The following is a 55,678-nucleotide window of genomic DNA, read 5'->3' on the forward strand; positions in this document are numbered from 1 at the left end:
TTCGTGCTGGGCGCGGTGGGATTCGCGGTGTCGGCGGTGGCGCTGTACCGGGTGCTCGAATCCGGTACACGATCCGCCGGATCGGCCTCTGCGGCCGCGGTCTTCACCGCGTTCGCCGGGCTCCTGCGCACGCCGCGCGTCGCCCTGCTCTACGCCGCCTGCCTTGCCGTTCTCGGTTCCTTCGTCGGTATCTACACCGGCGTGCAGCTCGCGCCGCCGGACGGCATCGGACACAGTAGCGGCGCGTTGCTGGCGCTGCGGGCGAGTGCCATCCCGGCGATGATCGCGGTGCCCGTCCTGGCCACCCGGCTCGCGGCCTTCGATCCGACGCGGCGCCTGATCGTCGCCCTGAGCACGGCGGGGGCGGCCGCGGCCGTCACCGCCGTGCCGCTGGGCGGGATCTGGGTCGGGGCCTGGCTCTTCGTGTTCGTCACGGCGGTCGCGGTGGCCGCCCCGGCGGCCGTCCAGGCCGTCTCGGCGTACGCGGGCGAGGCGCGGGGTGCGGCGACGGCCCTGTACACCTTCGCGCTGTTCGTCGGCGCCAGCGCGGGCCCGCAGCTGGCCAACGCGGTGGCGCACCGCGGTTTCCCCGCCGTCGCGCTGTCCATCGCGGCGCTCGGCTTCGCCGGCGCGGCCCTGGCCTTCGCCTCGACCACGGTGCGCGCCCCCGCCTAGCCGCGGACGACGATCGCCCCGGTGCCGATCGGGCACCGGGGCGATCGCTCGCGCGTCGGGAGTTCAGGCGCGGGTACGGAATTCCTCGAAGGTGGGGGTGGGCAGCTTCAGCTGGGCGTGGATGTCGCCGCCGAGACCGAAGTGACCGATGGCCCCGCCGTAGTTCTGCTGGTAGCTCTGCCACAGGACGACCACGCTGACGACGCGGTTGGCGCCGGGCTCGGCCGGGTCGGGGAACGGGTTCGGCAGCGAGGCCCGATAGGTGGCGCTGCCGTCGAGGTCGGTCACGAAGACGTTCGGGACGCCCAGCGGTCCCGGCCGGGTCGGGTTGTCGGGGTCCAGGTCGCCGGAACGCAGCGACATCACGGTGTAGAGCGAGTCCGGGATCAGGCCGGAGAACTCGAACCGGAATTCGGCGCTGCGCTCGTCGTCGGCGAGCGAGACCTCCACGGTGCCACGGGCTTCCAGCCAGCGTCCCAGCGTCACCGGTTCGGTGAGCTTGCGGCCGTCCTCCGGGCGCAGGTCCGGGATGGGGACCTCGTGGAAGGCGTAGCTCGGCCGTGTGACGGCCGCGGCGTCCGGCAGCTGGTCCGGGGCGAACACCATCGGATAGTTGTGCGCGGGCAGCGGCAGGGGCAGCGTGTAGAGCACCTGCTCGGCGTCGGCGGGTGCGAGTTCCTCCGGCAGCTCGCGGATCACGCGGTACGGGAGGTTCTCGCCGAACGGCGGCAGCGGGGTGTCCGCCGCGACGATCGCCCGGCCCCAGCGACGCGTCACCGTGCCGTCGGGCCCCTCGTCGTTCAGGAAGCCGACGACGAGGAAATTGCCGTCGGCGTCGAGAACCTCACTCGGCGGATACAGCGGACCCTGCGTCGTCGGGGTCAGGTCGTAGCGGCGCTTCACCATACGGAGGCCACCTTTCGCTCGTCGGTGAACACGTGACCGTCGGCGTCGCCGAGCCGGTCGCCCAGATGCCGCCACGTGCCGGTCCGCGCGGCCTCGACCAGGGTCGGGTCGGTGCCGCGATAGGCCGGTCGCGCGACCAGCCACAGGAACGGCAGGTCGGAGGCGTGGTCGCCGTAGCCCCAGGTGTCGGAGCTGCTGATGCCGTGGGCGCGCAGGAACTCCACCACGGCCTCGCCCTTGGCGGCGCCGATCATCGGCCTGCGGATCTCCCCGGTGAGCACGCCGCGCTCGTCGAGCAGCGGCTCGGTGGCGATGACGTGGTCGGCGCCGACCGCCGCCGCGACGGGCGCGATCGCCGGGGCGAACGAACCCGACAGCAGCACCACGCGATCCCCGTCGGCGCGGTGCGCCCGCAGGGCCTGGACCGTCTCGGCGTAGAACGCGGTGCCGCTCGCGGCGAACTCCTCGAACCAGCGCTGCCCGGCCGCGACCAGCGCCGAGTACGCCACGCCGCGATAACCCTCGTAGTACGCCCGGTTGACCTCCTCCCGAGGCGCGCCCGCTGCCGCGCGCGCCTTCAGATCGTCGGTCCGCCGGACGTATTCGCTGCCGTCGTCACCCTGCTCGGCCAGCCAGAACCGCAGGAAGGTGAACATGCTCTTGACGGTGATGAGCGTCTCGTCGACATCGAAGAAGGCGGCGCCGCTCATGCGGACAGGCCCAGATGCGCGCTGATCGCCTTGGCGGCCTTGGCCCGTTCGATCTGGGTGATCCGCTCGTGGGGCAGCGCGGTGAACCCGATCCGCGAGGTCGCCACGGTGCGCCCGAACTGGCGGACCTCGGTCTCGATGGCGAACTCGAGCTTGCCGGGATCCTCCAGCGCGATCGGGGTCAGCGTGGCGTGCAGGCTGGCGGGCAGCGGGAAGAGGAACGAGGTGAACTTCAGGTCGACGGCGTTCCACACGATGTAGAAGTGCTCCTCGGGGCGACGCACCCCGTGCTCGAGTTCGAAGGCGGCCAGGAACAGCTGGCGCACCGCCTCGATCACCACGATGCCCTGCACGTGCTCACCGGTCTGGTGATCGAGCAGGAGTTCGTTGTCGCCGTCCACGCGCAGGTCGGCGCGGAAGACGTTCTCGGCCTCGCGCCGCAGGCCCGCCAGCAGCACGTTGGAGTCCTGGTACTTGTGCACGTGATGGCGGGCCGCGGGCTCGGCGATCTCGCCGACGACCCGGAACCGGGCCCGCGGCGCGTGGATCGCCGCGACGTGCTCGATGTAGTCGAGGTCGTGGCGGGTGACGCCCTGCCCCAGATACACCGTGAGTTCCGCGGCGGTGGCCCGGAAACGGCCACCCCGCAGCAGCGCCACCAGGCCGGACACGGTGTGCACCCGGTCGTCGGTGGTGATCCCCAGGAAGCGGTCGGCGACCACGGCGAACGTGGTGGCCAGCTGCTCGGCGGGGGCCGCGGTGGTTTCGAGCTGAACGACAGACATGGACAGACCTCCATCAAGGACGCTTATGGCGGCTTCCTCCGCGCCGCCATCCGGTCGTCACCCGGAGCACCCCGCCGTCGATGGAGGGTTGCCGCCCAGCCAGCCGGGGCTTGCCGCTGGGACTCGTGACCGTGTACCGAAAATTAGAGCGCGGCAATGTTTTTGACCATATTTCCGAGCATCCTGCGGAAAACCCCGCGAACCTCCGCCCACGGGCGGTGTCCGGGCCGGTGCCGGTTTCCTATGCTTACCTGGTACCGCCAGTCACACAGCCCCGGAGGCACCGTTGCCGAAGAACCTCGAAGCCAGCATCGACATCGCCGCATCGCCGGAGAAGGTGTGGTCGGTCCTGTCCGATCTCGGCCGCATGCCCGAGTACAGCCCGACCACGCTCAAGGTCATCCCGATCGGCGGGGTGCGCGACGGCGCGTTCACCGTCAACATCAACAAGGACGGCTGGAAGGTGTGGCCGACGACGTCGAAGATCGTGCGGTTCGAGCCGAACAAGGTGCTGGCCTTCCGGATGAACGAGAACCGCACCGTGTGGAGCTACGTCCTCGAACCCACCGCCACCGGCACCCGCGTGGTCGAGCGCCGCGACGTGCACCCGAAGGGCGTGCCCGCGCCGATCCGCGGCGCGATCAGCGTGGCCCTGGGCGGCGAGCAGCAGTTCGAGACCGATCTGGTGCGGGGCATGAACGAGACCCTCGCCCGGATCAAGGAGGTCGCCGAACGCTGAGTTCGCCGACCCACGCAGAGCCCGCCGGTGTTCCGGCGGGCTCTGCGCGTTTCTAGCCGAGGCCCTGCCGGATCTCGTCGAGCAGGTCGGCGCCGCGGGTGAGCAGGTCCTTGATGGCGGCGACCTCGTCGTCGGTGAACTGCGCGGCCAGGGTGCGCTCGACGGCGATGGCGCGGGCGTCGGCCTCGTCGGTGAGCGCCCGGCCCGCCTCGGTCAGCCGTGTCTCTAGCACGTTCTTGTGCCACTCGTGCGGGGTGCGCTCGACCAGGCCGCGTTCCTGCAGGTTGCCGAGCACGGTGTTCATGGTCGGCGGGGTGACCCCGGCCAGGCGGGCCAGCGCCGCGGCGGAGATGCCGGGGTTCTCCGCGAGATGCAGCAGGGCGCTGAACTGCGGGACGGTCAGTCCGAAGGGCTTGAGCGCCGCCGTCTTCGCCGCGATCAGCGCCTGTTCGGCGCGCTTGATGTACGAGCCGAGACGCTCGGCGGCGGGCATGGACGTCATAGCGGCATCGTATCCGCCCATCGGAACATTAACCCCTTGACGATGATTAGAACTCTAATCTACGTTAAGACCCGTTGTTGAGTGTGAAGCTTCAGCCATGGAAGAGGTCTGAGATGTTCCGATCCCGCTTCGCCGTGGCCGCCTTGGCGGCGGCCAGTGTCACGGCCGGATGCGGCACCGACACCGCCGAGCCCGCGCCCGCGGCGGCCGCCCCCGCGGTGACCACCGCCTTCGGCCTGCCCGGCGACCGCGCCTACCCCGAGGGCATCGCCCTCGACCCGCGCTCCGGGGACACCTACGTCGGCTCCTACAGCACCGGCGCGATCTACCGGGCGGCCGCGGGCGCGAGCCGGGCCGAGGAGTTCCTCGCGGCGGGCGCCGACGGGCGCGCCACCGCCAACGGCCTCGCCGTCGACGGCCGCGGCAGGCTGTGGGTCATCGATTCGACCGCGGGCGTCACCGTCTACGACACCGCCACCCGGGCGCCGCTCGCCCGCTTCGACGTGCCCGGCCCGGCGCCGCACTTCGTCAACGACCTGGCCCTGACGCCGGACGGCACGGCCTACCTGACCGACAGCGTGCGCAACGTGCTCTACGCGGTCGCCCCCGAGCGCGTCGACCGGGGCGAGCGCGGGACGCTCGCCGTCGCCGCGGAACTCGCCGCGGCGCTGCCCCAGCCCGTGGCGCCGGACGCGCTGGAGCTCAACGGCATCGTCGCCGACCCGGCGGGACGCTTCCTGCTGGTGGTCGCCATGACCTCGGGCACCCTGATCCGCGTCGACCCCACCGGCGCGACCGCGCCGCGCGCCATCGCCCTGACCGGCGGCGACGTCCGCCACGGCGACGGCCTCGCCCTCGACGGCCGCACCCTGTGGGTGGTCCACAACGTGGACGACACGATCAGCCGCTGGACGCTGAACGCCGACGGCACCGCCGCCACCCGCGAGGCCACCTTCCACGACCCCGCGCTCCAGATCCCGACCACCATGGTGCGCAGCGGCCACCGGGCGCTGGTGGTGTCGTCCCAGTTCGACAAGGGCGGCCCGATGGGGCCGGGCACGCCGGGGCCGTTCGCCGTCCACGCGGTCGACGGCATCTGATCGGACTCAGAGCGTGGTCAGGAAGTCCCTGATCACCGCGGCGACCTCGTCGGGCCGCTCGACCTGCGGCGAGTGACCCGCCTCCTCGACGATGTGCACCCGGGCGCCCGCCGCGGCGTAGCGGTCGGCAGCCCGGGCGCAGTCGTAGAGGCGGTCGTGGCGCCCGTGGACGACAAGGACCGGCAGGCCGAGGCGGGCGACGCGGGCGTCGAGCGGGTCGGCGGCGAACTCGGCGCCGCGGGCGGACAGGGCGTAGTGCAACCCCGCGGGCTGGGCGGCCCGGAAGTCGGCGACGACGAGATCGGCCAGGCCCGCGACCGTCGCCGCGCGGAATCCCGGGCCGAAGCCGGACCGGTTGCCGAGCCGGACCAGCGGCGCGGGCGTCCAGCGCTGCGCGAAGCGGATCACGGAGGGCCGCACCACGCCCGCCGCCCAGGTCGGCACCCGCGCGCCGGTGTAGTCCGGACTCTGCCCGATGACCACCGCGCCACGCACGCCGGGCAGCACGGCGGCCACCCCCAGCGCGAGCTCGGCGCCGAAGGAGTGGCCGACCACCACGCAGGCGGGCAGTTCCAGCGCCGCCAGCGCCTCGACGACCTCCGCGGTCCGCGCGGCCGAATCCAGCGGCGCGCCACCGGCGCCCTGCCCGCTGGTGTCGACGCGGATCACCCGGAACTCCCCCAGCCGCTCGGCCAGGGCGCCGAACCAGTGGATCGAACCGGGGATGCCGTGGATCAGCACCAGCGCGGGCAGCGCGCCCGTCCCCTGATCGTGCAGCGTGACGCTCATGCGCCGACCGTACGCGAGTCCGTCGCGCGACCGTTGCCGGAGGGCCCACTCTCTACTACCCTACGTAGTAGACAAGTCGAGGGGGGCAACGGTGCCAGAGTCCAGCGCGAGATCGGCCGCGATCGTCGGGGGTGGAATCGCCGGGATCGCGGCGGCGCTCGCGCTGCGATCGGCGGGATGGGCGGTCACCGTCCACGAGCGGGCCACGGACCTGGCCGAGGTCGGCGCCGGAATCACCCTGGCGCCCAACGCCCTGTCCGCCCTCGACGCGCTGGGGGCGGGCGCCACGGTCCGCCGCGCCGCGCTCCCCGACCACACCGGCACCGTCCTCGACCGCCACGGCACCCCGCTCGCCGCGACACCCCTGCGCGAGTTCGCCCACGGCGATCTCGTCGCCCTCCACCGCGCCGACCTGCTGTCGGCGCTGGCCGAGCGCCTGCCCCCGGACCGCCTCCGGCTCGGCACCACGGTCCTGCGCGCCGAGACCGACGGCACCGTGCACACCGCCGCCGACAGCGTCCGCTACGACCTCGTCGTCGCGGCCGACGGGGTGCGCAGCCGCCTGCGCACCCAGCTGTGGCCCGGCAGCCACGCCCGCGACACCGGCATCCATGCCTGGCGCTGGATCGCCGACCCGGCACCGGAGACGCTGTGCGGCATGGTCGTCGGCGCCCACGGCGAGATCGGCGTCATCCCGATCGACCGGGGTCGCGCGTACGCCTGGGCCGCGACCCGCCGCCCCGACCTCGGCCTCGCCCAATTCGCCGACTGGTGCGACCCGGCGCCCGCGCTCCTCGCCGCGGCCGACCCGGAGCGCATGATCCGGACGGATCTGCTCGACGTCGCGGTCCCGGCGGAGCTGGCCCGCGGGCGGGTCGTGCTGATCGGCGACGCCGCCCACGGCATGCTGCCGCACCTGGGACAGGGCGCCGGCCTCGCCCTGGAGGACGCCGTGGTCCTGGCCGCGCACGCCCCCGACCTCGCGACCTACTCCGCCGAGCGCAGGCCGCGGGTGGCCCGGCTCAACCGGCTGGCCCGGCGGATGGCGCGGGTGGCGATGCCGGGCTCGGAGGCCGCGGCCCGGTTCCGCGACAGCGTCACCCGGCGCCTGCCCGACGAACTCGCCACTCGCCGGCTGCGCTCGGCACACGACTGGCGCGCCGGCTGAGCACCCGTTTCCTGTCGGTACCGCTCACTAATATCGCAGGGGTGGAGGAACTTTCGGGATGGGCAGCAATCGATGACGCGTTGCGACCGCTCTACGGGGACACCGCGCCGACACACTGGGGGACGCTGATCGCCTGGCAGCTGGGCGGTCCCGATCCGCTAGACGGAATCAGCGCCTACGCCCGCGAGGAACCGGTTCCGCACTGGCACTATGTCAGCTACGGAATGAGCGAACTCGGCGTCGCGCAATCGAAATCCGGCGACCCGGCCGAATCCGGCTGGGGATTCGAATTCACCTTCCGCCTCACCCGTCGGCCCGGCGAACGGGAGGCGCCGATCTGGGCCGCCGCATTCCTGCAGAATCTCGCCCGCTATGTGCACGAGTCCGGAAACCGGTTCGCGTCCGGGCATCATCTCGGCGGGCTCGGCCCGTTCGCGGCCGAGGACACCGAATCGGCGATCCGGGCCGCCGCGGTGATCACCGACCCGGAATTGGGGGCGATCGGAACACCCAACGGCCGCGTCGAATTCCTGCAGATCGTCGGGCTCACCGAGGCCGAATACGACGCCGCACGCCGGTGGCGCACGCGGGAACTGCTGCGGGTCCTCCGGCCGCGCCTGCCGCTGTGGGTCACCGACCCCGCCCGCGCCTGCCTGCTCACCGATCCGCAGATCGCGGCCGAGGTGCGCGCGGGCACCACCGAGCAGGGCTCCGGGCTCGGCGAACTCTTCGCCGACACCGTGGAATGGACCTACGACGGCACCGCGGCGGTCATCCGGATCGGCGCGCACGCGGCGCCGATCGTCGCCGACGCCCTGGCCGACCGGCTCGGGTCGGGAAACGCGCTGCGGCTCACCGGGAGCGACACCGCGATCCGATTCGCGCCCGCGCCCGAACCCGCATTCCGCGGCGACACCGGCGAATTTCTGGAAATCGACGTGCCCGCCGCGGCGGTCACGCCCCTGGCCGAGGCGCTGCGGTGCGGCACCGCGACCACCGTTCCCGCCTTGCGGAACCTGATCGTCACCGTCGATTGATCACGACTCGGTACGAATGTGGTACAGCCTCTTTTCTTTCCGCTACAGTGGGCGCCGCCCGGATCCGGCGTGATCGGCCGGCAGGTGTTTTTCGAGATGGGTAAACGTTAGTGAAGAAGCTGCTGCTGAGCGTGGTGACCGGCCTCGCCCTCGTTTCCGGCGGCGCCGCGGTGACGGCGCCCGCCCAGGCCGCGCCCGCCCCCGCGCCCAAATGGGGCGCCATCGCGGTGTCCTCGGTGAACGGCGTCGCCGGCATGGTGCGCAATCGCGAGACGAAGCAGGCGGCCACCGACGAAGCGATCGCGGTGTGCGACCGCGAGATCACCACCACCGACACCGGTTCGGGCCTGCCACCGCACGACTGCACCGTCGCGGTCGTCGTCAGCAGCGGTTCGTGCATGTCGCTGGCGAAGGCCCGCGAGATCGGCGGGCGCAATCGATCCGTGTTCTCCTGGGCGTCGGCCGCCACCCAGCTGCAGGCCGATCTCGACGCGACGCTGCGGTCCTACGGCCTCTTCCCGCTGATCTCGCTGTCCGGTTGCCAGGACTGAATCGCGGGACCGGTGGCGGGTTCCGGCCGAGTGGAATACAGTTCGCCGCGGAGAACCGCCTCATGGAGGGACACGTGATCACTCCGCAAGGGCCGGAGGACACAGCCGACGTCCGGCGAACTGTCGCGCTGACACAGCTGATACATCTCATGTCGGAGTATCAGCACCTCGGCGCGCACCGCGACACCTACCTCGCCCAGCCCGCCGACGACACCTTCGTGCGCGGGTGCGGCATCATCGCGGGCACCAGCGCGGTCATCGGCGCCATCTGTGCCGTGGTCGGCGCCTGGCCCGGCGCCTTCGCGCTGCTGTTCCTCGCCGCGATCCCGACCCTGCTGGCGATCCGGCGCGGCCTGCTCAACCACGCACAGCACTCGGCGCGTATCGACCTGTTCGACCACGGCGTCACCGTGTACCGCTCGGGGGAACGGGTCGCCGGGTTCCGCTGGGACACCGTGGAAGTGCGCCAGCAGGAGATCCCGTTCCACGAGGCGACGCCCATCGTCTATTCGCTGGAACTGACCGGCCCCGGCGCCTCGGCCGACATCGACGACACGCACTTCGCGCGGGGCAGGGAATGGGCGCGGGCCATCCAGTCCGCGGTCACCAGCACCCAGCTGCCCGGCGCCGTCGCCGCGATCGACAACGGCGAGACCGTGTACTTCGGCGACATCGGCCTGAACCTCGACGCCCTGCTGTTCGCCGGGCAGGCCATCGACTGGGAGCGGATCCAGCTCATCGACGCCCGCAGTGGCATGATCCGGCTCAAGGTCGACGGCCTGTGGATCTCGCTGGCGCCGGTCGGCGAGGTGCCCAACTTCTACATCTTCAACGAACTCGCCGAACGCCTGCGGCTCGTCCCGTCGAGCTGACCGGTGCGCGGCGGCGCACAGACCATACGGTACCGTATGTGAATGGCGAATGACGGCGCGCGCACCGGTCCCAAACGGCTCACGGCCGACGACTGGGCCACCGCCGCGTTCGCCGCGCTGGAATCCGGCGGACTGCCCGCGGTCGCGGTGGAACCGCTCGCCAAGCGCCTCGGCGCCACCAAGGGCAGCTTCTACTGGCACTTCAAGGATCGCGCCGCGCTGGTCGAGGCCGCGCTGGCCAAATGGGAACAGCTCGGCACCGAACAGGTCATCGCCGACGCCGCCGCCACCTCCGACCCGCACGAGCGCCTGCACCTGCTGTTCGGCCGCGTCATCGACTACGCCGCCCACGGCCGCGTCGACCTGGCGCTGCTCGCCGCCGCCGACCAGCCGAGCGTGGCCGCCGCGCTACGCCGCGTCGCCGACCGCCGCATCGCCTACGTCACCGAACTCCTCATCGAACTCGGCCACACCCCCGAGCAGGCCCACACGAACGCGGTCGTCGCCGTGAGCGTCTACCACGGCTTCAACCAGCTCGTCCGCGTCGGCCCGACCTCCGTCCCCGACTCCCCCGAGGAACGCCGAGCCCTGGTCGACCACATCTTCCGCAACCTCCTCGCGGTCGAACCCCGCCCCGAATAGCGCGGCCCGCTCAGCTCAGCGGCACCGTGCGCCACCACCCCCCTCCGCGCACGCCGAAGGCCGGCCCACCAGGTGGACCGGCCTTCGGTGTTGTTCGCGGAAACCGCTGATCCGGAAGGGATCAGAAGTCCATGCCGCCCATGCCACCGGTCGGGTCGCCCGCGGGGGCGGCCTTCTCCGGCTTGTCGGCGACGACGGCCTCGGTGGTCAGGAACAGGGCCGCGATGGAGGCCGCGTTCTGCAGGGCCGAACGGGTGACCTTGACCGGGTCGGCGACGCCGGCGGCCAGCAGGTTCTCGTACACGCCGGAGTCGGCGTTCAGGCCCTCGCCGGCGGGCAGGTTCGAGACCTTCTCCGCGACGACGCCCGGCTCGAGGCCGGCGTTGAAGGCGATCTGCTTCAGCGGGGCCGACAGCGCGACACGCACGATGTTGGCACCGGTGGCCTCGTCGCCCGAGAGCTCGAGGGCGTCCAGCGCGGGGGCGGCCTGCAGCAGGGCAACGCCACCACCGGCGACGATGCCCTCCTCGACGGCGGCCTTGGCGTTGCGCACGGCATCCTCGATGCGGTGCTTGCGCTCCTTGAGCTCGACCTCGGTGGCGGCACCGGCCTTGATCACCGCGACGCCGCCGGCCAGCTTGGCCAGGCGCTCCTGCAGCTTCTCACGGTCGTAGTCCGAGTCCGAGTTCTCGATCTCGGTGCGGATCTGCGCCACGCGACCGGCGATCGCGTCGGCGTCGCCGGCGCCCTCGACGATGGTGGTCTCGTCCTTGGTGACGACGACCTTGCGGGCCTGGCCGAGCAGCTCCAGACCGGCGGTCTCCAGGGAGAGGCCGACCTCTTCGCTGATGACCTCGCCACCGGTCAGGATGGCGATGTCGGCGAGCTGCGCCTTGCGGCGGTCACCGAAGCCCGGGGCCTTGACGGCGACGGACTTGAAGGTGCCGCGGATCTTGTTCACGACCAGGGTCGACAGGGCCTCGCCCTCGACGTCCTCGGCGATGATCAGCAGCGGCTTGCCCGCCTGGATGACCTTCTCGAGCAGGGGCAGCAGGTCCTTGACAGTCGAGATCTTCGACGAAACCAGCAGCAGGTACGGGTCCTCGAGGACCGCTTCCTGACGCTCGGGGTCGGTCACGAAGTAACCGGAGATGTAGCCCTTGTCGAAGCGCATGCCCTCGGTCAGCTCCAGCTGGAGGCCGAAGGTGTTGCTCTCCTCGACGGTGATGACGCCTTCCTTGCCGACCTTGTCCATGGCCTCGGCGATCAGCTCACCGATGGACGCGTCGCCGGCCGAGATACCGGCGGTGGCGGCGATCTGCTCCTTGGTCTCGACCTCCTTGGCGGTGTCGAGCAGCTTGGCGGTGACGGCCTCGACGGCCTTCTCGATGCCGCGCTTCAGGCCCAGCGGGTTGGCGCCGGCCGCGACGTTGCGCAGACCCTCACGCACGAGCGCCTGAGCCAGCACGGTGGCGGTGGTGGTGCCGTCGCCCGCGACGTCGTCGGTCTTCTTGGCGACTTCCTTGACCAGCTCGGCGCCGATCTTCTCGTACGGGTCCTCGAGCTCGATCTCCTTGGCGATGGACACACCATCGTTGGTGATCGTGGGGGCGCCCCACTTCTTCTCGAGCACGACGTTGCGGCCCTTCGGGCCCAGCGTCACCTTGACAGCGTCGGCGAGGGCGTTCAGACCCCGCTCGAGACCCCGGCGAGCCTCTTCGTCGTACGCAATTGTCTTGGCCATTGCGTTGAGATCCTCCACATGTATATGGCTGACACACGAGACGATCGCAGGTCGGATCGCCCCATTGACGCTGGCCAGGTGCGGTGCCCGCGACGGACGACCGAGGGTGTCGATGGAACCCGGTCTCACCGTCCCGACCTGGCACTCACCGGTGGAGAGTGCCAAGAGCCTTTCTAGCACTCACCCGTGCCGAGTGCAAGGTTCACCGCCTCCACCGGCCGGGCGGCGGGCCGAGGGCGCAGCCCCGACCGGGTCCGGTGGTACGACCACCGGACCCGGGACGGTTCACTCCTCCTCGGCGGGCTTCAGAAAAGCAGCCAGCAGCTCCACGAGGTCGGATTCGACCCGCTCCTTGTCGAGGCCGAGGCCGGTGAGCACGCCCGCGCCGTTCTCCTGCTCGAGGAGCGCGAGCAGGATGTGCTCGGTGCCGACGTAGTTGTGGCCGAGGCGCAGGGCCTCGCGAAAGGTGAGTTCGAGGACCTTCTTGGCCTCGCCGTCGAAGGGGATGAGCGCGGGGACGTCCTCGCTCGCGGGCGGCAGCGTCGCGGCGGCCGCGGCCCGGACGTCGTCGAGGGCGACGCCGCGGGCGACGATCTCGCGGGCGGCGAGACCCTCGGACTGGTCGATCAGGCCGAGGATCAGATGACCGAGGGTGATCTGGGCGTTGCTCGCGGCGCGGGCCGCCTCCTGGGAGCCGACCACGACCTGGCGGGCGCGGGGGGTGAACTTGGCGAACCCGGCCTGCGGATCCATGGCCGCGGCGTCCCCGGGCTGCTTCGGGACGAACCGCTTCTGCGCGGCCTGCTTGCTGACGCCCATGCTGGCGCCGATGTCGGTCCAGGACGCCCCGGAGCGCCGGGCCTGGTCGACGAAGTGGCCGATGAGGTGATCGGCCACGTCACCGAGGTGACCGGCGGCCACCACCGCGTCGGAGAGCTGGTCGAGCACGTTGTCGGGACGGGCCTTCTTGATGCCGTCGATCAGATCGTCGAGGCGGATGTTCGAAGTCATGCGTCAACTCTAGGTTGACGATTCTTCCCCGTCAACCCTTGGTTGACGATGCTCGGCTGGCACAGTGGTCGGCATGGGGAAGTGGGCGCCGCGCGCGCTGGGGGTCGTCATCACGGCGCTGTGCCTCGTCGGGGCGGGACGGTTCCTGTGGCCGCAGCCGGGGATCGAGGAGCACCCCGCGTCCACGCAGCGCCAGCTCGCGTTCGTCCGGACCGCGCTCGACCGCGGGGCCGACACCGACGCGCAGCGTCTCTTCCCGGAGGGCTACGTCTTCGCCAACGTGCTCTACGGGCTCGCCTGGGTGCAGGCCGCGCACACCGACCCCGCGCTGCGCGACCGGGCCGTGGCCGAGGCGCGCCGGGCACTGGCGCGCACCGAGTCCGCCGAGGGCCGCGCCGTGTTCAGCCCGGAGCTGCGCCCGGCCAACGGCGTGTTCTGGGCGGGTTGGACCAACTGGCTGCGCGGCGCGATCCTCACCCTCGACCGCACCGACCCCGCCGAACAGCGGCTGTTCTCGGCGCGCAGCGAGGAGATCGCGCGGGCCTTCGAGGCCGCGGGCACGCCGTTCCTGCCCGCGTACCCCGGCCAGGCCTGGCCGGTCGACTCCACCGTCGCCCTCGCGTCCCTTCGGCTGCACGACCGGCTCCTCGGCGACCGGTTCGGACCGGTCGTCCAGCGCTGGCTGCGCGAGGCCCGCGCCCGGCTCGATCCCGCGACCGGGCTGCTCCCGCACCGGGTCTCGCCCACCGACGGAAGCCCGCTCGAGGGCGCGCGGGCCACCTCGCAGACCGTCATCGCCCGGTTCCTCCCGGAGATCGACGCCGGCTTCGCCGCCGAGCAGTACGCGCGCTACCGGGCCGAATTCGTCTCGTTCCCCGCCGGTTTCGGGCCGGGGCTGCGGGAGTTCCCGCGCGGCGCCGACGGTGCCGGCGACGTCGATTCCGGTCCCCTGATCGCCGGCGTCAGCCTCTCGGCCACGGTCGTCGCCCTCGGCGCCGCCCGCGTCAACGGCGACGCCGCGCTGGCGTCCGCGCTGGGCGCCGAGGGCGAGTTGCTCGGCGTCCCGGTCGACCTGCCCGGCGGCAAACGCTACACCTTGGGGCTGCTGCCCATCGGCGACGCGTTCGTCGTGTGGTCGTCCACCGCGCGCCCGCTCGTCGCCGGCGCGCCCGCCGCCACCGGCGCCCTGCCCGGCTGGTGGCGGGCGCCGTGGCTGTCGGTGCTCGCGCTGATCGGCCTCGCGCCCTGGGTGCGGCCGGTCGCGCGGCGGCTCAGCGCATCCCGACCGACCACGCCGCGCCCCGCACCACCAGTTCCTTCACCCGCGCCGCCGGGCGGCCGGTGAGCACCGGCGACCGCGGGGTGTCGTCGGCGCGCAGGACCTGGATGAGGCCGTCGCGGCGGCCCAGGCTCAGGCACTGGACCGCGTAACGGAAGCGCAGCGGCCGCGGCTCGGCGCCACGCAGGCGGGCCGCGATCGCCCGCGCGGCGTGGGCGCCGGTGGGGATGGCGGTGGCGCAGGCCATGCGCAGCGGCCGCTCGGCCGGCCCGGCGATCAGGGCCGCGTCCCCCGCGGCGTAGATGTCGGGGTGGGAGATCGAGCGCAGGGTGTCGTCGGTGCGGACGCGGCCCCGCGCGTCGACGGCCAGCCCGGCGCGGGCGGCCAGGTCGGGAACGGCGAAACCGGCGGTCCAGATCGTCAGGGCGGCGGGCAGGCAGGTGCCGTCGGCGAGGCGGACGCCGTCGGCGAGCACCTCGACGACCTTCGCGCCGGTACGGATCTCGACGCCGAGGCGCGCCAGCGCCGCACGGAGGTGCACGGCGGCGCGCGGCGACAGCCAGGCCCCCGGCTCCTCGGCCCCGAGCAGGACGATCCGCGAATCCGGCCGGGACTCGGCCAGTTCCGCCGCCAGCTCGATGCCGGTGGAGCCGGTGCCCACGATCACGACCGGCCCGTCCCCGGTTCCGCGTGCGGCCGCCCACACGGCGGGCGCCTCCTCCGGCGTCGCGACCGTGCGGGCGAACGCGGCGGCGCCGGGCACCTCGACGGCGGCGGTACTGCCCAGGGCGTAGACGAGGGTGTCGTAGGCGAGGACGGCGCCGTCCGCCAGCTGAACGGTCTTGTCCGCCGGGTCGATTCGCGTCGCCCGCCCGCGCACGAAGTCGATACCTCTGGCGCCGAGGACATCCCGCAGATCGCGGGTGGCGATGTCCTGCCCGGACGCGCGCTGGTGCAGGCGCACCCGTTCGACGAATTCCGCGCGCGCGTCCACCACGGTCACCCGCGTGCCGCGGGTGCGGCGGACCAGGCCGCGGGCGGCGGCGAGGCCGGCGTACCCCGCGCCGAGGACGACGATGTGCTGCTGTCCGGTCATGGTGTGGCTCCTTCTCGTTCGGCGGTCACCCCTTCGACCGGACACGCCACAGGAACCTGACAGCGGGCGCGGTGACCTGCCTCACGCGCCGAACGCGCCGAGCTTGCGGGGGTTCACCACGAACCGGATCGCGGCGATCCGGTCGCCGTCGAGGGTCACGTCGACGACGCCGGTCACCGCGCCGGCGTCGCGCATCACCAGCACTCGATCGCTGCCGTTGACCTCCTCGAAGGCCAGCGTCGCGGTGGGCGTGAGCATGCGTCGCAGGCCGAGCAGGTAGCGGGCGACCAGGTCGGCGCCGACGACAGGGCGACGCGCGGCAGTCACCTGGCCGCCGCCGTCGGCGGTGGACACGACGTCGTCGGCCAGCAGGGACCGCAGGGCCGACACGTCGCCGGTCGCGGTGGCCAGCAGGAAACGGTCGAGGACGGCGCGGGCCCGCTCGGGCGGGACCGGGAACCGCGGCCGGCCCGAGCGCACCCGCTCCCCCGCGCGGTGGAAGATCTGCTGGGCGTTGGCCTCGGTGAGGTCGAGCATGTCGGCGATCTCGCGGTGGGGGTAGCCGAAGGCGGACCGCAGGACGAACACCACGCGCTCCACCGGCGCCAGCCGCTCCATCGCGGTCAGCAGCGCGAGCGAGACGTCGTCGCGCTGCTGGGCGGTGTCCAGCGGGCCGAGCCGGCCGTCGCCGGTGGGGACCGGCTCGGGCAGCCACGGGCCCACGTACCGCTCGCGGCGGGCCCTGGCCGAAACCAGCTCGTTCCGGCACAGATTCACCGCGACGGTGGTGAGCCAGGCGTCGGCGTTGACGATGCCGCCCCGGTCGGCGTCCGCCCACCGCAGGAAGACCTCCTGGACGATGTCCTCGGCCTCGCTCGCCGAGCCGAGCATGCGATAGGCGAGCGAGAACAACCGGGATTTGGCGTCCAGGAAGACCCGGAGCTCGTGCGGGTCCACCGCGGGACGCCCGGCGCTACTTCCCGCGCGGGCTGCGCAGGCGCAGGCGGGCCGAGCCGCGGATGGCGGGCCTGCGGATCTGCGGCAGCCGCGACTGGGCGCGGCGCTGGGCCCGGCGCTCGGCGGGCTTGTGCTGCCAGGTCTCCGGCCGCGCGGCCACCCAGCGGGCCGAGCGCCACGCGAACGGGATGTGCGCCAGGTACAGGGCGACCAGGATCAGCAGCAGGATGATCGGGTAGGTGACCAGCAGCGCGGCGGCAAGGGCGACGAGCACCAGCAGGCCGGCCGCGGCCTGCGGCGCCACCGACACCGACTTCATGGCCAGGGTCGGGATCGTGCTCACGCACAGCAGCGCGGCGAACACGGTCCAGGCGGCGACGAAGCCGAAGCTGTCCCACCAGCCGTCGCCGAACTGCACCTGCAGGGCGATCGGCACCAGGGCGATGAGCGCGCCCGCGGGCGCGGGGACGCCGACGAAGTACTCCCGGGACCAGGACGGGCGGGTGTCGTCGTCGAGCAGGGTGTTGAACCGGGCCAGGCGCAGGACCAGCGAGACGGCGAACAGCAGGGCGACGATCCAGCCCGCGCTGTAGTCGTCGAGCAGGGTGACGTACAGGACGAGGGCGGGCGCGACGCCGAAGGAGATGGCGTCGGAGAGCGAGTCGAGCTCGGCGCCCATCTTCGTGGTGGCGTCGAGCATGCGCGCGAGCCTGCCGTCGAGGGTGTCGAAGACCGCGGCCGCGCCGACCGCCGCCAGCGCCATCCCGAGCTCGCCGTCGAGGCCGAACTTGACCGCGGACAGACCCGAGCAGAGGGCCAGGATGGTGACCATGCTCGGCAGCAGGCGGACCGAGCGGCGGCGCTTGCTCCGCCCGGCCACCGGGTCCTGGTCGATCACAGCACTGCCAGCACGGTTTCGGCGCCGACGGTCCGCTGACCGACCGTGACCAAGGGCTCGGTGCCCACGGGGAAGTAGGTGTCGACCCGGGATCCGAACCGGATCAGGCCGTAGGTGTCGCCGATGGTCAGCACGTCACCGGGCTGGGCGTCGCAGACGATGCGCCGCGCCAGCAGGCCCGCGATCTGCACCACGACGACCTGCTCGCCGTCGGTGGTGTCGATGACCATGCTGGTGCGCTCGTTGGCGTCGCTGGCCTCGGGCAGGTCCGCGGAGAGGAACTTGCCCGGCTGGTGCTGCACGTCACGCACGGTGCCCGCCACCGGCACGCGCTGGACGTGCACGTCGAGCACCGAGAGGAAGATGCTGACCCGGGGCAGCGGCTGATCGCCGAGTCCGAGTTCGGCGGGCGGCACGGCGGTGTCGACGAGGGCGACCTCGCCGTCGGCGGGCGCGACGACCACGCCGGGCCGGTTCGGCGGCACCCGGTGCGGGTGCCGGAAGAACGTGGCGCAGGCCAGCGCGGCGCCGATGCCGGCACGGCGCACCCACTTGTTCCGGCCACCGACCACGGCGACCGCCAGCGGGACCGCCACGAAGGGCAGGCCGGCGGGATGCAGCGGCGGGACGGCGGCCCGGACCAGGTCGGCCATGTGGCCGAGCGCGGTGGTGTCGGGCGTGCCGGGCGGGGTGGGACGGCGTGCCACAGGCTCCTTCTTTCTGCCGAACACGGATAAGGCAAGCGTTCACACCTTACGGGAACGCGGCCGACGGCACCCGGGGCCGGTGACCGGGGCCGGATTATGACAAAGACCACCATTTCCGCCGAACGGCGTTAACATGAGGACACCTCATGTTGATAACGTGAGGAAGCCTCACGTCCGGGCGTTCACACGCTGTGCACCGCCCGGCCACGGGCGATGCGGACCACATTTCGTTGCTTCGGGTACACCCGCCGGTGCAACCGCTGGTTGACAGGTACATAGGAGACGCACAATGGCTGCTCGAATCGCCCAGACGCCTGGGACCGATCACACAGCGATCCTCGGCCTCGGCGTGTACCGCCCCGCGCGGGTGGTCACGAACGACGAGATCGCCGGGCCGATCGACTCGAGCGACGAATGGATCCGCACCCGATCCGGCATCAAGACCCGCCGCTTCGCCTCGGACACCGAGACCATCCAGTCCATGAGCGTCGCCGCCGCCCGCGACGCCATGGAGGCCGCGGGCGTGGTCGCCGATCAGGTGGACTGCGTCATCGTGGCCACCTCGACCTATCTGCTGCTCACCCCCGCGGCGGGCCCGCAGATCGCCACCGAGCTCGGCATGACCGGCGCCGCCGCCTTCGACATCTCGGCGGGCTGCGCCGGGTTCTGTCACGCCCTGGCGCTGGCCTCGGACCTGGTGCGCTGCGGCACCGCGCAGAACGTGCTGGTGGTCGGCGTCGAGAAGCTGACCGACACGGTCGATTTCACCGACCGCTCGACGGCGTTCCTGTTCGCCGACGGCGCGGGCGCGGTCATCGTCGGCCCGACCGAGGAGCAGGGCATCGGCCCGACCGTGTGGGGCTCCGACGGCACCCAGCACCACGCCATCCGGCAGAACAAGGACTGGATGCAGTTCTTCGCCGAGATCGAGGAGAAGGGCCTGGACGCGGTGCGGCCCTACCTGGCCATGGAGGGCACCGCGGTGTTCCGCTGGGCCGCGCACTCGCTGGAGAAGGTCTGCCGGGACGCGATCGACCGGGCCGGGCTGGACACCGACGACCTCGACGCCATGATCCCGCACCAGGCCAACGGCCGGATCATCGAGATCATGGCCCGGGTACTGAAGCTACCCGCGGACTGCGCGCTGGCAAACGACATCGAGGACGCCGGGAACACCTCGGCCGCGTCCATCCCGCTCGCCATGGAGGCGCTGCTGCGCAAGGGCGAGTCGAAGCCGGGCGACACGGCCCTGCTCATCGCCTTCGGCGCCGGACTCTCCTACGCCGCACAGGTTGTCACGCTGCCCCGCTGGAAGTAGCGCGGCGGCACCCACCCCTGTCCGAACATCGGGGCAGGCCGGACGGCACACCGTCCGGCCTGCCCGGTTTGCGTCGGGGCGGACGAATCTGGCAAACTCTCCGCTATCCGATGGAGGCTCACCGATGCCGCTCAGCCACCAGGCCCCGTCGTCATCCCCCAATCCGAGGTGATCGGCCGTGAAACTGCGCTCCTTCCTGCACCGCAGGCACATCAACGAGGTGCCGCTCCTGCCCACGATCGAACCCGATGACAGCAGCCCGTTGCGCAACGCCTTCACCCTCCGCAGCACCCGCGCCCGGCGCGAGGAGCGGCTCGAACGCCTCCTCACCCCCTTCGAACTGGACATTCTCACCCACCACCGCGTCTGAGGTGGGCCACCCGCACGCGCCGGGGGGATACTCGACAGGTGAGCTCTCCCGCCGGTAACGCACCAGCCAAACCCGCCATCCTGAGCGTGGACGACGATCCGGGCGTCTCCCGGGCCGTCGTGCGCGACCTGCGCAGGCGCTACGGCGCCGACTACCGCATCCTGCGGGCCGAGTCCGGCGCGCAGGCGCTCGAGGCGCTGCGGGAGATGAAGCTGCGCGGGCAGGCCGTCGCCGTGCTCATCGCCGACTACCGGATGCCCGGGATGGACGGCATCGAGTTCCTCGAACAGGCCATGGACCTGCACCCCTACGCCCGCCGGGTGCTGCTGACCGCCTACGCCGACACGAGCGCCGCGATCGACGCGATCAACGTCGTCGACCTCGACCACTACCTGCTCAAACCGTGGGACCCGCCGGAGGAGAAGCTCTATCCGGTGCTGGACGGCCTGCTCGACGCCTGGCGCAGCTCCGAGCAGCGGCCGGTCCTCGAGACCAAGGTCGTCGGCGACCGCTGGTCCCCGCGGTCCTCGCAGGTACGGGAGTTCCTCGCCCGCAACCAGCTGCCCTACCGGTGGTACCCGGCCGACGAGCCCGAGGGCGCGCGGCTGCTGGAGGCCGCGGGCGCCGACCCGCTCTGCTGTCCGGTGGTGATCACCGCCGCGGGCACCGCGCTCGTGCAGCCCAGCGACGGCGAGCTCGCCGCCCAGGTCGGGCTGACCGTCGAGCCGAGCGGCGATTTCTACGATCTGATCGTGGTCGGCGGCGGACCCGCCGGGCTCGGCGCGGCGGTCTACGGCGCCTCGGAGGGCCTGCGCACCGTGCTGGTCGAGCGCACCGCGACCGGCGGGCAGGCCGGGCAGAGCTCCCGCATCGAGAACTACCTCGGCTTCCCCGACGGGCTGTCGGGCGCCCAGCTGGCCGACCGCGCCCGGAGGCAGGCCACGAAGTTCGGCGCCGAGATCGTCACGACCCGCGAGGTCGTCGGGCTCGAGGTCAACGGCTCGGCGCGCACGGTGCGCTTCGCCGACGGCGGGCGGCTGTGCGCGCACACCGTGCTCATCGCCACCGGCGTCGACTACCGCAGGCACCCGGCGCCCGGCGTCGACGAATTCACCGGCCGCGGCGTGTATTACGGGTCGGCGATGACCGAGGCCGCCGACTGCGCCGACCACGACGTCTACATCGTCGGCGGCGCCAACTCGGCGGGCCAGGCCGCGGTCTTCCTGTCCCGCACGGCGGCTCGCGTGCACCTGGTCGTGCGCGGCGACTCGCTGGAGAAGTCCATGTCGCACTACCTGATCCAGCAGATCGCCGGGATCCCGAACATCGTCGTGCACGCCGAGACCGAGGTGGTCGCCGCCGACGGCGACACCCACCTCGAGCGGATCGTGTTGCGCGACAACCGCTCCGCCACCGAGGAGAAGGTCGACGCGCAGCGGCTGTTCCTGTTCATCGGGGCCGCGCCGCAGACCGGCTGGCTCGACGGGGTGATCGAACGCGACCCGGCGGGCTACGTGCTCGCCGGACCCGACCTGATGGTCGACGGCGCCCGCCCGCGCGGCTGGGAACTGCCGCGGCCGCCGCACCACCTGGAGACGAGCGTGCCCGGGGTGTTCGTCGCGGGCGACGTCCACTCCGAATCCGCCAAGCGCGTCGCCTCGGCCGTCGGCGAGGGCGCCATGGCGGTCATGTTCGTACACCGGTACCTGGCCTAGGCGGCGCAGGAGTAGGGAGTCACAGCGATGGACGACACTGCCGTGCGGACCGCGATCTGCGATCCGGAGGAACTGCGCACGCTGTTCCTGTTCGAGCAGCTCGACGACAGCCAGCTCGCGCAGCTGTGCGAACACGGGCACATCGAATACCTGGAGCCGGGCCCGGTGTACCGCGAGGGCGACCCGGCGACCTGCTTCTACGTGCTCATCGAGGGCGAGGTCCGGCTGACCAAGCTGTCGGGGGGCACCGAGATCGAGATCAACCGCACCGACCACCGCGGCGTGTACGCGGGCGCCTGGACCGCCTACCTGGGCAACCGGGTCGACCAGACCTACCAGGGATCGATGTACGTCACCCGCCGCTCGCGGTTCCTCGTCCTCGCGGCCGCGGACTTCGCCCAGATGGTGCGCGACTGGTTCCCGATGGCCGTGCACCTGCTCGAGGGCGCCTTCTTCGGCAACCGCAAGTCCAACCAGCGCATCGCCGAACGGGAACGGCTGCTGGCGCTGGGTTCGCTCTCGGCCGGGCTGACCCACGAGCTGAACAATCCCGCCGCCGCGGCCGTGCGCGCCACCTCCGGGCTGCGCGAGCGGGTGGCGGGGATGCGGCACAAGCTCAAGATGATGGCGACCGGCAAGTTCACCCCCGAGGTACTGGTGAAGCTGGTCGAACTGCAGGAGCAGGCCGCCGACCAGGTCGGCAAGGCCCCCGAGCTCAGCCCGCTCGAGACCGCCGACCGCGAGGACGCGCTCGCCGACTGGTTCGACGAGCACGGCCTGGCCGACGGCTGGAACCTCGCGCCGACCTTCGTGCAGGCCGGCTTCGACGTCGACTGGCTCGAAGGCGTGCACGCCACGCTGGAGACCTGCGACGCCAAGGTGTTCGAGGGCGCGCTGCGCTGGCTGAACTACACCATCGAGACCGAGCTGCTGATGAACGAGATCGCGGACTCCACCACCCGGATCTCCACCCTGGTCGGCGCGGCCAAGCAGTATTCGCAGATGGACCGGGCCCCGTTCCAGGTCGTCGACGTGCACGAACTGCTCGACAGCACCCTGGTCATGCTCAACCGCAAGCTCGGCGACGGGGTGCGCGTGGTCAAGGACTACGACCGGAGCCTGCCGCCGCTGCCGTGCTTCGCGGCCGAACTGAACCAGGTCTGGACCAACCTGATCGACAACGCCGTCTACGCCATGGACGGGCAGGGCACGCTGACGGTGCGCACCTACCGCGAGAACGACTGCGCCGCGGTCGAGATCGGGGACACGGGTCCCGGCATCCCCGAGGAGACGCGCAGCCGCATCTTCGAGCCGTTCTTCACCACCAAGCCGGTGGGCGAGGGCACCGGGCTCGGGCTCGACATCTCGTTCCGGATCGTGGTGAACAAGCACGGCGGCGACATCCGGGTCGAGTCCGCTCCCGGCGACACGCGATTCATCGTGCGCCTCCCCCTGGAACGACCCGCCGCCACCGACGATGAACCGAGTTCGGCCGACGAAGGAGGTCAGTGATGTCCGAGGCGATCGAAGGGATCGACCCCGCGGTACCGCCCAGCGGTCCCGGCTGCGTGGAATGCGACGCGGCGGGCGGCTGGTGGGTGCACCTGCGCCGCTGCGCCCAGTGCGGGCACGTCGGCTGCTGCGACTCGTCCCCGTCGCAGCACGCCACCAAACACAACGCGGCCACCGGGCACCCGTTCATGCAGAGCTACGAGCCCGGCGAGGACTGGTTCTACAACTTCGTCACCGAGGAGATGTACGGCGGCGGGCCGGAGCTGGCGGCCCCGACCAGTCACCCGCTCGACCAGCCGGTACCCGGCCCCGCGGGCCGCGTGCCCGCCGACTGGCAGCAGCACGTGCACTGACCCCTACGGCACCTTGATCCCGATCAAGGCGGCCACCTTCGTGTCCGCCACGGCGGACGGCGAGCACACCAGCTTCGCGGTGCTCAGCGCCGCGCTGGGGCTGCCCTCGAGCACGCTGCCCGGGTTGGCGGCCAGGATCTGGTCGATGACGGTCTTCTGCGCGTCGTCGCCGAGCGCCTTGAACTGACCGCACGTGGTGTCCGCGCCGGCCGGCGCCGCGCCCGGGGTGGCGGGCGCCGAGGTGGCCGACGCCGAGGCGCCGCCGGACTTCGCCGGGGTGCTGGTCGCGGCCGCGGTCGTGGAAGCGGGCGTGCCGCGGCGCAGGCCGCTGGCGTCGTCGGTGTCGTCGCCGGAACCACAACCGACGAGGGTCAGGGAGATCATCCCCGCCGCCAGGACGACAAACGGCATTCGCTTCATGTGATGTATTCCCGCACGATCTCCGGCACCGGCAGTCCCCGGCACATCCCCGGCAGACTAGCGAGGATGCGTCGGGCCGGACAACAGGGGCCGAGACCGCGGCGGCCCCATAGACTCGACACGGTGGCAGAACTTTCGCTGACGGCCCGGCTCAACCCCTCCGCCGCCGACGCCCGGCGCGGGGTGGTCCGGCTGCATCCGGAGACACTGACCGCGCTCGGCCTGCGGGAGTGGGACGGGATCGCCCTCGTCGGCGCCCGGCGCACCGCCGCGGTGGTGGCCAAGGCGCCCGCGGGCACGCCGCCCGGCGTCGCCCTGCTCGACGACGTGACGCTGTCGAACGTCGGGCTGCGCGAGAACGCGGCGGTCACCGTCGCCCCCGTGACCGTGTACGGCGCCCGCCGGATCTCGCTGAGCGGGTCGGCGCAGGCCACGAGCAGCATCCCGGAGGCGACGCTGCGGCAGGCGCTGCTCGGCAAGGTCGTCACCGTGGGCGACACGGTCTCGCTGCTCCCCCGCGACCTGGGTCCCGACATCAGTTCCGCGGCGGCGGCGCAGGCGCTCTCGCGCACCTTCGGGGTGGCCTGGACGACCGAGCTGCTGACCGTGACCGCCATCGATCCGCTGCCGGGCCCGGTCAGCGTGCAGCCCAACACCGCCGTCGGCTGGGGCAGCGGGGTGGCCGCCGCCCGCCACGCGGTGGAGCGCGGGGACGCCGACGCCGACCCCGCCCGGGTGGCCGGGGTCGAACCGGCCGTCACCACCTCCGAGGGCGCGGCCGCGATCCCCGTCGAGGACCTCGCCGGGGTGCAGGGGCAGGCCGCCAAGCTCGGCGAATGGCTCAGCCTGGCGCTCGACGAACCCGAACTGCTCAAATCGCTCGGCGCGCCCGCCCGGCTCGGCGTACTGGTCACCGGCCCCGCCGGGGTGGGCAAGGCCACCCTGTCGCGGGCGGTCGCGGCGCCGCGGCGCGTGGTTGAGCTGGACGGGCCCTCCGTCGGCGCCACCGAGAGCGGCGCGCGACTGCGCGAGGTGGCGGCCGCGGTCGCCGACGTCGCCTCCGGCCGCGGCGGCATCCTGCTGATCACCGACATCGACGCGCTGCTGCCCGCCGACCCCGAACCCGTGGCCACCCTGCTGCTCGACCAGCTGCGCGCCGCGGTCGCGTCGCCGTGTGTCGCGCTGCTGGCCACCACCGCGCACCCCACCCGCGTCGACGCCCGCCTGCGCGCCCCCGACCTGTGCGACCGCGAACTGGCCCTGCCGTTGCCGACGGCCGCGATCCGGCGCGCCCTGCTCGAACAGCTCCTGCGCAAGGTGCCCGCCGAGGACCTCGACCTCGAGGTCGTCGCCTCGCGCACACCGGGTTTCGTGGTCGCCGACCTGGCCGCCCTGTGCCGGGAGGCGGCGGTCCGGGCGGCCGCGCGGGCCAGCAGGCAGCAGTCGGCGCCGCGGCTCGAGCAGGCCGATCTGATCGGCGCGCTCGAGGTCATCCGGCCGCTGTCCCGTTCGGGCAGCGAGGAACTCGCGATCGGCAGCCTCGACCTCGACGACGTCGGGGACATGGTCGAGACCAAACAGGCGCTCACCGAGGCGGTCCTGTGGCCGCTGCGCCACCCCGACTCCTTCGCCCGGCTCGGCATCGACCCGCCCCGCGGCGTGCTGCTCTACGGTCCCCCCGGCTGCGGCAAGACCTTCCTGGTGCGGGCGCTGGCGGGCACCGGCCAGCTCAGCGTGCACGCGGTCAAGGGCGCGGAGCTGATGGACAAGTGGGTCGGCGCCTCGGAGCGGGCGGTGCGCGAATTGTTCCAGCGTGCCCGCGATTCCGCGCCGTCGCTGATCTTCCTCGACGAGGTCGACGCCCTGGCGCCGCGGCGCGGGCAGAGCACCGACGGCGGCGTCGGCGACCGGGTCGTCGCCGCCCTGCTCACCGAACTCGACGGCGTCGAACCCCTGCGCGACGTGGTCGTCCTCGGCGCGACCAACCGCCCCGACCTCATCGACCCGGCCCTGCTGCGGCCCGGCCGCCTCGAACGCCTGGTCTTCGTCCCGCCGCCGGACGGCCCGGCGCGCCTGGACATCCTCCGCACCGCGGGCCGCTCGGTCCCCCTCGCCGCCGACGTCGACCTCGCGGCCCTGGCCGAGGATCTCGACGGCTACTCCGCCGCCGACTGCGCCGCCCTGCTGCGCGAGGCCGCCCTCGCCGCCCTGCGCCGCGACATGGCCGCCGCCGACGTCACCGCCGCCGACATCGCGGGCGCCCGGGCCACCGTCCGTCCCTCCCTCGACCCGGACCAGGTCGCTTCCCTGCGCCGCTACGCCGACAACCGCAAGGCCTGAGCCGCTACATGTAATCCGGTGCCATGCGGCTCCCCGTCCGTCGACGCTATCTCGGCATGCCGAGATCCGCGGCCCGCGACAGGAAGGCACGTTCCTCGTCGGATCTCGGCGTCACCGGGCGTCGGCAGCGTTCGAGGATGCGCACGGCCGGACCCAGCGTCGCGCCGAGCATCGACCGGAGAGCAGGGTTGTGGGACGAGAAGTACTCGTCGTAGACGGCGAGCGTCGTCCGCTCGAAGAGGTCCGAATCTATCTCGTACATGTCGGCGGCGATCGCCGTCAGACCGGTCGCGAGGCCCAGCACCGAGCAGATGTCGGTGTGCATCCGGACGAACAACTCGCCCACTCGCAACGCGGGACTCCACACGGTCTCGCCGTCGGCGTCGAACACGAAGCTCACCGGGCCAATCTACTGATCTGGGGTCCAGCGCCCGGCGCGGCGGCGGGCCGGTGCGAATCGGCGGGTCCGGCCTCCCGGAACACCCGGCCGTGCGCCGGTATCGTCGTACCGTGCTCAGGCCCGGGGACGTGCTCGACGCGGTGGCGGCCTTCGCCGCGGCGGCGGTGGGCGGGTCGGCGCTGTTCCTGCCCTTCGCCTTCAGCACCGTCGCCGACTCGGGCTCGCCGTACCGGATCACCAGTCTGGTCAACAGTGTCCCGCGCGGCGCGGCCCTCGGGCTCATCGTGGCGATGGTGGTCGCGGTCCTGCTCTACCCGGTGGCCCGGCCGATGGTGGGCTGGCTGGTCGGGGCGGGCGGGGCGCTCGCGCTCGGCCTGAATTACCTGATCGGGCTGCAGATGTCCTCGGCCGATGTGCTGACCACCCAGAACTACGTCGACTCCCTGTGCGGTGGCGTCGTTTTCGGGGCGGCCGGGATCAGCGCGCTGCGACGGACCGCCCCCGCGGCGGGCTTCACCGCGGGGACCGTGGCGATCTTCGTCTACGGCGAACTGGTCGCGCTGTTCGACGCCAACGGCGTGCTGGCGGGCGGCGCCCTGCACGCGCCGCGGTGGCTGATCGTCCTGGCGGCGGTGGTGCTGCTGGCCTCGGCGTACCGGCACCGGTATTCGATCATGCTCGGCGCCAAGCCGCGGCTGGCCGCCGACCTGCCGATCACCCCGATCCTGGCCACCACCATCCTGGCCATCGTGCTCCTGCTGGTCACCGAGTGGATGTCGGGCCAGTACGACGACGACCGCACCACCACCGTCCGGATCACGGTCGGCGTGGTGGTGACGGTGCTCGCCGCCTTCGTCGCCGCGCTGCTGCTGCCCGGCCGCGACGGCGCGGGGCTGCTGCCCGCGGTCAGCCTCGCCGCGGCCGCCGACGCGCTCGGCGACGCGCCGCGGCTGAGCTGGGGCCTGCTCACCATGACGATCGCGACCGCGGTCGGCATCCTGCTCGGCCTGCGGTATCCCCTGGCGACGCTGACCCTGCTCGGGTCGGCCGCCATCGCCGCGATCGCCGCCGTCGGCGGCTACTTCCCGACCACCCCGGCCTGGTATCTGGGCAACGCCCTCATCGCGGGCACCGGCGCGTTCGCCTGCACCGCGCTGCATCCGCGCTACCTGCCGATCGGGGTGCTCACCCGCGGCGCGCTGTATCTGCCGTCCATCACGTGGGCGGTCCCGACCCGCAACCGCAACTGGCCCGCGGGCGGCACCTTCGCCGACGCCGGGTTCCCCGGCCGGATCGCGCTGTCGGTCACCTTCGGCTCGGCGGTCGCGCTGTACCTGCTCTACCGGATCCGGCGGGTCCCGCAACCGGCGGGCTCATAGCCGGACCGGCCCGGACATGGGCGACGCGACATCCGCGCAACCGCCTCGCAGCCGCGAGCGCCCGTAGGATCGGGCCACGTCCCGTGATCCAGACGACCTGACGGAGGCCACTTGCCGGCCGTTCTGCTCATCCACGCCCTGGCCGCCCTCGCGGCCCCGATGTGCGTGCGGGCACTGGGCCGCAATGCCTTCTACCTCCTCGCGCTCGCGCCGCTGAGCGGGTTCGCGTGGGTGATCGCGCACTGGGGCGACCGGATCGAGACGCGGATCGCGTGGGCGCCGCAGATCTCGATGAACATCGACCTGAGCTTCGATTCCCTGGCGGCGGTGATGGCCTCGCTGGTGCTGGGCATCGGGACGCTCATCCTGGCCTACTGCGCACGGTATTTCGATCGTGACGAGGCGCGGCTCGGCGTGTTCGCCGCCGAGCTGACCGGTTTCGCCGGCGCCATGTTCGGCCTGGTCGTCAGCGACAACATGCTGCTGATGTACGTGTTCTGGGAGATCACGACGGTGCTGTCGTTCCTGCTCGTCGGCCATTACGCCGAGCGCGCGGTGAGCAGGCGGGCCGCGATCCAGGCGCTGCTGGTCACCGGGTCCGGCGGCCTGGCCATGCTGGTCGGCATCGTCATCCTCGGGCTGCGCTACGGAAGTTTCCTGTTCTCCGACATTCTCGCGGCGCCGGAGCCGCCCGCCGGGATCGCGGTGTCGGTGGCCGTCGGGCTCGTCCTGGTCGGCGCGCTGAGCAAGTCGGCGATCGTGCCGCTGCACTTCTGGCTGCCCGGCGCCATGGCCGCGCCGACGCCGGTCAGCGCCTATCTGCACGCGGCGGCCATGGTGAAAGCCGGTGTCTACCTGGTGGCCCGGCTCGCGCCCGCGTTCGCGCAGACCCCGCCCTGGCACGCGATCGTCCTGCCCCTCGGGGTGGTGTCGATGCTGCTGGCGGGCTGGCGGGCCATGCAGGTCTACGACCTGAAACTGGTGCTGGCCTTCGGCACGGTGAGCCAGCTGGGCTTGCTCATCAGCCTGGTCGCGGTCGGCACTCCCGACGCGGCGCTGGCCGGGATGACGCTCGTGATGGCCCACGCGCTGTTCAAGGCGGCGCTGTTCATGGTCGTGGGCATCATCGATCACGGCGCGGGCACGCGGGACCTGCGCGTGCTGTCCGGGCTCGGCAGGCGGGCGCCCGTGCTGTGCGCGATCGCGACGACCGCGGCGCTGAGCATGGCGGGTATCCCGCCGCTGGTCGGGTTCGTCGGCAAGGAGTCGGCGCTGTCCGCGGTGCTCGCGGCGGACGTGCTGCCGCCCGCGGGCCGCTACGCCCTGCTGGCGGGCATCGTCGTCGGGTCGGCGCTGACCGTCGGCTACAGCGCCCGCTTCGTCTGGGGCGCCTTCGCCACCAAACCCGGTGTGGACGCGCCCGGCTCGTGGCACGCGCCGGGGGTGTCGCTGCTGGCCCCACCCGCGATCCTGGCGGTCCTGAGCCTGCTGGAGGGCCTGGCCGCGGCACAGGTCGACGGGATCACGCGGCCCTACGCCGAGACCCTGCCGGGCACCCTGGACGAACATCTCGCGCTCTGGCACGGATTCGGCGTCCCGCTGCTGCTGACGGCGGTGGTCATCATGGCGGGCCTGAGCCTGTTCCTGGTGCGCGGGCGGATCATCGAATCCGCGCATCCGTGGCTGGGCAACGCCGACCGCGCCTACGACGCCGCGCTGCGCGGCATGGACCTGATCTCGCTGCGGATCACCGGCACCGTGCAGTCGGGTTCGCTGCCGGCCAGCCAGGCCGCCATCCTGGTCACCCTCATCGTCGTCCCGGTCGTGCTGCTGGCCACCGGCACCCGGTCCGGAGTGAGCCTGCGCCTGTGGGATTCGCCGTTGCAGCTCGCGATCGGCGCCATCATGATCGCGACGGCCTTCGCGGCGACCGTCCTGCGCAACCGCCTGGCCAGCGTGCTCGTCGTCGGCGTCACGGGGTATGGCTGCGGCGTGATCTTCGCCCTGCACGGCGCGCCGGACCTGGCGCTGACCCAGTTCCTGGTCGAGACGCTGACCCTGGTCATCTTCGTGCTGGTCCTGCGGGCCTTCCCGGCCGAGATCGAACCCGAACGCGCCACCGCGGGCAAGCTGCGCCGCGCGATCCTCGCGGCCGGCGTCGGCGCCACCGTCACGGTGCTGGCGGCCTTCGCCACCGCGGCCCGCTCGGCCGAGCCGATCTGGCACCTGCTGCCCGCGGCCGCCTACGAGCGCGGCGGCGGGAAGAACACCGTCAACGTGCTGCTGGTCGACATCCGCGCCTGGGACACCCTCGGCGAGATCTCGGTGCTGGTCGTGGCCGCGACCGGCGTCGCCTCCCTGGTGTTCCGCAGCCGCCGCTTCGGCAGCGCGCCCCGGGCCGCCGACGCCCCCGGCTACGACCCCGACGTGGTGAGCTGGCTACCCGCCGCCCGGTTGCTCGACCGGCGCTACCGTTCGATGGTCCTGCAGATCACCACGCGGCTGATCTTCCCGACCATCATGGTGCTGTCGGTGTACTTCTTCTTCGCCGGGCACAACGCGCCGGGCGGCGGCTTCGCGGGCGGCCTCACCGCGGGGCTCGCCCTGACCCTGCGCTACCTGGCGGGCGGCCGCTACGAACTCGGCGAGGCGCTGCCGGTCGACGCAGGCCACCTGCTCGGGGCGGGCCTGACCCTGGCCGCGGGCACCGCGACCGCCTCGCTGCTGCTCGGCGCGCCGCCGCTGTCCTCGGCCGTCGTCACCGTGACGCTGCCGCTGCTCGGCCAGATCAAGCTGGTCACCGCGCTGTTCTTCGATCTCGGCGTGTACCTGATCGTGGTCGGCCTCGTCCTGGACGTGCTGCGCAGCCTCGGCGCCCGCCTCGACGACGAACTGTCCGACCACGAGGCCGACGAACTCGACGAGGACGTGATCCGATGAGCGCGAACCTGGTCCTGCTGCTCGTGGTCGGCGTCCTCGTCGCCTGCGGGGTGTACCTGATCCTGGAGCGGGTGGTGTCGAAGATGCTGCTCGGGATGATCCTGCTCGGCAACGGGGTCAACATCCTCATCCTCACCATGGGCGGCCCCGACGGGCGGCCGCCCATCCTGCCCGGCTCCGACACCTCCCCCGCGGGGATGGCCGACCCGCTCGCGCAGGCCATGGTGCTCACCGCGATCGTGATCACCATGGGCCTTGCCGCTTTCGTGCTCGCGCTGGCCTACCGGGCCTACATGCTGACCACGACCGAGGACGTGTCGACCGACCCCGAGGACGAGAAGGTGGCCCGCCGGCGCGAAGGCGAGGACCCCGAGGAATGAGCGAGATCCTGACGCCCGGACTGCTTCCCGGCCTCGCGGCGCTGCCGGTGCTGGTGCCGCTGCTCGGCGCGGCCGCCACGCTGGTCTTCGGCCGCAGCCCGCGGGTGCAGCGGCTGGCCTCGCTGAGCGCGCTGAGCGCGGTGACGGTGATCAGCGCGATCCTGCTCTATCTGGCCGACCGCTACGGCACCACCGCGGTGCAGGTCGGCGGCTGGGACAGCCCCATCGGCATCACCCTGGTGGTGGACCGGCTGTCGGCGGCGATGCTGCTCGTGTCGTCGTTCGTGCTGCTGCTCGTCTCGATCTACGGTGCGGGACAGAACCTCTCCGACGGCGACGACCGCCAGCCGACGTCCATCTACCGGCCGACCTATCTCGTCCTGACGGCCGGGGTGTGCGCGACCTTCCTCGCAGGCGACCTGTTCAACCTGTTCGTCGGCTTCGAGGTGCTGCTGGTCGCCTCGTTCGTGCTGCTGACGGTCGGCGCCACCGAGGAACGCATCCGCACCGGCATCGCCTACGTCATGGTGTCGATGGTGTCCTCGCTGATCTTCCTGATCGGCATCGCCCTCACCTACGGCGCCACCGGCACCCTGAATCTGGCCCAGCTCGCGCTGCGCCTCGGCGCCGCCCCGGACGGCGTCCGCACCGCCTGCTACGCGGTCCTGCTGGTGGCCTTCGGCATCAAGGCCGCGATCTTCCCGCTGTCGAGCTGGCTGCCCGACTCTTATCCGACCGCGCCCGCGCCGGTGACCGCGGTGTTCGCCGGCCTGCTCACGAAGGTCGGCGTGTACGCGATCATCCGCACGCACACGCTGTGGTTCCCCGACGGCGCGTTCGACGACCTGCTGCTGGTCGCGGGCCTGGCCACGATGGTGATCGGCATCCTGGGCGCCATCGCGCAGAGCGACATCCGCCGCCTGCTGTCGTTCACGCTGGTCAGCCACATCGGCTACATGGTGTTCGGCATCGGGTTGTCCAGCGTGGCCGGGCTGACCGGGGCGGTCTACTACATCGCCCACCACATCCTGGTGCAGACCTCGCTGTTCCTGGTGGCGGGCCTGATCGAACGGCAGGCCGGGTCGGTCTCGCTGCGCCGCCTCGGCGGGCTGGCCACGGCGAGCCCGGTGCTGGCGGTGCTGTTCCTCGTGCCCGCCCTGAATCTCGGTGGCATTCCGCCGTTCTCGGGGTTCATCGGCAAGGTCGCGCTGCTGGAGGCGGGCGCGGAGAACGGCAGCGTGCTGTCGTGGATCCTGGTCGGCGGGTCGGTGGTCACCAGCCTGCTGACGCTGTACGCGGTGGCGCGGGTGTGGAGCAAGGCGTTCTGGCGGCCGCGCGCCGAGGCGCCCGAGGGCCATCTCGCGGCCGCCAAACCGCCCACCCTGGTCGAGGACTCGACCGACGTGCGCTACGACGAGCGCACCGATCCGGGCCGGATGCCGGGGCTGATGGTCGCCGCGACGGCCGGGCTCATCGCCGCGGGGCTGGCGCTGACCGTCCTGGCCGGGCCGGTCCTCGGCATCGCCGAACGCGCCGCCACCGACCTCGACGACCCGGCCGTCTACATCACCGCCGTGCTCGGGGGTGAACCGCGATGATCGTGGCCCGGCTGTTCCATCGCGACAACGTCCTGCGCACCGCGGTGCTGGTCTGGCTGACCGTCGTCTACGTGGCGCTCTGGGGCGACCTGAGCGTGGCCAACGTCGTGGCCGGGATCGTGGTCGCGCTCGTCGTGACGATCGCCCTTCCGCTGCCGCGCATCCCCGCCACCGGGCGGCTGCGGCCGGTGGCGCTGGTCAAGCTCGTCGCGGTCGGCATCTACTACGCGCTCGAATCGAGCCTGCAGGTCGCGTGGCTGGCCCTGCGGCCCGGCCCGCCCCCGGTCTCGGGCGTGCTCCGGGTGCATCTCGGCATCCAGTCCGACCTGGTCCTCGTGCTGTGCACCGACCTGCTGAACCTGATCCCGGGCACCATGGTGCTCGAACTCGACCGGTCCAAATGCGTGGCGTTCGTGCACGTGCTCGACATCGGGTCCGACGAGGCGGTGGCCAAGTTCTACGCGGTCACCCGCCGCGTGGAGGGGCTGCTGATCGACGCGTTCGAACGGCCCGCCGACCGGCGCCGACCCGACACCACGGAGGTGCAATCGTGAGGATCGTCGCGGTGATCGCGGGCGGGCTGCTGCTGGCCGCCGCGATCATCACCGTCTACCGGGTGCTGGCGGGCCCGAGCACCCTGGACCGGGTCGTCGGCATCGACTCGCTCACCGCCATGGCGGCCGCCGGCCTGGCCGTGTGGGCGGTCTACAGCCGCGACACCACGGTCGTCCCGGCCATCGCCGCGCTGTGCCTGGTCGGCTTCCTCGGCTCGGCGGCGGTCACCCGGTTCCGCGTGCGGGACGACCGGTGAGGGGCGCCGCCGCCGGGGCCACCGAGCGACGGGCGGGAGGACACCGCCGATGAGCACGGCGCTGCACTGGATCGCCGGTACCTTCCTGCTGGCCGGCGCCGCGCTGTCGCTGACCGCGGCCATCGGCATCGTGCGCTTCCCCGACACGCTGACCCGCATGCACGCGGCGACCAAGCCCCAGGTGGTCGGCCTCGTGCTGGTCCTGCTCGGCGCGGCGATCGAGCTGCGGCACGACGTCAACGCCTGGATGCTGGTGCTGTTCTCGCTGTTCACGCTGCTGACCGCGCCCGTCATCGCCCACCTGCTCGGCCGCACCGCCTACCGCGAACAGCGCACGCAGGACGGGTTCGGGCAGTGACACGGGCGGCCGGCGCCGCTGGTTCTCGGCCTCGTGACCTCGGCGACGAGGGCCGATCCTTCGCCGTCGGCGTGACGCCCCGGCCCTCATCGCCGAGGCGGCCGAAAACCGTTCGGGGTGGGTTCGGGGGTGGGTTCGGGGCGCGCTGACCGGGTGCGGCTGAACCAGGTCAGGTGGAAGGCGGTCACGTACGACGCCAGCGCGCCGATGACCAGCATGCCCGCGACGATGGGGTACTCGGCCATCGGCACCGCCAGATAGCGGTAGGAGGCCAGCAGGGCGGCGAAGAGCGCCGCCCCCGCGGCAACCATGCGGATCCGGGACCCGTTCCAGCCGAGTTCGGGCGCGCGCAGCGCGGACTCGACGGTCAGGCACAGCACCGCGCCCGCCACCAGGTCGACGCCGTAGTGGTAACCGAAGCCCAGCGTCGCCGTCAGCGTGGCGACCAGCCAGAAGGCGCCGCCCCAGCGCAGCCACCAGGGCGCCCGGTTGCCGTCCAGGTCGCGGCGGGTGTGGATGAACACGGCCAGCGCCCAGGCGGTGTGCATGGACGGCATGCAGTTGCGCGGGGTGTAGGAGTCGAACGGCAGCGCGGCGGGCGCCGGGTCGAGCGGGGGCACGACGTCGGGCCAGAAGTTGCCGACCTGGAGCCCGTGGCCGTCGGGCCCGAAGGCGAACATCGGCCCGACCACCGGGAACAGCACGTAGCACAGCGGCCCGACCAGCCCGAGGACCAGGAAGGTCCGCACCAGGTAGTGACCCGGCCACCGCCCGTCGGCGACCACCCGGCGCAGCTGCCAGACCGCCACCACGATCGCGGCGACCGGCAGCTCGATGTAGACCCAGTGCAGGACCGCGTACACCTCGGGCCCGAGCACGTCGAGCACCCGGCCGACGACCCAGGAGGGGTCGCCGAGCGCGTGGTCGGCCAGCATCACGTACTCGTCGAGCACCGACGGCCGGGCGACGGTCGTGATGTGCAGCCACACGTCGCCGACCTTGGTGGCCAGGATGAGCAGCGCGCCGAGCGCGGCCGCGTGCAGGGCGGTCCGGCGTTCGGTCCCGCGCCAGCGCACCAGCGCGACGACCGCGATGGCGGTGAGCACGATGACCGGCCCGTTGCCGACCGAGAACGGCTTCCCGTCGAGCAGCCGCAGGCTCGCCCCCACCACGTCGATGCCGATCGCGGCGCCCGCGGCGACGAAGCGGCGCCGCGGGGTCAGCCCGACCAGCGCGAGGACGAGACCCGCCCAGGGCACCGACATCGATTTGGGCGTGCCGAGATAGTCGCGGGCCAGGCTGGCCAGCGGCCCCTCGAAGTCCTCCAGGGCGGCGACGACCTGCAATCCGACCAGCAGCGCGACGACCGCCGCGACCGCCGAGACGGCGAGCACGGCCGTGCGGCGAGCCTGCGACGCACCCGTGTCCGCCCCCGAACCGACACGTGGCTGTTCGACAAGCATCCGACCATCGTAAACGGCGGGTGAACGTCACCCGTCCGCGCGGCTGAACGCTACTGATCCAGCTCCCGTACCAGGGAATCGACGACCGCGACGAGATCGCCCTGCGTTTCCGAGGCGACCCGGCGTTGCCGCTGGTAGGAGGCGCCGCGGCGCGGGATCTCGGCGACGGAGGCGAGTTCGTCGAGGCAGCCGAGTTTCGCCGCGGTCGGCTCGAGCCGGACCAGCAGCTCCGCGAGGTCGTCGGTGACCAGGCGCTCGTCGGAGTCGTCGTCGACGATCACGATGGCGTCCAGGCCGTACCGGGCCGCACGCCACTTGTTCTCCTGGACGTGCCACGGCGGCAGCGTCGGCAGCGTCTCGCCGGCCTCCAGGCGCTGATCGAGGTCGACCACGAGGCAGTGGATGAGGGCGGCGACGGCGGCCAGCTCGGCGTGGGTGGACAGGCCGTCGCAGACCCGGATCTCGATGGTGCCCCACTTGGGCGCGGGCCGGATGTCCCAGTGCATGCCGCCGAGCTGTTCGAACACACCGGTTTTCATCTGGTCGTGCACGAAATGCTCGAACTGCGACCAGTTCTCGAACTGGAACGGCAGCCCGGCCGTGGGCAGCTGCTGGAACATCAGGGCCCGGTTGCTCGCGTAGGCGGTGTCGTCGCCGGACCACATCGGCGAGGACGCCGAGAGCGCGAGCAGGTGCGGGTAGGACAGCAGCAGCGAGTTCAGGATGGGAAAGACCTTGTCGCGGTGCGACACTCCGACGTGGACGTGCACACCCCAGATGAGCATCTGCCTGCCCCACCACTGGGTGCGGTCGATGAGCTCGTCGTAGTGCGGTGAGCGCGTGAGCTGCTGGGCCGACCACTGGGCGAACGGATGGGTGCCCGCGCAGAACAGGTCGACGCCGACCTCGTCGGCGGCCCGGCGCACGTGGTCCATCGTGTCGCGCAGCTCGCCGACGGCGGCGCCGACGGTCTCGTGCACGCCGGTCACCAATTCGACGGTGTTGCGCAGCAGTTCCTTGGTGACCCGCGGGGTGCCGTCGTGCGCGTGCCGCAGGTCACCGATGCGGTCGAAGACCTCGGCGGAGGTGTTGGACAGATCGCGCGTCACCTTGTCGACGAGCGCGATCTCCCATTCGATCCCGATCGTGGGCCGGGGCGATCCGTGGAAGGGTACCGGCTGGACTGCCCCGGCCATCGTCAGCCGATCAGGCGATCACGCCGCAGGCGACGCGGGTGCCCGCGTCGCCGGTGCTCAGCGTGGTCTCGTCCGGACCCGTGCCGCCCTCGCGGGTGTAGCGCGGCGGGATGTTGCCGAAGTTGTCGGCGCCGCTGTGGATGATCAGGGCCTTGCCCTTGATCTGGTCGAGGGTGACCGCGTCGGTGGTGGTGACCAGCTTGGCCGAACCGTCGCCGCGGACCTCGAGCGAGGTCAGGTCGCCGCTGGAGGGGTGCGCGTTGGCGGCGCCGACCTGCAGGTGGCCACCCGCCGAGCTGAAATCGCCCTCGCACTTGCCGGTCTGGTGCACGTGCAGGCCGTGGAAGCCGGGGGTCAGCCCGCGCGCCTCGACGGTGACCTGGACGTGGTTGCCGTCCTTGGCGAAGGTCGCGGTGCCGACGGCGGCGCCCGAACCGTCCTTGAGCTCGGTCTTCAGGCTGCCCGGCGCGGCGCCGCTGTCGCCGTGTCCCTCGCCGGTGGGGGTGCCGTGGCCGCCACCGTGCTCACCGCCGGTGCCCGCGGGCGCGGCCGAGCTGGTCCACACCGGCGGCGTGGTCCCCTTGACGTCGCTCGACTCCTGGCTGTTGCTGCAGGCGACGAGGCCGAACGCGGCCACTGCCAGCACCGGGGTCACAGTCCGCCAGGACGGGCGACGAGTTGTGGACGGGGCCATCAGGGAGCTCCTTGCGAAGTGGACAGGTTCGTTACCGACAGAATGATGCCATAGTGCCGATTCCCGGCCGCGGCACCGCCACGGCGCGCGGAGTCAGCTGCCGGTGAGAATGACGACCACTCCCGGCGCGTTGTCGCTGTACCCGCTCGTCTTCGGCGCGACCGTGCCGCCGACCTCGGCGGCGACGGCGGTGGCGGCGGCCTTGTCACCCGCGCCGGAGCCGTAATACACCGTGGTGGTGCTCAGATTCGCGCCGCTGTAGTTGCCGGTGCTGACGTTGGTCCAGCCGTCGGCGGTCAGCTCGTTGGCGGTCCGGGCGGCCAGGCCGGCGACCATGCTGTTGTTGAGCACCTTCACCGGGACCGCGCGGTCGCCGCCGCCGGACGCGGCGGTCGAGGTGGTCGTCGGCGCGGCGGTGGTCGTCGTGACGGGTGGCGGGGTGGTGGTCACCGGCGCGGCGGTCGACGACGCGGTGGTGGCGGGCACCTGGGCCACGGCGGAGGTGGTCGACGAGGCCGGAGCCTCGGTGGCCTGCTCCTGCGCGGCGGAACTCTCCGAGTTCGACAGCGACATCGCGCCGAGCCCGGCGAACACGATGGCCAGGGCGATCAACACCATCGCCAGTGCGCGCAGCGGCGGGCCGCCGGGTGTGGGATTCGGGTTGCTCACCCGCGCAACCCTAGTCGCATCGAGGCCGCTGTGACCGTCATGTCAGACCTGGAAACCCAGCCGGCGCGCGGCCCGGGCCTTCTGCCTGCTGGCCCGCAGCCGCCGCAGGCGCTTGACCAGCATGGGGTCGGCGGCCAGCGCCTCGTCCTTGTCGACGATGGCGTTGAGCACCTGGTAGTACCGGGTGGCCGAGAGGCCGAACAGCTCGCGGATCGCGTCCTCCTTGGCGCCCGCGTACTTCCACCACTTGCGTTCGAAGTCCAGGATTTCCCGTTCACGCCTGGTGAGGCCGCCCGGCTCCTCGAACTGCTCGGTCGCGGCTGCGGTGGCGGCGTTCGCGTCACCCGCAGCAATGTTTCTGGCCGCTGCGCCGTCCATCTTGCTCCCTCGCCGAGTAACCACGAGACGAAACCGACATCTACACGTCGGCCATATTCAACCACGCCGGAGGAGCTTCGTCCGCCCGATGTCGCGGCGTGTTGACCGGGCGCCGACAACGGGTGGCGCGCGCCACAGGGGCCGACGGCGCCACACCCGCGCGGCGAGCGATAATGGCGGCCATGGCAATCCTCCCGATCGTGATCGTCGGCGACCCCGTGCTGCACAACCCCACCGCCCCGGTCACCGAGACCCCGGCCGAGCTGGCCGAGCTGATCGCGGACATGTTCGAGACGCTGGAGGCGTCCAAGGGGGTCGGCCTCGCCGCCAATCAGGTCGGCGTCGGCAAGCGGCTGTTCGTCTACGACTGCCCCGATGTGACCGAGTCTGGCGAGCAGGTCCGTCGCAAGGGTGTCGTGGTGAATCCGGTGCTGGAGACCTCCGAGATCCCGGAGACCATGCCCGACCCCGACGACGACGAGGAAGGCTGCCTGTCCGTCCCCGGCGAGCAGTTCCCGACCGGCCGCGCCGACTGGGCCAGGGTGACCGGCACCGACGAGAAGGGCGAGCCGGTCGAGCTGGAGGGCACCGGCTTCTTCGCGCGGATGCTCCAGCACGAGGTCGGCCATCTCGACGGCTACCTCTACGTCGACGTGCTCATCGGCCGCAACGCGCGTGCCGCCAAGAAGGCGATCAAGCGCAACGGCTGGGGCGCCCCGGGTCTGAGCTGGATTCCGGGCACCGTGCCGGATCCGTTCGGCCATGACGACTGACCCCGCCGCCTCGCAGATCCCCCTCGGCAAGCGGGTCGTCCTGCGCTACCGGCACAGCGACGGCGACATCCAGCCACTGACCGACGTGATCGGCGAGCTGGTCTCGCTGACCCCGCCGTCGGTGCGCACCGCGGCGGGCGAGCTGGTCAGCGTCGCGCCCGACCGGGTGGTCGCGCTGAAAGCGCTCGGCCCCCGGCCGATCCGCACCGGCGAGATCCGCGCGCTCGAGACCGCCGCGGCCGCCGCGTGGCCGGGCAGCACCCACACCTGGATCGACGGCTGGCTGGTCCGCGCGGGCAACGGCTACACCCGCCGCGCGAACTCCGCTGTGCCGCTGGGCGTCTCCGGCACGCCCGCCGCGCTCACGGCGGACGCGCTCGAACGGGTCGCACGGTGGCTGGCCGATCGCGGCCTGCCGCTGACGCTGCAACTGCCCGACCGGCTCGCGCCGGTGCCGCCGGGCTGGAACACCTGGCAGGAGACCGTCGTCCTCGGCCTCGACATCGCCAATTTCGTGCTCCCCCAGGGGCCCTCGATGGTGCGGATCGCGGAGACGCCCGACCCCGCGTGGCTGGCGGTGCACCGGTACCGCGGCGAGGCACCCGTGGATCCCACAGTGCCCGAACCGGATCCGGCCGTGCTGACCGCCGTGCTCGACGGCGAACTCGGCTTCGCCTCGCTCGGTCTGCCCGAGCCGCTGGCCATCGCCCGCGGCGCGGTGACCAGCGCACCGGACGGCCGCCGCTGGATCGGCCTGACCTGTGTGGCCGTCGCCGCCGCGCACCGTCGCAACGGCCTCGGCGCGCTGGTGTGCGCCGAGCTCGTCCGCTGGGGGCACGAACGCGGCGCCACCCACGCCTACGTGCAGGTCGAGGTCGGCAACGCCGCCGCGCTCGCGCTCTACCGCGAGCTGGGTTTCCTCGAACACCACAGCTACCGCTATGCCGCGCCCGGCGCGGGCGATCCCCGGAAGGGCACCTAGTGCGTCTCGCGACCTGGAACGTCAATTCGATCCGCTCCCGCATCGACCGGGTGGCGGCCTTCCTCGACCGGCACGACATCGACGTGCTGGCCATGCAGGAGACGAAGTGCCGCGACGACCAGTTCCCGTTCGAGCGCTTCGACGAGCTCGGCTACGAGGTCGCGCACGTGGGCGTCAACCAGTGGAACGGCGTCGCCATCGCCTCGCGGGTCGGCCTCGCCGAGGTCGAGGCCGCGTTCCCCGGCCAGCCGGGCTTCGACAAGGACGCGGGCGCCTCGCTGCTGTCCTCGCCGGTCGTCGAGTCGCGCGCGATCGGCGCCACCTGCGGCGGGGTCCGGGTGTGGAGCCTGTACGTGCCCAACGGACGCGCGCTCGACGACCCGCACTACACCTACAAGCTCGCCTGGCTCGCCGCCCTGCGGGACGAGGCGCGGCGCTGGCTGGCCGAGGACCCCGGCTCGCCCATCGCCCTCGTCGGCGACTGGAACATCGCGCCGACCGACGACGACGTGTGGTCGCCGGAGTTCTTCCGCGGCAAGACCCACACCTCCGAGCCGGAGCGCGCGGCCTTCCAGGCCCTGCTCGACACCGGATTCGCCGACGTCATGCGGCCTTTCGCGCCGGGGCCCGGCGTCTACACCTACTGGGATTACACCCAGTTGCGCTTCCCCCGCAAGGAGGGCATGCGCATCGATTTCATCCTCGGCTCCCCCGCGCTCGCCGCGGCCGTCACCGACACGACGGTCGACCGCGACGAGCGAAAGGGCAAGGGCGCCAGCGATCACGCCCCCGTGATCACCGAGTTCACGCTCTGAGCGAAGTCGCGGGGCCCGCGGCCCGGCCGTAGCGCTCGCGCCCCAGCGCGGGGGTGACCACCACCGGGTCGGCCGGTTCCCCCGCGGCGAGGTGTTCGGCGTAGAGCCGGGCCGTCATCGGCCCGAGGAACCCGCCGAGCACCCTCAGCTTCAGCCGCTCGTCGCTCAGCGCGGCGACCGCGGCGCGCACCACCGGGCGCTGGGCGGCGTCGAGCAGGCCGGGCTGATCGAACCCGCCGGTGACCCGCATCCACCGCGGCAGCGAGGCGATGGTGGCCGGGGCGATCAGCCTGCTGCCCGCCCAGAACCGCAGCCCGCGATCCCGGGGCGTGCGCAGCAGGTAGTGCATGCCGCGGTGCGCGCGTTCGGAGACGCACAGCGTCGGCCGCACCCGTTCGAAGTACTCCCTGACCTCGGCGCGCGAGCGTGGCACGTCGCCCGGCTTACAGGTCTGCAGCTCGGCCGCGATCACGCACTCGGCCCAGTACCGGTCCTCCTCCTCCCGGCTCAGCGGCCCCGGCCCGTAGAGCTCGTAGCATTTGAGCACCGAATGCCAGCCGGTCACGTGGATCCACAGCTGCGAAGCGGGATTGTTGGCGCTGTAGCGCTTTCCGGTGATCGGCTCGACGCCGGTCGCCTGCGCGTGCACGGCCATCAGGCGCTCGCTGGCCTCGATCGCCATGCGGCTGTCGGCGACGGCCGCGATCAGGAAGTAGGCGAAGGTGTGGTCGAGGCGGCCCGAGGGGTCGGCGTAGATGCCGTTGACGTCGGCCACGGCGGCGGTCAGGGCGGGGTCGAAGTGTTCGAGCACCACCGCGCGCTGGAAGCCGATCACCGCGGTCGGCGCGGTCCACACCTTCCAGGTCGGCGAGCCGGGCCCGAAGAAGCCGTAGTCGACCTCGCGGACGGTGCGCGCGGGGGCATCGAACTGGGGGCGGTCGTCGAGTGTCATGGCGGTCCTCCTCACGCGTTCATCTCGTAGGCGCCCGCCAGCGACCGGGCCATGGCGTAGACGGCGTCGAAGCGCCGCGGGTCGGCGGCGGGCCGCCGCACCAGGTCCAGCGCCCGCTTCTGCTGGGCGGCGGTCGCGGTCGGCTTGCTGTGCAGGGTCAGCGCGTGCCGGGAGAAGTCGCGCACGAACCCGTCGAACAGCTGGTCGAGGACGGCGGGGTCGGTGCCCTCGATCCCGGCCTGTTCCAGGATCAGCTGGGCATACGGCACCGCGGTGAACAGTTCGCCGACGGCGAAGAGGAAGTCGACGTCGCGCTGCTGCTCGGCGGTCGGCGGGGCGGCGGCGAGCAGGGCCTGGAAGGCACGGACCTGCTCGAGGAAGAGCGCGACGTTGGGGATGTCGGCGTACCCCTCGAACACCGGCAGCCAGTCGGCGAAGCGGATCCGGCCGAGGCCGGCGCTCGGGCCCTGGCGGAACAGGAACTCGTCGTCGGCGCTGTCGCGGCGGGTCGGCACGGGGGCGTAGGCGGCACCGGCGAATTCGCGGCGCAGCGGACCGAGGACGGCGCTCGCGCGCGGCGTCAGCCTGCGGCTCGACCAGGACAGCGCGGTCGCCACGGCCCGCGTCGCCGCGGCAGGCGCGACCGCGGCGCCGGGCAGCGAGCGCAGCGCGGCCAGCCCGGCGTCGGCGGGATGGAACATGTAGTTGGCCATGAACTTCAGCGACAGCGCCATGTTCACGTGCACGGTGCCCTCGAGCCGGGGCAGGCCGAACAGCGCGGTCATGGCCAGCGGGAAGTACATGTCGTTCTCGAAGCCGCGCGCGGCGATCACGTCGGCCAGGTCCTCGATGACGCGCTGGCCCTGCCGGGTCACCGACATCTTCTCGATGGCGTTGAACAGCAGGTAGCGGCGGTCCTCGTCGCCCGCGGCGCGCAGGTAGTCGATCGCCCGTTCGCTGTAGAGCTTCATGCCGAGCAGGCGGGCATAGGTGTCGGTGATCAGCGCGCGCACCTGCGGGAACTCGGTGACGCGGTGGCCGAACAGGATCCGGTTGTCGGCGTGGTCGATCGCCTCGTAGAAGGCGTGTTCGCACGCGCCGATCGCGCCGAAGCCGAGGTTGAACTTGCCGACGTTGACGGTGTTCATGGCGGCGTGGAAGGCGTCCTCGCCGGTGTGCAGGATGTCTTCCTCGGCGACCGGGTAGTTCTCCAGATCGAAGGCGGCGACGTAGATCTGGGAGGCGACCACGTTCTTGCGCAGCCGGTACGCCTCGTGCTGGGAGTCGGCGACGAAGAACAGGTAGCCCTCGTAGTCGGCGTCGGTCGGCTTGCCGCGCAGGGCGGCGGCGCTGTCGATGATCGGTTTGTCGGCGCGGCGGCCGAACACCGAGACCATGCGGGCCAGGTTGCCGTTGCCGATGTAGTACTTGCCGCCGGTCGCGGTGTAGCTCCCGTCGGCCTGGGGGTCGACGATCATGTCGGTGGAGTACACGTCGGCGCCGTGCGCCCGTTCGGACAGGCCGAAGGCGAAGATCTCGCCCGCGTCGAGCTGGGCCGCGGCCTTGCGCTTGGCGGCGGTGTTGCGGCTCTGCCAGATCGGGCCGAGGCCGAGGATGGTGACCTGCCAGACGTACCAGTAGGTCATGCCGTAGAAGCCGAAGATCTCGCTGAGCATGGCGTTGCGGGCGGTGTCCCAGCGCTTGTCCGGGTCGCCCGCGGCGAACTCGGCGGGCGTCAGGAAGGTGGCGAACAGTCGCTCCCGGCGCACGAACTCGACGAACTCGGCGGGCCATACCCGCTCGTGGTCGTCGCGGATCAGCTGCTTCTTGCCGCGGGTCTCGAACCACTCGACGACCTTGCGCAGCAACTCGCGCGTGGCCGGATCGAACTGCGCGAAGTCGCTGTTCTTCGGGTGGAACAGGGCCTGGGTCATCGTCGACTCCTTCGAGGCGGAGGCCGCGGTGCGCAACCTTCCTACATCAATGTAGCAACTATTCCTACACTACGGTAGGAATGTGTGCCGCATTGCTATGGTGGAGGTCATGGGTAGCGAGACCGCCGTGGCACGGCGACGACGAGCCGCACACCTGGGTCCGGAACGCCGCCGCCCGCAGGTGCTGGACGCGGCGCTGGCCATCGCCGTCGAGGATGGGATCGCCGCGGTGACCATGGGGGCCGTCGCCGAACGCATGGGCGTGACGAGGCCGGTCGTCTACGCCTGCTTCCCCGACCGCGTCCAGATGATCGACGCCCTGCTCGAGCGGGAGGAGACCTACCTCATCTCCGGCGTCCTCGAGGTGCTCCCGCCGCGCACCACCGACGCCGACGAGACCGTCTTCGTCGAGGGCTTCCGCGCGCTGCTGCACCAGGCCGCGGCCCGGCCCGACGCGTGGCGACTGGTCTACGGCAACCCCGACCCGGCGGTGGCGGGCTCCTTCGGCCGCGGCCGCACCCTGGCCGTCGCCCGCTGTACCGCGCTGCTGCGGCCGACCCTGCACGCGTGGGGCACCGCCGACGCCGAGCGCAAACTGCCCGCACTCGTCGAACTGTGGGTCTCCGCGGGCGAGAGCGCGGTCCGCACCCTGCTGGCCGACGAGGGCGGGTGGACCCCCGACGAACTCGGCGAATTCGTCGGCGCGGCCGTCTTCCGCGCGTTGCGCTCGGCCTGAGGCATAGCATGGAGTGAGCTGTCCGACCGGTTCGCGGGAGGTGTGCTCATGACGTTCTATCGCCGGGTTGGCTCGGTGCCGCCGAAACGGCACACGCAGCATCGCGACGCCCACGGCGCCCTCTACTACGAGGAGCTGATGGGCGAGGAGGGCTTCTCCGGCGACTCGTCGCTGCTCTACCACCGCGGCCTGCCGCCGGGCATCGTCGACTCGACGGTCTGGGAGCTGCCCGACCAGTCCACCGTGGCCAATCACCCGCTGCGGCACCGGCATCTGCGGCTGCACCGGCTCTTCCCCGGCGACACCCCGGACGACACCGACCCCGTGACCGGCCGCAGGCTGCTGCTGGCCAACAGCGACGTGCGGCTGGCCTACGTGGCGGCCCGGCGGCCGTCCCCGCTGTACCGCAACGCCATCGGCGACGAGCTGGTCTACGTGGAATCCGGTGCGGCCGTGCTCGAGTCGGTGTTCGGCACGCTGTCCGTGCACCGGGGACACCAGGTCGTCGTGCCCCGCGCGACCACCCACCGCTGGCTGCCGGCCGGACCGGAACCGTTGCGCGCCTATGTCATCGAGGCGTCGAGCCATCTGACGCCGCCGAAGCGGTACCTGTCGCGGTTCGGGCAGCTGCTGGAGAACGCGCCCTACTGCGAGCGGGACCTGCTCGGGCCGTCCGAGCCGCTGCTCGCCGAGGGGGAGAACGTCGAAGTGCTGGTCAAACACCGGCCGGCCGGGCACGTCGTCGGCACCCGGATGGTCTACGCGACACACCCGTTCGACGTGGTCGGCTGGGACGGCTGCCTGTACCCGTACGCCCTCGACATCGCCGACTTCGAGCCGATCACCGGCCGCGTGCACCAGCCGCCGCCGGTCCACCAGGTGTTCGAGGGGGTGAACTTCGTGGTCTGCGACTTCGTGCCGCGCAAGGTCGACTACCACCCGCTGTCGATCCCGGTGCCCTACTACCACTCCAATGTCGACTCCGACGAGATCATGTTCTACTGCGGCGGGAACTACGAGGCGCGCAAGGGGTCCGGCATCGAGCAGGGCTCGGTGTCGGTGCACCCCGGCGGGTACGCGCACGGCCCGCAGCCGGGCGCCTACGAGCGCAGCATCGGCGTGGAGTTCTTCGACGAACTGGCCGTCATGGTCGACACCTTCCGTCCGCTCGGGCTCGGCGAGGGCGCGCTGGCCTGCGAGGATCCGGCCTACGCCTGGACCTGGGCGGGACGCGACCCTGGCACGGGGCACGCATGACGGCGCTGGTGCGGGTGCGGCCGGCGCCGGATTCGCTGTGGGGCAGCGAGAACCTGCCCTACAGCGTCTTCACCGACGCCTCCGGGGACTTCCGCGTCGGCGTGCGCTACGGCGACGCCGTGCTCGATCTGGCCGCGCTGCTGCCGGATCCGGTCTTCGCCCGGCCCACCCTCAACGACTTCCTCGCCCGTGGGCCGCGGTACTGGCGGGAGACCCGCGCGCGGGTGCGGGACCTGTGCGACACGGCCCTGCCCGCCGAGGCGGTGTTCGCGGTCGACGACGTGCGGCTGAAACTGCCCCTCGGCATCGGCGACTACGTCGACTTCTACGCCGGGCTCGAACACGCCACCAACCTGGGCAGGCTGTTCCGCCCCGGCGGTGACCCGCTCCTGCCGAACTGGCGGCACCTGCCGGTGGGCTATCACGGCAGGGCGGGCACGGTGGTGGTGTCGGGCACCGACATCGCCCGGCCGTGCGGCCAGCACCGGACCGGGACGGACGCGCCGGTCTTCGGCCCCTCGCAGCGCCTCGACATCGAGGCCGAGCTGGGGTTCGTGATCGGGGTCGGCTCGGCCCTCGGGCGGCCGGTGGCGGTGGACGAGTTCGCCGACCACGTCTTCGGGGTGGGCCTGGTCAACGACTGGTCGGCGCGCGACATCCAGGCCTGGGAGTACCAGCCGCTCGGCCCCTTCCTCGGCAAGTCCTTCGCCACCTCGCTGTCGGCCTGGATCACGCCCCTGGACGCGCTCGCCGCCGCGCGCGTGCCGCTCCCCGCCCAGGAGCCCGAGCCGCTGCCGTACCTGCGCGGCGACGGCGACCACGGCTACGCCGTCGACCTGACCGTGTCCTGGAATGGCACACCGGTCTCGCGTCCGCCCTACGCGGGCATGTACTGGTCGCCGGCGCAGATGCTGGCCCATCTCACCGTCAACGGCGCCTCGACCCGGCCGGGCGACCTCTACGCCTCGGGCACGATCTCCGGCCCGGAGCCCGGCCAGCGCGGCTCGCTGCTGGAACTGTGCTGGGGCGGGGCCGAGCCGGTCGACCTCGACGGCACGCCCCGCACGTTCCTCGCCGACGGCGACGAGATCACCATCACCGCGACCGCGCCGGGCACCGCCGGGCGGCCCATCGGGCTCGGCGAGGTCCGCGGCCGGATCCTGCCCCCGCACCGGCGCTAGAAGAAGATCGGAAAAAGATTCGCGCCGGTGTCGATCGACCGGGTGTCCCGTTCGACCCAGTGGTGAGAGGGTCCACACGGGACCACCGACAACGCAAGGAGCAGACGATGAAGTACATGCTGATCATGCGCGCCACCGACGAGTCCTGGGCCGCCCTCGGCGAGATCCCGTTCGAGACCATGATCGAGACCATGGGCCGCTACAACGACGAACTCATCCGCGCGGGCGTGCTGGTCGCCGCCGAGGGGCTGGAGGACGCGGCCGAGACCGTGGTCATCGACCATTCGTCCGAGACCCCGGTCGTCACCGACGGCCCGTACGGCGAGACCAAGGAACTGTTCGGCGGCTTCTACATCCTCGACGTCGCCTCCAAGGAGGAGGCGGTGGAATGGGCCAAGCGCGCCCCGATCAACGGCCCCGGGGTCAAGACCGAGATCCGGCGGGTGACCTCGATCGACGAGTTCCCCCAGGACAACGAGTGGATCAAGCGGGAGCGGGCCTGGCGCGAGGCCACCGGCCAGCTCTGAGCCGGGCCGATGCGTGAGCAGCACAGCGGGCGCGCCGCGGTCGCCGCGGTGTGGCGGATCGAATCCGCAAGGATCGTCGGCGCGCTCGCCCGCTACACCGGCGACTTCGCCTTCGCCGAGGACGTGGCCCAGGAGGCCCTGGCCGACGCCCTGGTGACCTGGCCGCGCGAGGGCGTCCCCGCCAACCCGGCCGGGTGGCTGCTCACCGTCGGGCGGCGGCGCGCCGTCGACGCGTTCCGCCGCCGGGCCGCGCTCGACGAGCGGTACGCCGCCTTCGCCCACGGTCTCGGCGAGGGCGGCGCGTACTCCGGCGGCGCCCCCGTCGACGACGACGGGGACCTGCCGTGGGATCCGGACCAGATCGACGACGATGTCGCGGCCCTGATCTTCACCGCTTGTCATCCGGTGCTGTCGAAGGAGGCGCGGGTCGCGCTGACCCTGCGGGTCGTCGGCGGCCTCACCAGCGACGAGATCGCCCGCGCCTTCCTCGTCCCGACGGCGACCGTGCAGGCACGGATCACCCGGGCCAAGAAGACGCTGGCCGCGGCGCGGGTGCCGTTCGCGGTGCCGCCCGCCGACCAGCGCGGCGAGCGGTTCGGGTCGGTGCTCAGCGTCGTCTACCTGATCTTCACCGAGGGCGCGGCCGCCGGCACCGGCCCGGGACCCATCCGGCTCGACCTGGCGACCGAGGCGCAGCGGCTGGCCCGCGTGCTCGCCCGCCTCGCCCCCGACGAACCCGAGGCGAACGGCCTGCTCGCCCTTCTCGAGCTCACCGCCGCGCGTTTCCCGGCGCGCACCGCCGCCGACGGCACCCCGGTCCTGCTCGAACAGCAGGACCGGCGCCGCTGGGATCGCGCCGCCATCGCCCGCGGCCGGGCCGCCCTGGCCCGCGCCGAGGCGGCCGGACGCGGCCTCGGCGCCTACGGCCTGCAGGCCGCCATCGCCGAATGCCACGCGGTCGCCCCCTCGGTCGCGGCGACCGACTGGGACCGGATCGTGCTGCTCTACGAGGCGCTCGGGCGGCTCGCGCCGTCGCCGGTGGTCGAGCTCAATCGCGTGGTCGCGGTGTCCATGGCCCGCGGGCCGGCGGCGGCGCTGCCGCTGGCCGACGAACTGGAGCGCTCGGGCGCCCTGGACGGCTCGCATCTGCTGCCGACCGTGCGCGGCGAACTGCTCACCCGCCTCGGCCGCACCGCGGCGGCCCGCGCCGAGCTGGAACGGGCCCTCGACCTGTGCCGCGGCGAGAGCGAACGCACGGTCCTGCGGCGCAAGCTCGCCGCCCTGCCTGCGGACTGAGCGGACCGCCCGCTCCCGCCCTGTGCCGGTCGTCACAACCGGGCCCCGGTGATAGCGCGGCGGCCTCCACCGGTGGTCGGAGGCGGTGGGGAATGAAGGTCCTCCCCCGGGCGGTGTCGAGGGTGCTCGCCGCCGGGCTACCGTGAATTCGCCGATTCCCCGAGAGAAAGCCACCCTCGATGCTGTCGACACTGGCCCGTACCGCCGTCGCCCGGCCGCGGGTGGTCCTGCTCACCGCGCTGGCCCTGATGGTGCTGTGCGGCGCGTTCGGCGCCACCGTGCAGTCCCACATGAAGTCCGGCGGCTTCGTCACCGCCGACCTCGACTCCGTCCGGGCGAGCCAGTACCTGAGCGAGCATTTCCCCGGCAGCCAGCCCAATTACGTCCTCGTGGTCACCGCACCCGGCGGCGCCGACTCCCCCGAGGCGAGGGCCGCGGGCGAGGACGCCGCCGCCGTGCTGCGCGCCCATCCGGAAGTCAGTGGGATGCAGTCGTATTGGTCGGCGCGGCCCGACCTGCGGCAGGCACTGCGCAGCACCGACGGCCGGCGCGCGCTGATCCTGGCGCGCATCGAGGGCGACGACGCGCAGTTGCCCGAGCGCGCCGACGCGATCAGCGAGGAGGTGACCCGCGAGGGTCCGGTGAGCATCCGGGCGGGCGGGCTCGGCGCCACCTTCTCCGACATCAACATCCAGATCAGCAAGGACCTGGTCGTCGCGGAGGCCATCGCCGTTCCGGTCACCGGCCTGCTGCTGGCGCTGGTGTTCGGCAGCCTGGTCGCGGCCGCCCTGCCGATCGCCATCGGCCTGTTCGCCATCGCGGCCGCGCTCGGCATCCTGCGGGCGCTCACCGCGCTGACCGACGTGTCGGTGTTCGCGCTGAACATGACCACCGCGCTCGGGCTGGCGCTGGCCATCGACTACAGCCTGTTCATCGTCAGCCGCTACCGCGAGGAGCGGGAGAACGGTCTCTCCGCCGAGGCGGCGGTGCTGAGGTCCATCGCGACCGCGGGCCGGACGGTCGTCTACTCGGCGCTGGTCGTCGCCCTGTCGCTGTCGGCGCTGCTGGTGTTCCCGCAGTACTTCTTCAAGTCCTTCGCCTACGCGGGCATCGCGGTCGTCGCCGCGGCGACGACGCTCGCGGCGGTGCTTGTGCTGCCCGCCTGCCTGATCCTGGTCGGCGACCGGATCGACGCGGGCGACCTGCGCACCCCGCTGCGCCGGCTGCTGCGGATGCCGCCGCGCCGGGAGAAGCAGCCACAGGAGACCTTCTGGTACCGCCTGGTCAAGGGGGTCATGCGCCGCCCGGTGCCGGTCGCGGTGGTCACCACGGCCTTCCTGCTGCTGCTCGGCGCGCCGTTCCTCGGCGTGCAATTCGGGTATCCGGACGACCGCGCGCTGCCGCCCGGCGTGGCCAGCCGCGATGTCGGCGACATCCTGCGCTCGGAATTCCAGGCCGACATGGCCTCCAGCGCGACCGTGGTCCTGCCCGGGTTCGCCGGCTCTCCCGCCGACCTCGGCGCCTACGCCGACGCCCTGTCCAGGGTCCCCGACGTGCCCGCGGTGCTGTCCAGCGAGGGCGTCTACCGCAACGGCCTGAAGATCGCCGCCGGGGTGCCCGAGATGCGGGCCGCCGACGGCGCCTACCTGACCGTCGCCACCGGGCTCGATCCGTACTCCGACGCGGGCGGCCACCAGCTCGACGCCGTCCGCGCGGTCCCCGCCCCCGGTGGGGCGCTGATCACCGGGCCCGCCGCCCTCAACCAGGACTCGGTCGAGGCGATCACCGGCCGCCTGCCGCTGGCGGGCGCGCTCATCGCGATCACCACGCTGGTGCTGCTGTTCCTGTTCACCGGCAGCGTGGTGCTGCCGGTGAAGGCGCTGGCGCTCAACATCATGTCGCTGACGGCGACCTTCGGCGCCATGGTGTGGATCTTCCAGGACGGGCACCTGTCGGGTCTGCTCGGTTTCACCCCGACCGGCACGCTCAATCTGGCCATGCCGATCCTGATGTTCAGCCTGGCCTTCGGCGCGTCGATGGACTACGAGGTCTTCCTGCTCTCCCGGATCCGCGAGGAATGGCTGGCCGGGCCGAAGACGACCGCGGGCAACACCGAGGCCGTGGCCATGGGCGTGGCGCGCACCGGCCGGATCTTCACCGCCGCCGCCCTGCTGATGAGCATCGTGTTCCTCGGCGTCGCCGGTTCGGGCGTGGCCATGATGAAGCTCTTCGGCCTCGGGTGCGCGCTCGCGGTGATCGCCGACGCCACCGTCATCCGCGGCCTGCTCGCCCCCGCGCTGATGCGGCTGATGGGCGTGTGGAACTGGTGGGCGCCGAAACCGCTCGTCGCCCTGCACGACCGCTTCGGCCTGCGGGAGGGCGAGGAACCGGCGGTGCGTGAGGACGTCCGCCCGCCGCTGGCGGATTCCGCCACTCGATAGCAAGCCGCCGGGGACAAGACCTACACTGCAAGGCGCCACGCACGCCCCGACCTCGAGGAGGGGCCCGCCGCGCAGCGGCGGTTCGCGGCCGTCCCGCCGATGGGAGGCCGTTGCGCAGGCGACGAAGGAGCAAGCAACGGCCTCCCATCGGCGGGACACACAGGCCGCGAACTCGAGCGCGTCAGCGCTCCACACAGCACGGGGGCTCGCACCAGCGGGCTGAGAGGACAGCTAGCCGTTTCGGCGCTCAGGGCTGTCGACCGTAGAACCTGTCCGGGTAATGCCGGCGTAGGGAGGAAGAACCATGGGCACTGCCACGTCTTCGCACGGGTCCTCCGGGCCCGTCGACACCGTCACCACCGGCCCCATCGAGGGCAGCGTCAAGCACTACCTCGAGGTCGACGACCTGCGCATCCCGGTGCGCCGGATCCACCTCACCAACGGCGAGACCTTCGACGTCTACGACACCTCCGGCCCGTACACCGACGACAGCGCGGTGATCGACGTCGAGGCCGGGCTGCCGAAGCTCCGCGACACGTGGGCCAAGCCCGCGATCGACGGCCCGCCGACCCAGCTGCACTGGGCGCGCCAGGGCGTGATCACCAGCGAGATGCGCTTCATCGCCGCCCGCGAGGGCGTCGACCCGGAGGTCGTGCGCGAGGAGGTCGCGGCCGGGCGCGCGGTCATCCCGGCCAATCACAAGCACCCGGAGCTCGAGCCGACCATCATCGGCAAGAAGTTCCTGGTCAAGATCAACGCCAACATCGGCAACTCGGCGGTGTCCTCCTCGATCGCCGAGGAGGTGGAGAAGATGGTGTGGGCCACTCGCTGGGGCGCCGACACCATCATGGACCTGTCGACCGGCAAGAACATCCACGAGACGCGCGAGTGGATCATGCGCAACTCCCCGGTCCCGGTCGGCACCGTGCCGATCTACCAGGCGCTGGAGAAAGTCAACGGCGATCCCACCAAGCTGACCTGGGAGATCTACCGCGACACCGTGATCGAGCAGTGCGAGCAGGGCGTCGACTACATGACGGTGCACGCCGGAGTGCTGCTGCGCTACATCCCGCTGACCGCCAAGCGGGTGACCGGCATCGTCTCGCGCGGCGGGTCCATCATGGCCGCGTGGTGCCTGGCCCATCACCGGGAATCGTTCCTCTACACCCACTTCGAGGAACTGTGCGAGATCCTGGCCCGCTACGACGTCACGTTCTCGCTCGGTGACGGCCTGCGCCCCGGCTCGATCGCCGACGCCAACGACGAGGCCCAGTTCGCCGAGCTGCGCACCCTCGGCGAACTGACCAAGATCGCGAAATCCCATGGCGTGCAGGTGATGATCGAGGGGCCCGGCCACGTCCCGATGCACAAGATCGTGGAGAACGTGCGGCTGGAGGAGGAGCTGTGCGAGGAGGCGCCCTTCTACACCCTCGGCCCGCTGGCCACCGACATCGCGCCCGCCTACGACCACATCACCTCCGCGATCGGTGCCGCGATCATCGCCCAGGCGGGCACCGCCATGCTCTGCTACGTCACCCCCAAGGAGCACCTCGGCCTGCCCAACCGGGACGACGTCAAGGTCGGCGTGATCACCTACAAGATCGCCGCCCACGCCGCCGACCTCGCCAAGGGCCACCCGCACGCGCAGGCCAGGGACAACGAATTGTCCAAGGCCCGTTTCGAGTTCCGGTGGGTGGACCAGTTCAACCTGGCGCTCGACCCCGACACGGCGCGCGAGTACCACGACGAGACCCTGCCCGCCGAGCCCGCCAAGACCGCGCACTTCTGCTCCATGTGCGGGCCGAAGTTCTGCTCCATGCGTATCTCGGCCGATGTCCGCGAATACGCCGAGAAGCAGGGCCTGACCGACGTGGCCGCCATCGAGGCGGGCATGGCGGAGAAGTCCGCCGAGTTCGCCGAGCACGGCGGCAAGGTCTACCTGCCGGTCGTCTCCTGAGAAGAGCTGCCGTCGAATAGCTTTCGTATTCGATCTGCGCTACCGTTTCCGGTTCACCTGCCTGCGGGGTGGTGGGTGGACCGATAAACGGCGGGGGGCTGTGCACGACGTCTCGCGTTCGAACTTCCGAGCAAGAGAGTGTCTTCGGCAGTGCTCACGAGAATGGGTGACGTCGCGGTGCGGCGGCCACGACTGGTCGCCGCGATCGCGCTGGCGCTGATGGTGCTGTGCGGCGGCTTCGGCGCCGGGGCCGCCGCGCAGATGAAGTCGGGGGGCTTCGTCACCGGCGAACTGGACTCGGTGCGCGCGGGCCGCTATCTCGACGACCATTTCCCCGGCAGCCAGCCCAATTTCGTCCTGCGCCTGACCGCCGACGACGGCGCCGATTCGCCCGCCGCCAGGGACGCCGCCGACCGCGTCGTCGCGATACTGACCTCGACGCCGGGGGTCTTCAACGTGCAGTCGTACTGGACCAGCCGCGCCGATCTGCGCGCCGCGCTGCGCGGGCGGGACGGCGACCAGGGACTCGTCATCGCCGCGCTGTCCGGCGCCGAGCCCGGCCTGGCCGCCGCGCTCGCCGACCGGCTCAGCATCGACGCGGGGCCGGTGCGGGTGACGGCGGGCGGCGCGGGCGCCACCTTCGCCGACATGAACTCCCAGATCAGCCACGACCTGGTGGTGGCGGAGGCCGTCGCCATCCCGGTCACCGCGATCCTGCTGACGGTGGTCTTCGGCAGCGTCGTCGCGGCCGCGCTGCCGATCGTCATCGGCGTGTTCGCCGTGGCCGCCACGCTCGGGATCCTGCGGGTGCTCACCGCGTTCGCCGAGGTGTCGATCTTCGCGCTGAACATGACGACCGCGCTCGGCCTGGCGCTGGCCATCGACTACAGCCTCTTCATCGTCAGCCGCTACCGGGAGGAACTCGCCGCGGGAGCGAGTCCGCCGGTGGCGGTGCGCCGTTCGCTGCGGACCGCGGGCCACACGGTGCTCTACTCCGCGCTCGTCGTCGCCCTGTCGCTGGCGGCCCTGCTGATCTTCCCGCAGTACTTCTTCCGCTCCTTCGCCTACGCCGGGATCGCGGTGGTCGTCGCGGCGACCGCGGCCGCGCTCGTGGTCCTGCCCGCGCTGCTGATGCTGGTCGGCGACCGGATCCACGCCGGGGACGTGCGGGGACGGCTGCGGCGGTCCCGCCCCGATGCCGCACGGCCGCGGCGGGATCCGGCCGAGGCGTTCTGGTTCCGGCTGGCCACCCGGGTGATGCGACGGCCGCTGCCGGTCGCGCTGGCGACGACCGCGCTCCTGCTGCTGCTCTGTTCGCCGTTCCTCGGGGTGCGGCTGGGCTACCCCGACGACCGGACCCTGCCGCCGCAGGCGCCGAGCCGGGTCGTCGGCGACGTGCTGCGCACCCAGTTCGACGCGGACTTCGCGGCGAGCGCGACCGTCGTCCTTCCCGACTTCCGCGGCGCCCGGGCCGACGTGGGCGAGTACGCGCGGCGGTTGTCGAGTGTGCCCGGCGTCGTCGCGGTGCTCAGCGGCGACGCGGTGTGCCGCAACGGCCTTCGCGTCGCGGCGGGACTGCCGCACATGACGAACGAGGGCGGCGCCTACCTGACGGTCGCGACCAAGGTCGATCCCTATTCGGCCGCGGGCCGGTCACAGCTGGAGGCGCTGCGGGCGGTGCCCGCGCCCGCGCCCGCGCTGGTCACCGGGGCCGCCGCGCTCAACCACGATTCGGTCGCCGAGATCACCGGCAGGCTGCCGCTGGCGGGCGCGCTCATCGCGCTCACCACGCTGGTGCTGCTGTTCCTGTTCACCGGCAGCGTGGTCGTCGCGGTGAAGGCGCTGGTGCTCAACGTGCTCTCGCTGGCGGCGACCTTCGGTGCCATGGTGTGGGTCTTCCAGGAGGGGAACCTGTCGGGCCTGCTCGGCTTCACCCCGACCGGCACCCTGAACCTCGCGCTGCCGATCCTCATGTTCAGCCTGGCCTTCGGCGCCTCGATGGACTACGAGATCTTCCTGCTCTCCCGCATCCGCGAGGAATGGCTGGCCGGTCCGCCGACCGCCGCGGGCAACGCCCGCGCGGTCGCCCTCGGCATCGCGAGGACGGGCCGGATCTTCACCGCCGCCGCCCTGCTCATGAGCATCGTGTTCCTGGCCGTCGCCACCTCCGAGGTGTCCATGATGAAGCTGTTCGGCCTCGGCTGCGCGCTGGCCGTGGTCAGTGACGCCACGGTGATCCGCGGGCTGCTCGTCCCGGCGCTCATGCGGCTGGCGGGCACCTGGAACTGGTGGGCGCCCGGACCGCTGGCCCGGCTGCACCGCCGATTCGGCGTCCACGAGCCGCGGCCGTCGGCGCCGGTCGCGC

At 72.1% G+C, this 55,678-nt stretch carries 53 protein-coding genes and 1 riboswitch (2 of these 54 cut by a window edge); of the genes, 33 read left to right on the forward strand and 20 right to left on the reverse strand.

Annotated elements, in window-relative coordinates; genetic code table 11:
* Positions 1–675, forward strand: the 3' portion of a protein-coding gene (locus ON36_RS25910; protein WP_218001235.1) for an MFS transporter. Its footprint begins 525 nt before the window's first position; 675 of the gene's 1,200 nt are visible here — the last part of the coding sequence; the start codon falls outside the window, past its left edge; its stop codon occupies positions 673–675.
* Positions 676–738: 63 nt separating this feature from the next.
* Here ON36_RS25910 and ON36_RS25915 read toward each other — a convergent pair whose 3' ends face one another.
* From ON36_RS25915 to ON36_RS25925, 3 genes are read right to left on the reverse strand one after another with little or no spacing between them, the layout of a single operon-like run.
* On the reverse strand, positions 739–1,581 hold the full coding sequence (locus ON36_RS25915) for a hypothetical protein (protein ID WP_043658771.1): 843 nt from the start codon (positions 1,579–1,581) through the stop codon (positions 739–741).
* On the reverse strand, positions 1,575–2,291 hold the full coding sequence (locus ON36_RS25920) for an HAD family hydrolase (RefSeq protein WP_052314358.1): 717 nt from the start codon (positions 2,289–2,291) through the stop codon (positions 1,575–1,577). Before ON36_RS25920 ends, ON36_RS25915 begins: the two co-directional genes overlap by 7 nt.
* On the reverse strand, positions 2,288–3,076 hold the full coding sequence (locus ON36_RS25925; RefSeq protein WP_043658773.1) for an AfsA-related hotdog domain-containing protein: 789 nt from the start codon (positions 3,074–3,076) through the stop codon (positions 2,288–2,290). Before ON36_RS25925 ends, ON36_RS25920 begins: the two co-directional genes overlap by 4 nt.
* Before the next feature lie 14 nt (positions 3,077–3,090).
* Positions 3,091–3,207: riboswitch (SAM riboswitch) on the reverse strand.
* A 155-nt stretch (positions 3,208–3,362) separates the two neighbouring features.
* On the opposite strand from ON36_RS25925, the gene ON36_RS25930 reads away from it, so the two are divergent.
* Complete coding sequence (locus ON36_RS25930) at positions 3,363–3,815, forward strand: SRPBCC family protein (RefSeq protein ID WP_043658775.1); 453 nt, start codon at positions 3,363–3,365, stop codon at positions 3,813–3,815.
* 52 nt (positions 3,816–3,867) lie between these two features.
* Here the strand turns inward: ON36_RS25930 and ON36_RS25935 are convergent, their stop codons facing one another.
* Positions 3,868–4,317 carry a MarR family winged helix-turn-helix transcriptional regulator gene (locus tag ON36_RS25935; protein WP_245558204.1) on the reverse strand — a complete coding sequence of 150 codons (450 nt, stop codon included), beginning with the start codon at positions 4,315–4,317 and terminating at the stop codon, positions 3,868–3,870.
* Between the two features lie 113 nt (positions 4,318–4,430).
* Here ON36_RS25935 and ON36_RS25940 point away from each other — a divergent pair, with 113 nt between their 5' ends.
* Entirely contained in the window at positions 4,431–5,417 is a 987-nt protein-coding gene (locus ON36_RS25940; protein ID WP_043658778.1) for an SMP-30/gluconolactonase/LRE family protein, read from the forward strand.
* Between the two features lie 6 nt (positions 5,418–5,423).
* Here ON36_RS25940 and ON36_RS25945 read toward each other — a convergent pair whose 3' ends face one another.
* Complete coding sequence (locus tag ON36_RS25945; protein ID WP_043658779.1) at positions 5,424–6,206, reverse strand: alpha/beta fold hydrolase; 783 nt, start codon at positions 6,204–6,206, stop codon at positions 5,424–5,426.
* A 91-nt stretch (positions 6,207–6,297) separates the two neighbouring features.
* Here ON36_RS25945 and ON36_RS25950 point away from each other — a divergent pair, with 91 nt between their 5' ends.
* From ON36_RS25950 to ON36_RS25970, 5 genes are all read left to right on the forward strand, one after another.
* Positions 6,298–7,374: an FAD-dependent monooxygenase gene (locus ON36_RS25950; protein WP_043658780.1), complete on the forward strand. Its 1,077-nt coding sequence runs from the start codon at positions 6,298–6,300 to the stop codon at positions 7,372–7,374.
* A 41-nt stretch (positions 7,375–7,415) separates the two neighbouring features.
* Positions 7,416–8,411, forward strand: coding sequence for a suppressor of fused domain protein (locus tag ON36_RS25955; RefSeq protein WP_052314359.1), 996 nt, complete (start codon positions 7,416–7,418; stop codon positions 8,409–8,411).
* Positions 8,412–8,521: 110 nt separating this feature from the next.
* On the forward strand, positions 8,522–8,962 hold the full coding sequence (locus tag ON36_RS25960) for a DUF4189 domain-containing protein (RefSeq protein WP_043658781.1): 441 nt from the start codon (positions 8,522–8,524) through the stop codon (positions 8,960–8,962).
* 74 nt (positions 8,963–9,036) lie between these two features.
* Entirely contained in the window at positions 9,037–9,834 is a 798-nt protein-coding gene (locus ON36_RS25965) for a DUF6585 family protein (protein ID WP_245558205.1), read from the forward strand.
* Positions 9,835–9,876: 42 nt separating this feature from the next.
* Positions 9,877–10,476: a TetR/AcrR family transcriptional regulator gene (locus ON36_RS25970; protein ID WP_043658785.1), complete on the forward strand. Its 600-nt coding sequence runs from the start codon at positions 9,877–9,879 to the stop codon at positions 10,474–10,476.
* 121 nt (positions 10,477–10,597) lie between these two features.
* On the opposite strand, the gene groL is transcribed toward ON36_RS25970, so the two are convergent.
* Together groL and ON36_RS25980 are read right to left on the reverse strand one after the other, a co-directional pair.
* The gene (gene groL, locus ON36_RS25975) at positions 10,598–12,220 is read right to left on the reverse strand and encodes a chaperonin GroEL (RefSeq protein ID WP_043658965.1); all 1,623 of its coding nucleotides are present in this window, start codon (positions 12,218–12,220) and stop codon (positions 10,598–10,600) included.
* A 285-nt stretch (positions 12,221–12,505) separates the two neighbouring features.
* Complete coding sequence (locus tag ON36_RS25980; RefSeq protein ID WP_043658787.1) at positions 12,506–13,231, reverse strand: Clp protease N-terminal domain-containing protein; 726 nt, start codon at positions 13,229–13,231, stop codon at positions 12,506–12,508.
* 73 nt (positions 13,232–13,304) lie between these two features.
* Here ON36_RS25980 and ON36_RS25985 point away from each other — a divergent pair, with 73 nt between their 5' ends.
* Positions 13,305–14,576, forward strand: a complete 1,272-nt coding sequence (locus ON36_RS25985) for a hypothetical protein (RefSeq protein WP_052314360.1) — start codon at positions 13,305–13,307, stop codon at positions 14,574–14,576.
* On the opposite strand, the gene ON36_RS25990 is transcribed toward ON36_RS25985, so the two are convergent.
* The 4 genes from ON36_RS25990 to ON36_RS26005 all read right to left on the reverse strand — a co-directional run bounded on the left by ON36_RS25990 (position 14,503) and on the right by ON36_RS26005 (position 18,168).
* Positions 14,503–15,606, reverse strand: a complete 1,104-nt coding sequence (locus ON36_RS25990) for an NAD(P)/FAD-dependent oxidoreductase (RefSeq protein WP_043658789.1) — start codon at positions 15,604–15,606, stop codon at positions 14,503–14,505. The two genes, ON36_RS25985 and ON36_RS25990, sit on opposite strands and share 74 nt — an antisense overlap.
* Positions 15,607–15,687: 81 nt before the next feature.
* Complete coding sequence (locus tag ON36_RS25995) at positions 15,688–16,563, reverse strand: RNA polymerase sigma-70 factor (RefSeq protein ID WP_043658790.1); 876 nt, start codon at positions 16,561–16,563, stop codon at positions 15,688–15,690.
* A gap of 16 nt (positions 16,564–16,579) precedes the next feature.
* Positions 16,580–17,395, reverse strand: a complete 816-nt coding sequence (locus ON36_RS26000; protein WP_245558208.1) for a CDP-alcohol phosphatidyltransferase family protein — start codon at positions 17,393–17,395, stop codon at positions 16,580–16,582.
* A 62-nt stretch (positions 17,396–17,457) separates the two neighbouring features.
* Entirely contained in the window at positions 17,458–18,168 is a 711-nt protein-coding gene (locus ON36_RS26005) for a phosphatidylserine decarboxylase (protein ID WP_043658794.1), read from the reverse strand.
* A 289-nt stretch (positions 18,169–18,457) separates the two neighbouring features.
* Here ON36_RS26005 and ON36_RS26010 point away from each other — a divergent pair, with 289 nt between their 5' ends.
* From ON36_RS26010 to ON36_RS26030, 5 genes are all read left to right on the forward strand, one after another.
* A complete protein-coding gene (locus ON36_RS26010; RefSeq protein WP_043658796.1) occupies positions 18,458–19,486 on the forward strand; it encodes a beta-ketoacyl-ACP synthase III in 1,029 nt (342 codons plus the stop codon).
* Between the two features lie 178 nt (positions 19,487–19,664).
* Positions 19,665–19,856 (forward strand): hypothetical protein, encoded by a 192-nt coding sequence (locus ON36_RS26015; RefSeq protein ID WP_043658798.1) that lies wholly within the window; start codon positions 19,665–19,667, stop codon positions 19,854–19,856.
* Between the two features lie 38 nt (positions 19,857–19,894).
* On the forward strand, positions 19,895–21,571 hold the full coding sequence (locus tag ON36_RS26020) for an NAD(P)/FAD-dependent oxidoreductase (protein ID WP_043658799.1): 1,677 nt from the start codon (positions 19,895–19,897) through the stop codon (positions 21,569–21,571).
* A 27-nt stretch (positions 21,572–21,598) separates the two neighbouring features.
* Positions 21,599–23,083, forward strand: coding sequence for an ATP-binding protein (locus ON36_RS26025; protein WP_043658801.1), 1,485 nt, complete (start codon positions 21,599–21,601; stop codon positions 23,081–23,083).
* Positions 23,083–23,436: a UBP-type zinc finger domain-containing protein gene (locus tag ON36_RS26030; RefSeq protein WP_043658804.1), complete on the forward strand. Its 354-nt coding sequence runs from the start codon at positions 23,083–23,085 to the stop codon at positions 23,434–23,436. The genes ON36_RS26025 and ON36_RS26030 overlap by 1 nt, the downstream gene beginning before the upstream one ends.
* A gap of 3 nt (positions 23,437–23,439) precedes the next feature.
* Here ON36_RS26030 and ON36_RS26035 read toward each other — a convergent pair whose 3' ends face one another.
* Positions 23,440–23,847, reverse strand: a complete 408-nt coding sequence (locus tag ON36_RS26035; RefSeq protein ID WP_245558206.1) for a hypothetical protein — start codon at positions 23,845–23,847, stop codon at positions 23,440–23,442.
* Positions 23,848–23,922: 75 nt separating this feature from the next.
* Here ON36_RS26035 and ON36_RS26040 point away from each other — a divergent pair, with 75 nt between their 5' ends.
* Positions 23,923–26,196, forward strand: a complete 2,274-nt coding sequence (locus tag ON36_RS26040; protein WP_083885430.1) for an AAA family ATPase — start codon at positions 23,923–23,925, stop codon at positions 26,194–26,196.
* 46 nt (positions 26,197–26,242) lie between these two features.
* Here the strand turns inward: ON36_RS26040 and ON36_RS26045 are convergent, their stop codons facing one another.
* Positions 26,243–26,596, reverse strand: coding sequence for a DUF6086 family protein (locus ON36_RS26045; RefSeq protein WP_043658809.1), 354 nt, complete (start codon positions 26,594–26,596; stop codon positions 26,243–26,245).
* 110 nt (positions 26,597–26,706) lie between these two features.
* Between ON36_RS26045 and ON36_RS26050 the strand changes: the two genes are divergently transcribed.
* The 7 genes from ON36_RS26050 (at position 26,707) to mnhG (ending at position 34,062) form a co-directional block, all read left to right on the forward strand.
* The gene (locus tag ON36_RS26050) at positions 26,707–27,975 is read left to right on the forward strand and encodes a hypothetical protein (protein WP_157225010.1); all 1,269 of its coding nucleotides are present in this window, start codon (positions 26,707–26,709) and stop codon (positions 27,973–27,975) included.
* Between the two features lie 111 nt (positions 27,976–28,086).
* A complete protein-coding gene (locus tag ON36_RS26055; protein ID WP_043658813.1) occupies positions 28,087–30,915 on the forward strand; it encodes a Na+/H+ antiporter subunit A in 2,829 nt (942 codons plus the stop codon).
* Entirely contained in the window at positions 30,912–31,295 is a 384-nt protein-coding gene (locus ON36_RS26060) for a Na(+)/H(+) antiporter subunit C (protein ID WP_043658815.1), read from the forward strand. The genes ON36_RS26055 and ON36_RS26060 overlap by 4 nt, the downstream gene beginning before the upstream one ends.
* Positions 31,292–32,893, forward strand: coding sequence for a Na+/H+ antiporter subunit D (locus ON36_RS26065; protein WP_043658817.1), 1,602 nt, complete (start codon positions 31,292–31,294; stop codon positions 32,891–32,893). Before ON36_RS26060 ends, ON36_RS26065 begins: the two co-directional genes overlap by 4 nt.
* Complete coding sequence (locus ON36_RS26070; protein ID WP_043658819.1) at positions 32,890–33,447, forward strand: Na+/H+ antiporter subunit E; 558 nt, start codon at positions 32,890–32,892, stop codon at positions 33,445–33,447. Before ON36_RS26065 ends, ON36_RS26070 begins: the two co-directional genes overlap by 4 nt.
* Positions 33,444–33,704, forward strand: a complete 261-nt coding sequence (locus ON36_RS26075) for a monovalent cation/H+ antiporter complex subunit F (protein WP_043658821.1) — start codon at positions 33,444–33,446, stop codon at positions 33,702–33,704. Before ON36_RS26070 ends, ON36_RS26075 begins: the two co-directional genes overlap by 4 nt.
* 49 nt (positions 33,705–33,753) lie before the next feature.
* Positions 33,754–34,062 carry a monovalent cation/H(+) antiporter subunit G gene (gene mnhG / locus ON36_RS26080; protein WP_043658823.1) on the forward strand — a complete coding sequence of 103 codons (309 nt, stop codon included), beginning with the start codon at positions 33,754–33,756 and terminating at the stop codon, positions 34,060–34,062.
* Between the two features lie 86 nt (positions 34,063–34,148).
* On the opposite strand, the gene ON36_RS26085 is transcribed toward mnhG, so the two are convergent.
* From ON36_RS26085 to napA, 5 genes are all read right to left on the reverse strand, one after another.
* Complete coding sequence (locus ON36_RS26085) at positions 34,149–35,525, reverse strand: phosphatase PAP2 family protein (RefSeq protein WP_043658824.1); 1,377 nt, start codon at positions 35,523–35,525, stop codon at positions 34,149–34,151.
* A gap of 50 nt (positions 35,526–35,575) precedes the next feature.
* Entirely contained in the window at positions 35,576–36,721 is a 1,146-nt protein-coding gene (locus tag ON36_RS26090) for a glutamate--cysteine ligase (protein WP_043658825.1), read from the reverse strand.
* Positions 36,722–36,731: 10 nt separating this feature from the next.
* Entirely contained in the window at positions 36,732–37,415 is a 684-nt protein-coding gene (gene sodC, locus ON36_RS26095) for a superoxide dismutase[Cu-Zn] (protein ID WP_043658827.1), read from the reverse strand.
* Between the two features lie 93 nt (positions 37,416–37,508).
* Entirely contained in the window at positions 37,509–38,084 is a 576-nt protein-coding gene (locus tag ON36_RS26100) for a LytR C-terminal domain-containing protein (protein WP_043658828.1), read from the reverse strand.
* A 42-nt stretch (positions 38,085–38,126) separates the two neighbouring features.
* Positions 38,127–38,462 carry a nucleoid-associated protein NapA gene (napA, locus tag ON36_RS26105; protein WP_043658830.1) on the reverse strand — a complete coding sequence of 112 codons (336 nt, stop codon included), beginning with the start codon at positions 38,460–38,462 and terminating at the stop codon, positions 38,127–38,129.
* A gap of 182 nt (positions 38,463–38,644) precedes the next feature.
* Here napA and ON36_RS26110 point away from each other — a divergent pair, with 182 nt between their 5' ends.
* From ON36_RS26110 to ON36_RS26120, 3 genes are read left to right on the forward strand one after another with little or no spacing between them, the layout of a single operon-like run.
* A complete protein-coding gene (locus ON36_RS26110; RefSeq protein WP_043658968.1) occupies positions 38,645–39,235 on the forward strand; it encodes a peptide deformylase in 591 nt (196 codons plus the stop codon).
* The gene (locus ON36_RS26115) at positions 39,225–40,217 is read left to right on the forward strand and encodes an N-acetylglutamate synthase, CG3035 family (RefSeq protein WP_043658832.1); all 993 of its coding nucleotides are present in this window, start codon (positions 39,225–39,227) and stop codon (positions 40,215–40,217) included. The genes ON36_RS26110 and ON36_RS26115 overlap by 11 nt, the downstream gene beginning before the upstream one ends.
* The gene (locus tag ON36_RS26120) at positions 40,217–41,032 is read left to right on the forward strand and encodes an exodeoxyribonuclease III (RefSeq protein ID WP_043658834.1); all 816 of its coding nucleotides are present in this window, start codon (positions 40,217–40,219) and stop codon (positions 41,030–41,032) included. Before ON36_RS26115 ends, ON36_RS26120 begins: the two co-directional genes overlap by 1 nt.
* On the opposite strand, the gene ON36_RS26125 is transcribed toward ON36_RS26120, so the two are convergent.
* On the reverse strand, positions 41,022–41,984 hold the full coding sequence (locus tag ON36_RS26125) for an oxygenase MpaB family protein (protein ID WP_043658835.1): 963 nt from the start codon (positions 41,982–41,984) through the stop codon (positions 41,022–41,024). The genes ON36_RS26120 and ON36_RS26125 overlap by 11 nt on opposite strands.
* An 11-nt stretch (positions 41,985–41,995) precedes the next feature.
* Positions 41,996–43,918 (reverse strand): acyl-CoA dehydrogenase family protein, encoded by a 1,923-nt coding sequence (locus ON36_RS26130; RefSeq protein ID WP_043658969.1) that lies wholly within the window; start codon positions 43,916–43,918, stop codon positions 41,996–41,998.
* 109 nt (positions 43,919–44,027) lie between these two features.
* Here ON36_RS26130 and ON36_RS26135 point away from each other — a divergent pair, with 109 nt between their 5' ends.
* The 8 genes from ON36_RS26135 to ON36_RS26170 all read left to right on the forward strand — a co-directional run.
* On the forward strand, positions 44,028–44,654 hold the full coding sequence (locus ON36_RS26135) for a TetR/AcrR family transcriptional regulator (RefSeq protein ID WP_043658970.1): 627 nt from the start codon (positions 44,028–44,030) through the stop codon (positions 44,652–44,654).
* 48 nt (positions 44,655–44,702) lie between these two features.
* Positions 44,703–45,911 (forward strand): homogentisate 1,2-dioxygenase, encoded by a 1,209-nt coding sequence (locus tag ON36_RS26140; RefSeq protein ID WP_043658836.1) that lies wholly within the window; start codon positions 44,703–44,705, stop codon positions 45,909–45,911.
* Entirely contained in the window at positions 45,908–47,092 is a 1,185-nt protein-coding gene (fahA, locus tag ON36_RS26145; RefSeq protein ID WP_052314362.1) for a fumarylacetoacetase, read from the forward strand. The genes ON36_RS26140 and fahA overlap by 4 nt, the downstream gene beginning before the upstream one ends.
* A 107-nt stretch (positions 47,093–47,199) precedes the next feature.
* The gene (locus ON36_RS26150; RefSeq protein ID WP_043658838.1) at positions 47,200–47,619 is read left to right on the forward strand and encodes a YciI family protein; all 420 of its coding nucleotides are present in this window, start codon (positions 47,200–47,202) and stop codon (positions 47,617–47,619) included.
* 9 nt (positions 47,620–47,628) lie between these two features.
* Positions 47,629–48,915, forward strand: coding sequence for an RNA polymerase sigma factor (locus tag ON36_RS26155; RefSeq protein WP_043658840.1), 1,287 nt, complete (start codon positions 47,629–47,631; stop codon positions 48,913–48,915).
* 179 nt (positions 48,916–49,094) lie between these two features.
* Positions 49,095–51,356: an MMPL family transporter gene (locus ON36_RS26160; RefSeq protein WP_043658842.1), complete on the forward strand. Its 2,262-nt coding sequence runs from the start codon at positions 49,095–49,097 to the stop codon at positions 51,354–51,356.
* Positions 51,357–51,660: 304 nt separating this feature from the next.
* A complete protein-coding gene (thiC, locus tag ON36_RS26165) occupies positions 51,661–53,313 on the forward strand; it encodes a phosphomethylpyrimidine synthase ThiC (RefSeq protein ID WP_043658845.1) in 1,653 nt (550 codons plus the stop codon).
* A gap of 162 nt (positions 53,314–53,475) precedes the next feature.
* Positions 53,476–55,678, forward strand: the 5' portion of a protein-coding gene (locus ON36_RS26170) for an MMPL family transporter (protein ID WP_245558207.1). It continues 53 nt past the right edge of the window; the window shows 2,203 of its 2,256 coding nt (coding positions 1–2,203); its start codon is at positions 53,476–53,478; its stop codon lies off the right edge, out of view.

It is taken from the genome of Nocardia thailandica NBRC 100428 (assembly GCF_000308795.1).
GTDB lineage: Bacteria > Actinomycetota > Actinomycetes > Mycobacteriales > Mycobacteriaceae > Nocardia > Nocardia thailandica.

Excerpts from the sequence above, each read along its gene's own strand:
- ON36_RS26060 (WP_043658815.1), top strand. The coding sequence starts at position 30,912 with ATGAGCGCGAACCTGGTCCTGCTGCTCGTGGTCGGCGTCCTCGTCGCC.
- groL (WP_043658965.1), bottom strand. The coding sequence starts at position 12,220 with ATGGCCAAGACAATTGCGTACGACGAAGAGGCTCGCCGGGGTCTCGAG.
- ON36_RS25990 (WP_043658789.1), bottom strand. The coding sequence starts at position 15,606 with ATGACCGGACAGCAGCACATCGTCGTCCTCGGCGCGGGGTACGCCGGC.
- ON36_RS26070 (WP_043658819.1), top strand. The coding sequence starts at position 32,890 with ATGATCGTGGCCCGGCTGTTCCATCGCGACAACGTCCTGCGCACCGCG.
- ON36_RS25925 (WP_043658773.1), bottom strand. The coding sequence starts at position 3,076 with ATGTCTGTCGTTCAGCTCGAAACCACCGCGGCCCCCGCCGAGCAGCTG.
- ON36_RS26155 (WP_043658840.1), top strand. The coding sequence starts at position 47,629 with ATGCGTGAGCAGCACAGCGGGCGCGCCGCGGTCGCCGCGGTGTGGCGG.
- ON36_RS26000 (WP_245558208.1), bottom strand. The coding sequence starts at position 17,395 with ATGGTCACCATCCTGGCCCTCTGCTCGGGTCTGTCCGCGGTCAAGTTC.
- ON36_RS25940 (WP_043658778.1), top strand. The coding sequence starts at position 4,431 with ATGTTCCGATCCCGCTTCGCCGTGGCCGCCTTGGCGGCGGCCAGTGTC.
- ON36_RS25915 (WP_043658771.1), bottom strand. The coding sequence starts at position 1,581 with ATGGTGAAGCGCCGCTACGACCTGACCCCGACGACGCAGGGTCCGCTG.
- ON36_RS26085 (WP_043658824.1), bottom strand. The coding sequence starts at position 35,525 with ATGCTTGTCGAACAGCCACGTGTCGGTTCGGGGGCGGACACGGGTGCG.
- ON36_RS25945 (WP_043658779.1), bottom strand. The coding sequence starts at position 6,206 with ATGAGCGTCACGCTGCACGATCAGGGGACGGGCGCGCTGCCCGCGCTG.
- ON36_RS25970 (WP_043658785.1), top strand. The coding sequence starts at position 9,877 with ATGGCGAATGACGGCGCGCGCACCGGTCCCAAACGGCTCACGGCCGAC.
- ON36_RS26140 (WP_043658836.1), top strand. The coding sequence starts at position 44,703 with ATGACGTTCTATCGCCGGGTTGGCTCGGTGCCGCCGAAACGGCACACG.
- ON36_RS25935 (WP_245558204.1), bottom strand. The coding sequence starts at position 4,317 with ATGACGTCCATGCCCGCCGCCGAGCGTCTCGGCTCGTACATCAAGCGC.
- ON36_RS26125 (WP_043658835.1), bottom strand. The coding sequence starts at position 41,984 with ATGACACTCGACGACCGCCCCCAGTTCGATGCCCCCGCGCGCACCGTC.
- ON36_RS26030 (WP_043658804.1), top strand. The coding sequence starts at position 23,083 with ATGTCCGAGGCGATCGAAGGGATCGACCCCGCGGTACCGCCCAGCGGT.
- thiC (WP_043658845.1), top strand. The coding sequence starts at position 51,661 with ATGGGCACTGCCACGTCTTCGCACGGGTCCTCCGGGCCCGTCGACACC.
- ON36_RS26040 (WP_083885430.1), top strand. The coding sequence starts at position 23,923 with ATGCGTCGGGCCGGACAACAGGGGCCGAGACCGCGGCGGCCCCATAGA.
- ON36_RS26110 (WP_043658968.1), top strand. The coding sequence starts at position 38,645 with ATGGCAATCCTCCCGATCGTGATCGTCGGCGACCCCGTGCTGCACAAC.
- ON36_RS26025 (WP_043658801.1), top strand. The coding sequence starts at position 21,599 with ATGGACGACACTGCCGTGCGGACCGCGATCTGCGATCCGGAGGAACTG.
- fahA (WP_052314362.1), top strand. The coding sequence starts at position 45,908 with ATGACGGCGCTGGTGCGGGTGCGGCCGGCGCCGGATTCGCTGTGGGGC.
- ON36_RS25985 (WP_052314360.1), top strand. The coding sequence starts at position 13,305 with ATGGGGAAGTGGGCGCCGCGCGCGCTGGGGGTCGTCATCACGGCGCTG.
- ON36_RS26160 (WP_043658842.1), top strand. The coding sequence starts at position 49,095 with ATGCTGTCGACACTGGCCCGTACCGCCGTCGCCCGGCCGCGGGTGGTC.
- ON36_RS26130 (WP_043658969.1), bottom strand. The coding sequence starts at position 43,918 with ATGACCCAGGCCCTGTTCCACCCGAAGAACAGCGACTTCGCGCAGTTC.
- ON36_RS26035 (WP_245558206.1), bottom strand. The coding sequence starts at position 23,847 with ATGCCGTTTGTCGTCCTGGCGGCGGGGATGATCTCCCTGACCCTCGTC.
- ON36_RS25920 (WP_052314358.1), bottom strand. The coding sequence starts at position 2,291 with ATGAGCGGCGCCGCCTTCTTCGATGTCGACGAGACGCTCATCACCGTC.
- ON36_RS26010 (WP_043658796.1), top strand. The coding sequence starts at position 18,458 with ATGGCTGCTCGAATCGCCCAGACGCCTGGGACCGATCACACAGCGATC.
- ON36_RS26090 (WP_043658825.1), bottom strand. The coding sequence starts at position 36,721 with ATGGCCGGGGCAGTCCAGCCGGTACCCTTCCACGGATCGCCCCGGCCC.
- ON36_RS26115 (WP_043658832.1), top strand. The coding sequence starts at position 39,225 with ATGACGACTGACCCCGCCGCCTCGCAGATCCCCCTCGGCAAGCGGGTC.
- ON36_RS26065 (WP_043658817.1), top strand. The coding sequence starts at position 31,292 with ATGAGCGAGATCCTGACGCCCGGACTGCTTCCCGGCCTCGCGGCGCTG.
- ON36_RS26150 (WP_043658838.1), top strand. The coding sequence starts at position 47,200 with ATGAAGTACATGCTGATCATGCGCGCCACCGACGAGTCCTGGGCCGCC.
- sodC (WP_043658827.1), bottom strand. The coding sequence starts at position 37,415 with ATGGCCCCGTCCACAACTCGTCGCCCGTCCTGGCGGACTGTGACCCCG.
- ON36_RS26135 (WP_043658970.1), top strand. The coding sequence starts at position 44,028 with ATGGGTAGCGAGACCGCCGTGGCACGGCGACGACGAGCCGCACACCTG.
- ON36_RS25980 (WP_043658787.1), bottom strand. The coding sequence starts at position 13,231 with ATGACTTCGAACATCCGCCTCGACGATCTGATCGACGGCATCAAGAAG.
- napA (WP_043658830.1), bottom strand. The coding sequence starts at position 38,462 with ATGGACGGCGCAGCGGCCAGAAACATTGCTGCGGGTGACGCGAACGCC.
- mnhG (WP_043658823.1), top strand. The coding sequence starts at position 33,754 with ATGAGCACGGCGCTGCACTGGATCGCCGGTACCTTCCTGCTGGCCGGC.